Source organism: Stenotrophomonas sp. CC22-02 (assembly GCF_004365115.1).
Taxonomy (GTDB): domain Bacteria; phylum Pseudomonadota; class Gammaproteobacteria; order Xanthomonadales; family Xanthomonadaceae; genus Stenotrophomonas; species Stenotrophomonas forensis.
This window is the reverse complement of record NZ_SOCO01000001.1, coordinates 1-55052: the sequence shown is the minus strand read 5'-3', so window position 1 is coordinate 55052 and position 55052 is coordinate 1. Positions and strand designations below refer to the sequence as shown.

General features: G+C 68.2%; 55 protein-coding genes and 1 riboswitch. Of the genes, 26 read left to right on the top strand and 29 right to left on the bottom strand.

What is annotated here, in order from left to right; all coding sequences use genetic code 11:
• The first annotated feature begins 190 nt into the window (after positions 1 to 190).
• Together N440_RS00275 and N440_RS00270 are read left to right on the top strand one after the other, a co-directional pair.
• A complete protein-coding gene (locus tag N440_RS00275; protein ID WP_004154050.1) occupies positions 191 to 880 on the top strand; it encodes a winged helix-turn-helix domain-containing protein in 690 nt (229 codons plus the stop codon).
• Positions 877 to 2229 (top strand): ATP-binding protein, encoded by a 1353-nt coding sequence (locus N440_RS00270; protein ID WP_133933719.1) that lies wholly within the window; start codon positions 877 to 879, stop codon positions 2227 to 2229. Before N440_RS00275 ends, N440_RS00270 begins: the two co-directional genes overlap by 4 nt.
• On the opposite strand, the gene N440_RS00265 is transcribed toward N440_RS00270, so the two are convergent.
• Positions 2226 to 3695 (bottom strand): HAMP domain-containing sensor histidine kinase, encoded by a 1470-nt coding sequence (locus N440_RS00265; RefSeq protein WP_133933718.1) that lies wholly within the window; start codon positions 3693 to 3695, stop codon positions 2226 to 2228. The two genes, N440_RS00270 and N440_RS00265, sit on opposite strands and share 4 nt — an antisense overlap.
• Entirely contained in the window at positions 3692 to 4411 is a 720-nt protein-coding gene (locus N440_RS00260) for a response regulator transcription factor (RefSeq protein ID WP_133933717.1), read from the bottom strand. The genes N440_RS00265 and N440_RS00260 overlap by 4 nt, the downstream gene beginning before the upstream one ends.
• A 142-nt stretch (positions 4412 to 4553) precedes the next feature.
• Between N440_RS00260 and msrB (N440_RS00255) the strand changes: the two genes are divergently transcribed.
• The 4 genes from msrB (N440_RS00255) to N440_RS00240 all read left to right on the top strand — a co-directional run bounded on the left by msrB (N440_RS00255) (position 4554) and on the right by N440_RS00240 (position 9253).
• Complete coding sequence (msrB, locus tag N440_RS00255) at positions 4554 to 5129, top strand: peptide-methionine (R)-S-oxide reductase MsrB (RefSeq protein WP_133933716.1); 576 nt, start codon at positions 4554 to 4556, stop codon at positions 5127 to 5129.
• A gap of 2 nt (positions 5130 to 5131) precedes the next feature.
• Positions 5132 to 6901: a cytochrome c biogenesis protein CcdA gene (locus N440_RS00250; protein WP_133933715.1), complete on the top strand. Its 1770-nt coding sequence runs from the start codon at positions 5132 to 5134 to the stop codon at positions 6899 to 6901.
• A 14-nt stretch (positions 6902 to 6915) separates the two neighbouring features.
• Positions 6916 to 7653: a peptide-methionine (S)-S-oxide reductase MsrA gene (msrA, locus tag N440_RS00245; RefSeq protein ID WP_133933714.1), complete on the top strand. Its 738-nt coding sequence runs from the start codon at positions 6916 to 6918 to the stop codon at positions 7651 to 7653.
• A gap of 151 nt (positions 7654 to 7804) precedes the next feature.
• Complete coding sequence (locus tag N440_RS00240) at positions 7805 to 9253, top strand: PLP-dependent aminotransferase family protein (protein ID WP_133933713.1); 1449 nt, start codon at positions 7805 to 7807, stop codon at positions 9251 to 9253.
• A 75-nt stretch (positions 9254 to 9328) separates the two neighbouring features.
• Here N440_RS00240 and bioD read toward each other — a convergent pair whose 3' ends face one another.
• On the bottom strand, positions 9329 to 10012 hold the full coding sequence (gene bioD, locus N440_RS00235; RefSeq protein WP_133933712.1) for a dethiobiotin synthase: 684 nt from the start codon (positions 10010 to 10012) through the stop codon (positions 9329 to 9331).
• A gap of 68 nt (positions 10013 to 10080) precedes the next feature.
• Here bioD and N440_RS00230 point away from each other — a divergent pair, with 68 nt between their 5' ends.
• Together N440_RS00230 and N440_RS00225 are read left to right on the top strand one after the other, a co-directional pair.
• Entirely contained in the window at positions 10081 to 10563 is a 483-nt protein-coding gene (locus tag N440_RS00230; RefSeq protein ID WP_004154035.1) for a GAF domain-containing protein, read from the top strand.
• A complete protein-coding gene (locus tag N440_RS00225) occupies positions 10560 to 10922 on the top strand; it encodes a TfoX/Sxy family protein (RefSeq protein WP_133933711.1) in 363 nt (120 codons plus the stop codon). Before N440_RS00230 ends, N440_RS00225 begins: the two co-directional genes overlap by 4 nt.
• Positions 10923 to 11013: 91 nt before the next feature.
• Here N440_RS00225 and N440_RS00220 read toward each other — a convergent pair whose 3' ends face one another.
• Positions 11014 to 11592, bottom strand: a complete 579-nt coding sequence (locus tag N440_RS00220) for a histidine phosphatase family protein (protein WP_133933710.1) — start codon at positions 11590 to 11592, stop codon at positions 11014 to 11016.
• 127 nt (positions 11593 to 11719) lie between these two features.
• Complete coding sequence (locus N440_RS00215) at positions 11720 to 12847, bottom strand: acyltransferase (RefSeq protein ID WP_133933709.1); 1128 nt, start codon at positions 12845 to 12847, stop codon at positions 11720 to 11722.
• Positions 12848 to 12908: 61 nt separating this feature from the next.
• A riboswitch (cobalamin riboswitch) is annotated at positions 12909 to 13132 on the top strand.
• 115 nt (positions 13133 to 13247) lie between these two features.
• On the opposite strand from N440_RS00215, the gene btuB reads away from it, so the two are divergent.
• The gene (btuB, locus tag N440_RS00210; protein ID WP_133933708.1) at positions 13248 to 15092 is read left to right on the top strand and encodes a TonB-dependent vitamin B12 receptor; all 1845 of its coding nucleotides are present in this window, start codon (positions 13248 to 13250) and stop codon (positions 15090 to 15092) included.
• Positions 15093 to 15233: 141 nt separating this feature from the next.
• Here the strand turns inward: btuB and gph are convergent, their stop codons facing one another.
• From gph to N440_RS00195, 3 genes are all read right to left on the bottom strand, one after another.
• Positions 15234 to 15890, bottom strand: coding sequence for a phosphoglycolate phosphatase (gene gph, locus N440_RS00205; RefSeq protein WP_133933707.1), 657 nt, complete (start codon positions 15888 to 15890; stop codon positions 15234 to 15236).
• Between the two features lie 65 nt (positions 15891 to 15955).
• Positions 15956 to 16747 carry a class I SAM-dependent methyltransferase gene (locus tag N440_RS00200; protein WP_133933706.1) on the bottom strand — a complete coding sequence of 264 codons (792 nt, stop codon included), beginning with the start codon at positions 16745 to 16747 and terminating at the stop codon, positions 15956 to 15958.
• The gene (locus N440_RS00195) at positions 16744 to 17673 is read right to left on the bottom strand and encodes a LysR family transcriptional regulator (RefSeq protein WP_133933705.1); all 930 of its coding nucleotides are present in this window, start codon (positions 17671 to 17673) and stop codon (positions 16744 to 16746) included. Before N440_RS00195 ends, N440_RS00200 begins: the two co-directional genes overlap by 4 nt.
• A gap of 108 nt (positions 17674 to 17781) precedes the next feature.
• On the opposite strand from N440_RS00195, the gene N440_RS00190 reads away from it, so the two are divergent.
• Together N440_RS00190 and N440_RS00185 are read left to right on the top strand one after the other, a co-directional pair.
• Positions 17782 to 18420: an NAD(P)H-binding protein gene (locus N440_RS00190; RefSeq protein WP_133933704.1), complete on the top strand. Its 639-nt coding sequence runs from the start codon at positions 17782 to 17784 to the stop codon at positions 18418 to 18420.
• Positions 18421 to 18523: 103 nt separating this feature from the next.
• Positions 18524 to 19435, top strand: coding sequence for an MBL fold metallo-hydrolase (locus tag N440_RS00185; protein ID WP_133933703.1), 912 nt, complete (start codon positions 18524 to 18526; stop codon positions 19433 to 19435).
• Positions 19436 to 19564: 129 nt separating this feature from the next.
• On the opposite strand, the gene dinB is transcribed toward N440_RS00185, so the two are convergent.
• On the bottom strand, positions 19565 to 20659 hold the full coding sequence (gene dinB, locus N440_RS00180) for a DNA polymerase IV (protein WP_133933702.1): 1095 nt from the start codon (positions 20657 to 20659) through the stop codon (positions 19565 to 19567).
• A gap of 191 nt (positions 20660 to 20850) precedes the next feature.
• Here dinB and fabA point away from each other — a divergent pair, with 191 nt between their 5' ends.
• Together fabA and fabB are read left to right on the top strand one after the other, a co-directional pair.
• Positions 20851 to 21366 (top strand): 3-hydroxyacyl-[acyl-carrier-protein] dehydratase FabA, encoded by a 516-nt coding sequence (fabA, locus tag N440_RS00175; RefSeq protein WP_004154008.1) that lies wholly within the window; start codon positions 20851 to 20853, stop codon positions 21364 to 21366.
• Entirely contained in the window at positions 21366 to 22574 is a 1209-nt protein-coding gene (gene fabB / locus N440_RS00170) for a beta-ketoacyl-ACP synthase I (RefSeq protein ID WP_008268699.1), read from the top strand. The genes fabA and fabB overlap by 1 nt, the downstream gene beginning before the upstream one ends.
• 154 nt (positions 22575 to 22728) lie before the next feature.
• On the opposite strand, the gene N440_RS00165 is transcribed toward fabB, so the two are convergent.
• Genes N440_RS00165 through N440_RS00155 form a run of 3 tightly spaced genes read right to left on the bottom strand, consistent with a single transcriptional unit; the run spans position 22729 to position 25171 of the window.
• Entirely contained in the window at positions 22729 to 23412 is a 684-nt protein-coding gene (locus N440_RS00165; protein WP_133933701.1) for an HAD family phosphatase, read from the bottom strand.
• Positions 23409 to 24110 (bottom strand): pseudouridine synthase, encoded by a 702-nt coding sequence (locus tag N440_RS00160; RefSeq protein ID WP_133933700.1) that lies wholly within the window; start codon positions 24108 to 24110, stop codon positions 23409 to 23411. The genes N440_RS00165 and N440_RS00160 overlap by 4 nt, the downstream gene beginning before the upstream one ends.
• The gene (locus N440_RS00155; protein ID WP_133933699.1) at positions 24107 to 25171 is read right to left on the bottom strand and encodes a class I SAM-dependent methyltransferase; all 1065 of its coding nucleotides are present in this window, start codon (positions 25169 to 25171) and stop codon (positions 24107 to 24109) included. The genes N440_RS00160 and N440_RS00155 overlap by 4 nt, the downstream gene beginning before the upstream one ends.
• Before the next feature lie 157 nt (positions 25172 to 25328).
• Here N440_RS00155 and N440_RS00150 point away from each other — a divergent pair, with 157 nt between their 5' ends.
• Entirely contained in the window at positions 25329 to 25592 is a 264-nt protein-coding gene (locus tag N440_RS00150; RefSeq protein WP_133933698.1) for a hypothetical protein, read from the top strand.
• 67 nt (positions 25593 to 25659) lie between these two features.
• On the opposite strand, the gene N440_RS00145 is transcribed toward N440_RS00150, so the two are convergent.
• Both N440_RS00145 and N440_RS00140 read right to left on the bottom strand, forming a co-directional pair.
• Positions 25660 to 25953: a DUF3247 family protein gene (locus N440_RS00145; RefSeq protein ID WP_133933697.1), complete on the bottom strand. Its 294-nt coding sequence runs from the start codon at positions 25951 to 25953 to the stop codon at positions 25660 to 25662.
• Positions 25954 to 25996: 43 nt separating this feature from the next.
• Positions 25997 to 27982, bottom strand: a complete 1986-nt coding sequence (locus N440_RS00140) for an ATP-binding protein (RefSeq protein ID WP_243831265.1) — start codon at positions 27980 to 27982, stop codon at positions 25997 to 25999.
• A gap of 247 nt (positions 27983 to 28229) precedes the next feature.
• Here N440_RS00140 and N440_RS00135 point away from each other — a divergent pair, with 247 nt between their 5' ends.
• Positions 28230 to 28796 carry a DUF3016 domain-containing protein gene (locus tag N440_RS00135; protein WP_133933696.1) on the top strand — a complete coding sequence of 189 codons (567 nt, stop codon included), beginning with the start codon at positions 28230 to 28232 and terminating at the stop codon, positions 28794 to 28796.
• A 98-nt stretch (positions 28797 to 28894) separates the two neighbouring features.
• Here N440_RS00135 and alr read toward each other — a convergent pair whose 3' ends face one another.
• Both alr and N440_RS00125 read right to left on the bottom strand, forming a co-directional pair.
• Positions 28895 to 29965, bottom strand: coding sequence for an alanine racemase (gene alr / locus N440_RS00130; RefSeq protein ID WP_133933695.1), 1071 nt, complete (start codon positions 29963 to 29965; stop codon positions 28895 to 28897).
• Complete coding sequence (locus tag N440_RS00125) at positions 29944 to 31248, bottom strand: D-amino acid dehydrogenase (RefSeq protein ID WP_133933694.1); 1305 nt, start codon at positions 31246 to 31248, stop codon at positions 29944 to 29946. The genes alr and N440_RS00125 overlap by 22 nt, the downstream gene beginning before the upstream one ends.
• A gap of 149 nt (positions 31249 to 31397) precedes the next feature.
• On the opposite strand from N440_RS00125, the gene N440_RS00120 reads away from it, so the two are divergent.
• Positions 31398 to 31877 (top strand): Lrp/AsnC ligand binding domain-containing protein, encoded by a 480-nt coding sequence (locus N440_RS00120; RefSeq protein ID WP_004140558.1) that lies wholly within the window; start codon positions 31398 to 31400, stop codon positions 31875 to 31877.
• A 55-nt stretch (positions 31878 to 31932) separates the two neighbouring features.
• Here the strand turns inward: N440_RS00120 and N440_RS00115 are convergent, their stop codons facing one another.
• Entirely contained in the window at positions 31933 to 32091 is a 159-nt protein-coding gene (locus N440_RS00115; RefSeq protein ID WP_133933693.1) for a lana protein, read from the bottom strand.
• Positions 32092 to 32239: 148 nt separating this feature from the next.
• Positions 32240 to 32611 (bottom strand): classical arabinogalactan protein 4, encoded by a 372-nt coding sequence (locus tag N440_RS00110; RefSeq protein WP_133933692.1) that lies wholly within the window; start codon positions 32609 to 32611, stop codon positions 32240 to 32242.
• Positions 32612 to 32749: 138 nt separating this feature from the next.
• Here N440_RS00110 and msrB (N440_RS00105) point away from each other — a divergent pair, with 138 nt between their 5' ends.
• The 5 genes from msrB (N440_RS00105) to N440_RS00085 all read left to right on the top strand — a co-directional run bounded on the left by msrB (N440_RS00105) (position 32750) and on the right by N440_RS00085 (position 36036).
• Positions 32750 to 33217: a peptide-methionine (R)-S-oxide reductase MsrB gene (msrB, locus tag N440_RS00105; RefSeq protein ID WP_004153995.1), complete on the top strand. Its 468-nt coding sequence runs from the start codon at positions 32750 to 32752 to the stop codon at positions 33215 to 33217.
• A gap of 91 nt (positions 33218 to 33308) precedes the next feature.
• On the top strand, positions 33309 to 34163 hold the full coding sequence (motA, locus tag N440_RS00100) for a flagellar motor stator protein MotA (protein WP_008264562.1): 855 nt from the start codon (positions 33309 to 33311) through the stop codon (positions 34161 to 34163).
• Positions 34164 to 34166: 3 nt separating this feature from the next.
• Positions 34167 to 35129, top strand: a complete 963-nt coding sequence (gene motB, locus N440_RS00095; protein ID WP_133933691.1) for a flagellar motor protein MotB — start codon at positions 34167 to 34169, stop codon at positions 35127 to 35129.
• 129 nt (positions 35130 to 35258) lie between these two features.
• Entirely contained in the window at positions 35259 to 35747 is a 489-nt protein-coding gene (locus tag N440_RS00090) for a hypothetical protein (protein WP_133933690.1), read from the top strand.
• A gap of 13 nt (positions 35748 to 35760) precedes the next feature.
• A complete protein-coding gene (locus tag N440_RS00085) occupies positions 35761 to 36036 on the top strand; it encodes a DUF4031 domain-containing protein (RefSeq protein ID WP_004153991.1) in 276 nt (91 codons plus the stop codon).
• 122 nt (positions 36037 to 36158) lie between these two features.
• Here the strand turns inward: N440_RS00085 and N440_RS00080 are convergent, their stop codons facing one another.
• The gene (locus tag N440_RS00080; RefSeq protein ID WP_133933689.1) at positions 36159 to 36701 is read right to left on the bottom strand and encodes a hypothetical protein; all 543 of its coding nucleotides are present in this window, start codon (positions 36699 to 36701) and stop codon (positions 36159 to 36161) included.
• A gap of 90 nt (positions 36702 to 36791) precedes the next feature.
• On the opposite strand from N440_RS00080, the gene N440_RS00075 reads away from it, so the two are divergent.
• On the top strand, positions 36792 to 37040 hold the full coding sequence (locus N440_RS00075) for a DUF3297 family protein (RefSeq protein ID WP_012509930.1): 249 nt from the start codon (positions 36792 to 36794) through the stop codon (positions 37038 to 37040).
• A 48-nt stretch (positions 37041 to 37088) separates the two neighbouring features.
• On the opposite strand, the gene N440_RS00070 is transcribed toward N440_RS00075, so the two are convergent.
• From N440_RS00070 to N440_RS00060, 3 genes are all read right to left on the bottom strand, one after another.
• Positions 37089 to 38738 carry a Na+/H+ antiporter gene (locus N440_RS00070; protein WP_049456359.1) on the bottom strand — a complete coding sequence of 550 codons (1650 nt, stop codon included), beginning with the start codon at positions 38736 to 38738 and terminating at the stop codon, positions 37089 to 37091.
• Positions 38739 to 38855: 117 nt separating this feature from the next.
• Entirely contained in the window at positions 38856 to 39644 is a 789-nt protein-coding gene (locus N440_RS00065) for a class III extradiol ring-cleavage dioxygenase (protein ID WP_133933688.1), read from the bottom strand.
• Between the two features lie 31 nt (positions 39645 to 39675).
• Positions 39676 to 40086 carry a DoxX family protein gene (locus tag N440_RS00060; protein ID WP_133933687.1) on the bottom strand — a complete coding sequence of 137 codons (411 nt, stop codon included), beginning with the start codon at positions 40084 to 40086 and terminating at the stop codon, positions 39676 to 39678.
• 96 nt (positions 40087 to 40182) lie between these two features.
• Here N440_RS00060 and N440_RS00055 point away from each other — a divergent pair, with 96 nt between their 5' ends.
• Positions 40183 to 41064, top strand: a complete 882-nt coding sequence (locus N440_RS00055; RefSeq protein WP_133933686.1) for a LysR family transcriptional regulator — start codon at positions 40183 to 40185, stop codon at positions 41062 to 41064.
• A 47-nt stretch (positions 41065 to 41111) separates the two neighbouring features.
• Here N440_RS00055 and N440_RS00050 read toward each other — a convergent pair whose 3' ends face one another.
• On the bottom strand, positions 41112 to 44174 hold the full coding sequence (locus tag N440_RS00050) for an EAL domain-containing protein (RefSeq protein WP_133933685.1): 3063 nt from the start codon (positions 44172 to 44174) through the stop codon (positions 41112 to 41114).
• Between the two features lie 176 nt (positions 44175 to 44350).
• Here N440_RS00050 and N440_RS00045 point away from each other — a divergent pair, with 176 nt between their 5' ends.
• The gene (locus N440_RS00045) at positions 44351 to 46462 is read left to right on the top strand and encodes a M13 family metallopeptidase (protein WP_133933684.1); all 2112 of its coding nucleotides are present in this window, start codon (positions 44351 to 44353) and stop codon (positions 46460 to 46462) included.
• A 106-nt stretch (positions 46463 to 46568) separates the two neighbouring features.
• Here the strand turns inward: N440_RS00045 and N440_RS00040 are convergent, their stop codons facing one another.
• Positions 46569 to 47741, bottom strand: a complete 1173-nt coding sequence (locus tag N440_RS00040) for an MFS transporter (RefSeq protein WP_133933683.1) — start codon at positions 47739 to 47741, stop codon at positions 46569 to 46571.
• Positions 47738 to 48955 carry an MFS transporter gene (locus tag N440_RS00035; RefSeq protein ID WP_133933682.1) on the bottom strand — a complete coding sequence of 406 codons (1218 nt, stop codon included), beginning with the start codon at positions 48953 to 48955 and terminating at the stop codon, positions 47738 to 47740. The genes N440_RS00040 and N440_RS00035 overlap by 4 nt, the downstream gene beginning before the upstream one ends.
• A gap of 133 nt (positions 48956 to 49088) precedes the next feature.
• Between N440_RS00035 and N440_RS00030 the strand changes: the two genes are divergently transcribed.
• Both N440_RS00030 and N440_RS00025 read left to right on the top strand, forming a co-directional pair.
• A complete protein-coding gene (locus tag N440_RS00030) occupies positions 49089 to 49676 on the top strand; it encodes a TetR family transcriptional regulator (protein ID WP_133933681.1) in 588 nt (195 codons plus the stop codon).
• A gap of 355 nt (positions 49677 to 50031) precedes the next feature.
• Positions 50032 to 50646: a hypothetical protein gene (locus N440_RS00025; RefSeq protein WP_004153965.1), complete on the top strand. Its 615-nt coding sequence runs from the start codon at positions 50032 to 50034 to the stop codon at positions 50644 to 50646.
• Positions 50647 to 50685: 39 nt separating this feature from the next.
• Here N440_RS00025 and N440_RS00020 read toward each other — a convergent pair whose 3' ends face one another.
• From N440_RS00020 to N440_RS00005, 4 genes are all read right to left on the bottom strand, one after another.
• Positions 50686 to 51030, bottom strand: coding sequence for a hypothetical protein (locus tag N440_RS00020; protein WP_133933680.1), 345 nt, complete (start codon positions 51028 to 51030; stop codon positions 50686 to 50688).
• Positions 51031 to 51048: 18 nt separating this feature from the next.
• Complete coding sequence (locus N440_RS00015) at positions 51049 to 51819, bottom strand: LytTR family DNA-binding domain-containing protein (RefSeq protein WP_133933679.1); 771 nt, start codon at positions 51817 to 51819, stop codon at positions 51049 to 51051.
• Positions 51809 to 53068, bottom strand: coding sequence for a histidine kinase (locus N440_RS00010; RefSeq protein ID WP_133933678.1), 1260 nt, complete (start codon positions 53066 to 53068; stop codon positions 51809 to 51811). Before N440_RS00010 ends, N440_RS00015 begins: the two co-directional genes overlap by 11 nt.
• Before the next feature lie 199 nt (positions 53069 to 53267).
• Complete coding sequence (locus N440_RS00005) at positions 53268 to 54917, bottom strand: M28 family metallopeptidase (RefSeq protein ID WP_133933677.1); 1650 nt, start codon at positions 54915 to 54917, stop codon at positions 53268 to 53270.
• Positions 54918 to 55052 lie beyond the last annotated feature (135 nt).

Below are 55052 nucleotides of genomic sequence, written 5' to 3'. Positions count from 1 at the left end.
AAGGTAACGTTTTGTAACGGCAACCGGCTATGCTGGGCGCCAAGTGGTTGCCGGGGCTGAGACCCGGCCCGTGCGCCAGCAACCCCGGCTGAATGGCGCCCGCCCCCTGCACCCGGGCGGCCCGATGGCTGGGATAGCATCGCCGCGCTCGTGCCGTGGCGGTACGTTTGCGTCCACGGAGGCCTTGAAAATGCTGGATATCGTACTGGTCGAAGACGATGCCCGCCTGGGAACGATGGTCAGTGACTATCTGCAGCGGCATGGTTACCAGGTCGCCCACGAGCGCAGCGGCGAGCGCGCCGTGACCCGGATCCTGGCCGAAAAGCCGGCCCTGGTCCTGCTCGATGTCGGCCTGCCCGACCAGGATGGTTTCGAAGTGTGTCGGCAGATACGTCCCCACTATGACGGCATCATCTGTGTCCTGACCGCCCGCACCGACAACATCGACCAGGTCCTGGGGCTGGAGCTGGGCGCCGACGACTACATCGGCAAGCCGATCGAACCGCGGGTGCTGCTGGCCCGCCTGCGCGCCCACCTGCGCCGCCACCGCCGGGTCGAGCCGCGCGACGGCAGCCTGCGCTTCGGCGAGCTGAACATCGACCCGTCCACCCGCAATGTGCACCTGCAGGGTGCGCTGCTGGAACTGACCACCGCCGAGTTCGACCTGCTGTTCCTGCTGGCCAGCAACGCCGGCCAGATCCTCGACCGCGACGCACTGCTGCGCGGCCTGCGCGGGATCGCCTTCGATGGCCTGGACCGCTCGATTGATGCCCGCATCTCGCGCCTGCGCCGCAAGCTGGGCGACAACCCGGAACAACCGGAACGGATCAAGACGGTGCGCGGACGCGGCTACCTGTTCAGCCGATCGGCATGGGGATGAAGCGCACGCCCTCGGCGATGCGCGGCCACGCCTTCCACTTCCTGCGCTATGGCATCGGCTTCCTGGTCGCCCACCTGTTGCTGATCGTGCTCGGTCTGTGGGCGTGGGATGCGCTGCTGGAAGACCGCACCGAGGCCGGCCTTCAGGCCGAGATGCGCGGCACCCATGCGTTGCTGCAGCATCGCTTCGCCGAAACCCCGCGCGAGCAGTGGCCGGCGCTGGCGCGCGAACTCGACGCCGATTTCGCCTACGCGCTGCGCATGGTGCCGCTGGCCGAGGCGGTGAAGGAGCTGCCTGCCAGCCAGCGCCCGGCGTTCAACAACGGCCGTGTGCAGATCGACCTGGAGCACATGCGCAGCCTGCAGCGGATCGGCGACAGCGACTACGCGGTGATGCTGGGGCCGCTGGACGAAGCATTGCCTGAGGAGGGATGGCAGGACAGCGAAGTGTCCGGCGTGGCGATCCTGCTGCTGATCCTGATGGTGGCGGTGGCGTTGCCGATGTACGTGATGGTCTACCGCCTGTGGCGCGACGTCTCGCAGCTGGCCCAGGCGGCCCGGCAGATGCGCGATGGCCAGCTGGACACGCGTGCGCCGCGCGCCGGTACCGCGCTGGTGCGGCCGCTGGCCAACGCCTTCAACCACATGGCCGAGCAGCTGCAGCAGCTGCTGGAAAGCCAGCGCGTGCTGGCCCAGGCCGTAGCGCACGAGGTACGTACCCCGCTGGCGCGCATGCGTTTCGGCCTGGCCGACCTCGAGGACACCGCGCTGGATGAGCTCCAGCGCGATGCATTGGGCGGCCTGCGCACCGATGTCGATCGGCTGCAGCACCTCACCGATGCCGGCGTCGAGTACGCCGCTCTTGGCCGTTGCCACCAGTTGACCCGCCAACGACTGCAGCTGGCGGCGCTGGTGCGCGGCGTGATGGCCCAGTTCGCCCCGCTGCCGATGCCGGTGCCGGTGCAGCAGGTGCTGTCGCCGGTGAGCCTGGTCAACGTCAACCGGCACATGCTGGAACTGGCGTTGCGCAACCTGCTCGGCAATGCGCTGCGCTATGCGCGCCGGCAGATCCGCATCGCCAGCACGGTGGACGACGGCTGGCTGTGCCTGCAGGTGGAGGATGACGGCCCTGGCATCGCGCCCGAACTGCGCGGCCAGGTGCTGCAGCCTTACGTGCGGCTGGACCCGGGCAGCCCCGGCTTCGGGCTTGGCCTGGCATTGGTGCAGGTAGTGGCCGACAAGCATGGCGGCCATGTCGAGGTGACCGATTCAGACCTGGGCGGGGCCTGCATCCGCCTGCACCTGCCACTGGAAACCGGCGGCGTCGTCGAAGGCGATACGGTCTGCTAGACCGCCGGTTCCGCGCGTGGCAGGGCAAACACGAACAACGCACCGCGCTCGCTGTCACGCAGTTCGATGCGACGACCGTGCAGCTGCACGATGCGCTGCACGATCAACAGACCGAGACCACCGTTCTCGCCGCGGCGCGCGCCCAGCGCGGCCGGCGCCTGGAACAGCTGGCTGCGCAGCGCCGGTGCGACGCCGGGACCATCGTCGGACACGCTGACCTCCACGCTGTCGGGCGTTGCGCGCAGGCGTACTTCGATCCGGCCTCCCTCGGGCGCATGCCGCAACGCGTTGTCGAGCAGATTGGTCAGCACACGCTCGACCAGGCCCAGGTCGGCACGCACCAGCGGCAGGCCGGGCGGGAAGTCGGCATGCAGGCGCTGGTTGCGCGCCTGCGCGGCCAGCTCGAACTTCTGCAGCACGTCCTGCAGCAGCTCCGGCAACGCGAAGACCTCCCACTCCAGGCGTACCTCGCCATGCTCCAGCCGCGCCAGCTCGAACAGCGCGCGCGCCAGCCGACCGACCTTGGCGCTCTGCGCCAGGGCGATGCCGAGGTAGCGGCGGCGTTCGTCCGGTGACAGCGTGGCGTCCTTCAACGCCAGCGTTTCCAGATAGCCATGCAGCGACGACAACGGCGTACGCAGGTCATGCGAGATGTTGGCCACCAGTTCGCGCCGCTGCAGGTCCTGCTGGCGCAGCTGCTGCCATTGTTCGCCCAATCGCTGCGCCATCTGCGCGTGTGCGTGCTCAAGGATCACCAGCTCGTCGCGCTCGCCGGGGCGCAGCGGCTCCGGTGGCGGCAGTGGCGTCGGTGCGTCGATGTCGAAGGCCTGGATACGCCGGGTCAGCCGCCGCAGCGGGCGGGTCACCCAGTAGAACGCCACCAGCCCGGCCAGCAGGCCGAGGCTGCCAACCAGCATCACCGACCACCAGGTGGTGTTCCACTGGCTGCCGGCCGCGAGGTCGTCGGCCAGCATCTGCCGGTGCTCGCCGACCAGCACCACGTACACGTAACCCGCTTGGCGGCCCTGCACGATCAACGGCGCGGCACTGAACACCTTGCGGCCATCGGCGCTGCGCGGATCGTCGCCGAGGATCGGCAGCGGCGCGCCGGCCAGCAGCCGGCGCAACGGTGCCACGTCCACCCGGTTGCGTACCAGATGGCCGCTGGGCGCATCGTGGCCGAGGATGCGGCCCTGGTCGTCCAGCAGGTAGACCTCGACGCTGGGGTTGACCGCCATCAACTGGCCGAACAAGGCGCGCACCGCGGCGTCGCGCATGCCGCTGGTGTCCATCAGCTCGCTGCGTTGGGCGATGTGCTCGGCCAGGCCCAGCGACAACCGCTGCACCACTTCCTGTTCGTGGCGGGTGTTGGCACGCATCTGCAGCGCCAGCAGCGCCATGCAGCACATCAGCATCAGTGCGGCGATCACCGCCGCCAGCTTCTGCCACAGGTTCGGCCTGATCATGCCGCCGCCCCGGCCGGATCGACCAGCTTGTAGCCGCGTCCCCACACTGTCAGCAGCCGCCGCGGATTGGCCGGGTCGGTTTCGATCTTGCTGCGCAGTCGGTTGATATGGGTGTTGACCGTGTGCTCGTACCCATCGTGCTGATAGCCCCAGACCTGGTTGAGCAGTTCCATGCGCGCGAACACCTGGTCCGGATGACGGGCGAAGAACAGCAGCAGGTCGAACTCGCGCGGAGTCAGTTCCAGCACAGTGCCCTCCACCGACGCGGTGCGTGCAACCGGGTCCAGCTGCAGCCCGCCCAGCTCGATCGCGCCGGCATCGATGCGGGCGCTCTGCGCCATCGCCTCGGCCCGGCGCAGCAGCGCGCGCACCCGTGCCACCAGTTCCGGCATCGAGAAGGGTTTGGCCAGGTAGTCGTCCGCGCCCAGCTCGAGGCCGACGATACGCTGGGTTTCGCTGCCGCGCGCGCTGATGATGATGATCGGTACGTAGCGCGCCATCGCGCGTGCGCGCTGGCACACCTGCAGGCCATCCACGCCGGGCAACATCACGTCCAGCACCAATGCATCCCACGGGCCGTCCTGTTCGAGCAGGCGCAGACCGGCGTCACCGCTGGCGGCATGGGCCACGTCATAACCTTCATCGCCCAGATGCATGCGCAGCAGGTCGGCGATGTGGGCATCGTCTTCAACGATCAGCACGCGTTTGGCGGACATCGGCAGCTCGGAACCAGTGGGGGCTGCCCGCATTGTGGCGCGGGATGGCCGTCGATACCTCACGAAAAATTGAATCCTGCGTGAGGATTCGTTGACCCGGGCGGGCGCAGCATGACCCCGTCGCCCCTTCCCGGAGTCCGCCATGACCCTCACCCGCCGCCATCTGCTGGGCCTGGGCGGTGTTGCCACCGCCGCCGGCCTGCTCGGTCTCGGCGCGTGCAGCCGCGCCGCGCCGGCCGCTGCTGAAGCACGTCCGGCGCGACAGTTCGAGGTCATGCACAGCGACGCCGACTGGCGCCAGCGCCTGACCCCGGCCCAGTACGCGGTGCTGCGCCAGCAGGCCACCGAACGGCCATGGAGCAGTCCGCTCAACAAGGAGCACCGGCAGGGCACGTTCGCCTGTGCCGGCTGTGCGCTGCCACTGTTCTCATCCTCCACCAAGTTCGAGAGCGGTACTGGCTGGCCGAGCTTCTGGGCACCACTGCACAACGCCATCGGCGAGGACCGCGACGTCACCTTCGGCATGCTGCGGGTGGAGGTGCACTGCCGCCGCTGCGGCGGCCATCTCGGCCATGTGTTCAATGACGGCCCGCGCCCGACCGGACTGCGCTACTGCATGAACGGTGCAGCGCTGGTGTTCGTTCCCGGTGCGGCCGATGGCGGCACCGCCGACGGCTGGCGGGTGCCGGTCGGTTCTTCCCCCACGTCCGGAGCCTGACCATGCTGCTGTTGCTGCTTGCCTACCTCGGGGGTGCGTTGTCCCTGCTCAGCCCCTGCATCCTGCCGGTGCTGCCGTTCGTGTTCGCGCGCGCCGACCGCCCCTTCGTGCGCAGCACGCTGCCGCTGCTGCTGGGCATGGCGCTCACCTTCACCGTGGTCGCCAGCCTGGCGGCGGTGGGCAGCCAATGGGTGGCGCAGGCCAACCAGGTCGGCCGTTGGATCGCCCTGGTGCTGATGGCGCTGTTCGCGCTGGCACTGTTGTGGCCGCGACTGGCCGACCATCTGCTGGCCCCGTTCCAGCGCGTGGGTGCACGCTTGAGCGCACGCGCCGATGCCGCTGACGCCGCAGGACGCGGTGGCGCAGGGACCTCGCTGCTGATCGGCATCGCCACCGGCCTGCTGTGGGCCCCATGCGCCGGGCCGATTCTGGGCCTGGTGCTGACCGGCGCCGCCCTGCACGGCGCCAGCGTCGGCACCACTGCGCTGCTGCTGGCCTATGCACTGGGCGCGATCACCGCGCTGGCGCTGGCGGTGTGGATCGGCGGCCGGGTGTTCCGCGCGATGCAGGCGCGGCTCGGCCTCGGCGATGTCCTGCGCAAGGTGCTGGGTGTGGCCGCGCTGCTGGCGGTGGTGGCGATCGGCCTCGGTTGGGACACTGGCCTGCTGACGCGCCTGTCCACGGTCAGCACCGCGCGTATCGAGCAGGGCCTGCTGGACGCCGTACCCGGCGCACAACCGGCGGCACCGCCGATGATGATGATGGCCGGTGCCAACACCGGTGCAGATGCGCCGCTGCCGGTGGAGGGCACCCTGCCCGCGCTGGACGGCGCCACCGGCTGGCTCAACAGCCCGCCGCTGACCGCCCAGCAGCTGCGCGGCAAGGTGGTGCTGGTCGACTTCTGGACGTACTCCTGCATCAACTGCCTGCGCGCGATGCCGTTCGTGCACGAATGGGAGCGCCGTTACCGCGACCACGGCCTGGTGGTGATCGGCGTGCACACGCCGGAGTTCGCCTTCGAGCGGGACCCACGCAACGTGATGAAGGCGGTGCAGCAGCTGAAGGTCGAGTACCCGGTGGCGCTCGACAACCAGTACACGATCTGGCGTGCGTTCAACAACCGCTACTGGCCGGCGCAGTACTTCGTCGATGCGCAGGGCAACATCCGCGGCCACCAGTTCGGCGAGGGCAACTACGCGCGCTCGGAACAGGTGATCCGCCAGCTGCTGACCGAAGCCGGCCAGACCCGCCTGCCGCCGCCAGCCGATCCCGCCGCAGCCGACCTGCAGGGCGTTGCAGCGCAGGCCGACATGGGCAACCTGCGCTCGCCGGAAACCTATCTGGGCCACGCCCGTGCCGAACAGTTCGCCTCGCCCGGCGGGCAACGCAGCGACACCGCGTTCGACTACACGCTGCCCACCACCCTGGCGCTGAACCGGTGGGGCCTGTCAGGGCGGTGGACGATCACCGACGAAGCCGCGCAACTGCAGCGCGCCGGCGGCCGCATCGCCTTCCAGTTCCATGCGCGCGACCTGCACCTGGTGCTGGCACCGGGCCAGGACGGCAAGCCGGTGCGCTTCCGCGTGTGGCTGGACGGCAAACCGCTGCCCGCCACCGATGCCGGCAGTGACGTCGGCGCCGATGGCAGTGGCGTGGTCAACGAACACCGCCTGTTCCAGCTGGTGCGCCAGCGCGGCACGGTCGGCCCGCATCGCTTCGAGATCGAATTCCTCGATGCGGGCGTGCAGGCCTACGCCTTCACCTTTGGTTGAACCGGGAGGACACGATGAAACTCTCCTTTGAACAGGGTATTGCTGCCGGTGTCGCCGGTCTCGTGGCCACCGCATTGATCGCCGGCGTGCTGCTGGTCGACCACGGCGCGATCGCCGCACCGGTCGAAGCCGGCACGCAGGCCAAGGCGCTGCCGGCACCCACCGGCGATGCGGCGTTCCGCGATGACGCCACCCACGCCAGCGTGGTGTTTGCCGGTGGTTGCTTCTGGGGCGTGCAGGGCGTGTTCCAGCACGTCAAGGGCGTGAGCAATGCGGTATCCGGCTACATCGGTGGCAGCGCCGCCAACGCGCACTATGAGCGGGTCAGCAGCGGCCAGACCGGTCACGCCGAAGCGGTGAAGATCGACTACGACCCGCGCCAGGTCAGCTACGGGCAGCTGATGCAGGTGTTCTTCTCGGTGGTGCACGACCCGACCCAGCTCGATCGACAGGGCCCGGACCACGGCAGCCAGTACCGCTCGGCGATCTTCAGTGACGACGCACGCCAGCAGGCTGCCAGCCGCGCCTACATCGCCCAGCTCGGCCAGGCCGGCAGCTACCGCGCACCGATCGTCACCCAGCTGGGCAGCGGCCAGCGCTTCTACCCGGCCGAGAGCTATCACCAGAACTACATGACCAACTACCCGCAGGCGGCCTACATCCGCTACTACGACGCACCGAAGCTGGCGGCGCTCGGCAAGCAGTTCCCGGCGCTGTACCGGCGCGATGCGGTGCTGGTGCCGATGCGGTAGCCGCCGGCCGGCAATCCCACGCAGAAAAAGACGCACGGCGATCCCGCCGTGCGCTTGGGAAGTATCGGTCGTGCCCCGATCAGGCCCGGCCGACAACGACATGCTAGGCTCGCCATCACCATGGGTACAGCTCCAGATGGCGGGAACTTCGATGGATACAGATGACCAGAACACGATGATCCCTCCCCGCTACCAGCGGCTGTCCGATGAACTGGCCGAGGCCATCCATGGCGGTCGCCTTCCGGTTGGCAGCCGCCTGCCCTCGCTGCGGCAGATGGCGCTGCAGCGCAGGCTCAGCCTGAACACCGTGATCGCGGCCTATCGCCAGCTGGAAGATGCCGGCCTGGTGATTCCACGACCCAAGGCCGGCTTCGAGGTCGCACCGCGCCTGTCGGTGCCCGAACGTTCGCTGCGCGATACGCCGTCGGCGCCCACCGCGCCGCTGCAGCAGGCGCTGATGGCCCGCGTGTTGGAGGCACAACGCCGACCCGGCGTCATCGACCTGGCCTTTGCCGGCCCCCGTGGTCGCCAGTTCTATCCCGGGGCGCAGCTGGCCCGGCACACCGCACAGGTGCTGCGTCATGGCCAGCAGACGGTGGAAACCTATGCACGCCCGAATGGCTCGCCGCGGCTGCTGGCGCAGATCGTGCGCCGCGGTCCGCGCATGGGCCTGCACACCCACAGCGACCGCCTGCTGCTGACCCATGGTGCGATGGAAGCGCTGCAGCTGGCGCTGCGCGCCGTCACCCAACCCGGCGATGCGGTCGGCATCGAAGCGCCCTCCTACTTCAACCTGTATCCCCTGCTGGCCACTCTCGGCCTGCAAGCCATCGAATTGCCCACCCACCCGCAGCAGGGACTGGATGTCGATGCCCTGGAGGCCCTGCTCGAACACACATCGCTGGCCGCGCTGGTGGTAATGCCGACCGTGCACAACCCGCTGGGCTGCACCATGCCCACATCCGCCAAGCAGCGACTGGCCGAACTGGTCAATACACGCCAGCTGCCGCTGATCGAAGATGCGGTATATGCCGAGCTGCAGTTCTGCGAACCACCTGCGCCCTTGCTCAAGGCCTTCGATCGCGACGGATGGGTGATGGTGGTCGGTGGTTTCTCCAAGACCCTGGCGCCGGACTATCGCATCGGCTGGCTGGACGGCGGCCGCTTCGCCGAGCGCATCGCGCTGCTGAAATTCCAGTCCACCGGCGGCGAACCGCAACTGCTTGGCGATGCCGTGGCGGCCTACCTGGAGGCGGGCAGCTACGAGCACCACCTGCACCGCATGCGTCGCCTGTATCGCGAGCAGGTGGGGCGGCTGCGCCAGCTGGTGGCCGAGCACTTCCCGGCTGGCACCCGCGCCACCGAGCCGCAGGGCGGGTTCCTGCTGTGGCTGGAACTGCCGGGCGTGGATACGCGCGAACTGTTCGAGCGTGCGCTGCAGGAGGACATCGTGTTCATGCCCGGCCAGGTCTATTCGCGCGGCGCCCGCTACCGTCATTGCCTGCGACTGTCGTGCTGCCAGACCCTGGATGCGCGCTTCATCGGTGCGGTGGAACGGCTGGGCGGGATGGCGCGGGAGCTGGCGGCTGCAGCACGGTAGCGCCGGCCGCTGGCCGGCAATCTCGTGATCGCCGGGTGGATGCAGGTGCCGGCCAGCGGCCGGCACTACCCAGGATCAATCGAGCAGATGCGCCGCCAGCGCTTCGCCATTTGCCCCCGGCAGATGCGGCAGCCGGCCCCAGCACGGCATCGGCAGGCGCTGCCGCAGCGTGGCGAAGTTCTCGTCCTGGCGCTGCATGGCCGGATCGATGTGATTGCCGACCCAGCCCAGGCACGCCACGCCGCTGGCGCGCAGCGACTGCGCGGTCAGCCGCGCATGGTTGACGCAGCCCAGCCGCATGCCCACCGCCAGCAGCACCGGCAGCTGCAGCGCGCGCACCAGGTCCAGCTGGTCCAGCGTGGCCGAGACCGGCGCCAACCAGCCGCCAACGCCCTCCACCACCACGATATCGGCCTGCGCACGCAGGCGTGCGAACGCGGCCACGATCGGCGCCAGCTCCACCTGCACGCCATCTTCGGCAGCGGCCAGCTCCGGTGCCAGCGGCTGCCGCAGCGCATACGGGTTCAGGTCGGCATAGTCCGGTACCGGCCAGCTGGCCGCCTGCAGGGCCAGCGCGTCCTCGTTGCGCAGGCCCTGCCCCAGATCCTCGCTGCCGCTGGCCACCGGCTTCATGCCGACCGCACGCAGGCCACGACGGCGCAGTGCGTGCAGCAGCGCGGTGCTGACCGCGGTCTTGCCGATCTCGGTATCGGTGCCGGTCACGAACAGGGCAGGTGGCAGCGTGGCGGGCAATGGCATCGATGGGCTCCAGCAGGGCAACAGAGCGTGCATTATCGCCGGCCCCGCACGCTTGCTAGACTGCGGGCATGTTCGCCAATGCCTCGCTCACCGGCAGCAAGCCGGAACAATACGCCCAGCTGCTGGAACAGGCCCGAGGCCTGGTCTACGCCGAGTCCGACCGCATCGCCAACGCGGCCAACCTCTCCGCGCTGGTCTACCACGCCCTGCCCGATCTGAACTGGGTCGGCTTCTACCTGTACGACGGCAAGGAACTGGTGGTCGGCCCGTTCCAGGGCCTGCCGGCCTGCGTGCGCATCCCGCTGGACAAGGGCGTGTGCGGCGCGGCCGCCAGCCAGCGCGTGACCCAGCGCGTGGACGACGTCGATGCCTTCCCCGGCCATATCGCCTGCGACTCGGCCTCGCGTTCGGAACTGGTGGTGCCGCTGCTGCGCGGTGATGAGCTGATCGGCGTGTTCGACATCGACAGCCCCAAGGTTGGCCGCTTCGATGCCGAGGACCAGGCCGGGCTGGAAGCCATCGCCCGCGTGTTCGTCGAGGCCCTGGGATGAGCGCACCGAAACTGCGCAACATCGGCCCGAAGAGTGCAGCATGGCTGCGCCAGGTCGGCCTGCGCAGCCGCGAGGACCTGGTCGCGATCGGTGCGGTCGGCGCCTTCGTCAAGGTCAAGCGCGCGGGCTTCAAGCCCAGCCTGAACCTGCTGTACTCGCTGGAAGGCGCGTTGCTGGACTGCCACTGGCAGGAACTGAGCGAGCCACAGCGCGAAGCACTGGTGCAGGACTACGAAGCACGCATCGCCGCGCACCCGCTGAAAGCGGCCGGCCCGGCCTCCGGCCCGGTGCATGAGCAGCGCTTCGATGCCGACGATGACGCTGAAGACAGCGTCGCCGAGAGCGCCGACGAGGATTGAGGCCTCAGCGTTCCTGGGGATGCCGGCCAGCGGCCGGCACTACCACTGTGATGCGGGATCAGTAGCGCCAGGCCATGCCCGGCGGGTGCGCTCAGGGCTGCTGCAGTTCCAGCAGTTCGCCTACCAGACCTGCTTCACCGCGTTCCAGCCGTACCCGCAGGCGCGTGCCATGGTCGATGCGCAACGCCCAGCACAGCGACATCGGCAGGCCGCACACCTGCGACAGCACCATGCGCAGCGGGCCACCGTGGCTGACCACCAGTGTCGGCAGCGGGTCATCGTCATCAAGCAGGCGATCCAGCGCGCGCGCAATGCGCCGCTCGAAGTGGCCCCAGCTCTCACCATTCGGTGGCGGATACGCATGCGGGTCGGCATGGAACGCCGCCAACGCGTCTTCCGGCAGATCGAACAGGGACTGGCCGTCCCAATCACCGAAATCCAGTTCCTCCCACTCTTCGTCCGCCTCCACATCCAGGCCGCGCGCCGTGGCCAGCGCCATCGCCGTGTGCAGCGAGCGCAGCCGCGGCGAGCTGATCACCCGCTCCCACGGCTGTGCGGCATAGGCGTCGACCAGTTCCTGTGGCAGCGGGGCCAGCTGCGGTGGATCGGTGCGGCCATCGAGGAACTCATCGCGACCGTTGCCGGCATGGCGGACCAGGTCGAGGATCACGGTAGTGCAACCGTATATGAAGCGCTGGCCAACGACTGCATCGCGCACGGCGCAGGTAAAATCGACGATTGAAGCAACATCATGAACACCACTTCCGGACAGCGTCCCCGTAGCGGGGCGCGCCATTCTAGCGTGGGCCGCCCTCTGCCTGCCTGGACGAGGCCCCTGCACCTGATGCGGACAGCGATGCCATCACGCGTTTGCCCAGCCTGATCATCGGTGCTTCGATGCAGCGATGCCCCAGCGCGGCCAACGGCAGTGCGACTGCCAGTACCAGCGCAGCGCACAGCAGATAGCCGGCTGTCCCGCCACCGGTAACCGCCAGCAGCCTGCCAAACACCGGCCCCAGCAAGGCGATCACAATGGGATGCCCCAGGTAGAGCGAGTAGCTCACCGTACCCAGCCAGGCCGTCGCCCGGTTGATCAACCAGCGTGGCGGGCATTGCGAACAACCCACCAGCAATGCCAGGTAGCCAAGGCCCGCCAGCTGCCATTGGCTCGCTCCGCTCCAGCCGCCCACTGTTCCCGTCATGACCAGCAGCAGCACCAGGCCACCGGCGATGTTCAGAGCCATTCCCCACCCGCGCGCCTGCGCGGACGGCAGCCGCGAGAGAGCGTTGTATGCGTGATACGCCACCAGCCCCATCGCGAACACAGGCGCGTGCGTCAGCCAGCCGTAGCTGCCCAGCGAAGCCTCCACGCGTGCTCCCAGCGAGCCAGTTCCGGCCAATGCCGCCAGGCCCAACAGCGCCAGGAGGAGCATCCAGGCCCGGCGCCCGTCATTCACCCACAGGTACAACACAGGGAAGATCGCATAGAACAGCATCTCGACCCCGACTGCCCAGCTGGCCCAGACAATTCCCTGGTCCCAACCGGGGAAGAGGTTGAATGTGAATGTGGCATTGGCAATGATCTCGGCCCACGGGTGGCCGGCATGGCTACCCCGGCCATCGCGGAAAATCGAGAACGCCAGCAGCAGATAGAACAGCGGCGCGATGCGCAGGAAGCGGTGCAGGTAGAAGCTCAGCAACGGCCGGCCGCTGGCTCTGTGGCGAGGCTGGGTATAGCACAGGGAAAATGCGCTGATCACGAAGAACAGTGCGACACCCGTGGCCCCCAGCTGCAGCACCGGCAACAACCAGCCCGCGACAGACAACGTGGGCGTCGGCATCGACTGGACGTGATACAACACAACATAGACGGCAGCCAGGCCCCGAAGCGAGTCGAGGAACTGCAGGCGATCCTTTGCAATCATGTTCCAGGTTCCAACCAGAAGCGCGTGCGACACCTCTCACTTTACCAGCTGGCGATGCCGTAGACTGCGCGCACTTCCAGGTGACCTGCGGCCTTGGCCGGCAGGTTGAAACGGGAAGCCGGTGACGCGTGATTCCACGCCAGGCCGGCGCTGCCCCCGCAACGGTAAGCACGTCAGTTCCAGGCAACAACGCCACTGTGCCACGCGCATGGGAAGGCGCCTGGACGGTGGCCTCGCGCCACCCGGCGGCAAGCCCGGAGACCGGCCCGGAAGCCTCAGGTCGCGATGCGGTGGGCATGGCGCTGGATGAGCACGGCGTCGGCCGTGGCATCGGCGCGTGCCTGGCTTCGCGGCTCCTCCCCTTCGCTGCGCGGGCGTGCGTGGCACCTGGAGTCCCCCGATGAAGCTGCAGACCCGAATGCTCACCCTGGCCGCGCTGGCCACACTGCCGGCGCTGGCGCAGGCCACCAATGACACCATCGCGCTCGACCAGGTGCTGGTTACTGCCACCCGCACGCCGATCGCCCTGCAGGACAGCATCGCACCGGCCCAGGTCATCGACCGCGCACAGATCGAATCCAGCCAGGCCACCTCGCTGCAGGAACTGCTGCGCGGCCGCGCCGGCATCAACCTGACCAACGCCGGCGGCCTCGGCAAGCAGAGCTCGCTGTTCCTGCGCGGTACCAACTCCGGCCACACCGTGGTGCTGATCGATGGCGTGCGCATCAACAGCGCCGACCTCGGCCTGGCCATGTACCAGGATCTGCCGCTGGCGCAGATCGAGCGCGTGGAGATCGTGCGTGGCCCGCAGTCCAGCCTGTACGGCGCCGACGCCATCGGTGGCGTCATCCAGATCTTCACCCGCCGCAACCAGGGCGATTTTGCTCCGCACTTCCAGCTCGGTGGCGGCAGCAACGGCCTGCGCGAAGCCAGCGGCGGCATCGGGGGTGGCACCGAACGCGGCTGGTTCGGCGCCGACATCGCCTACCAGCATTCCGATGGCATCGACGCCTGCCGCGGCTCTTCCTCGGTATTCACTGCCGGCTGCTTTGCCGACGAACCCGACCGCGACGGCTACCGCAACCTGTCCAAGAGCCTGCGCGGCGGCTACACCTTCAACGACCAGTGGAACGTGGAAGGCAGCGCGCTGCGCGCCGATGGCAGGAACCACTACGACGGCTATTACAACTACTCTGAAACCCGCCAGCAGGTGCTGGCCGGCAAGGTGCGCTACACCCCGTCCGAACGCGCGGCATTCACCGCCAACGTCGGCCGCAGCGACAACGAATCGGACAACTATGGTGCGCCGGGTGTATTCGGTAGTGCGCAGACCCACCGCAACAGCGCCTCGCTGCAGGGTGATTTCGGCCTGGCCGAAGGCCAGCTGCTGAGCGCCGGCGTGGACTGGAGTGAAGACAACCTGGATGGCAGCAGCGCGGGCTACCTCGTTGACAGCCGCCGCAACACCGGCGTGTTCGTGCAGTACCAGGGCCGCTTCGGCCGCCACCAGCTGCAGGCCAGCGCGCGTAACGACGACAACCAGCAGTTCGGCAACCATGCCACCGGCAGCCTTGGCTGGGCGATGCAGCTGGAGCACGGCCTGCGCGTCAACGCCAGCTACGGCACCGCCTTCAAGGCACCCACCTTCAGCGACCTGTACGACCTGTGGAGCGGCGTGCCGACGTTGAAGCCGGAGAAGTCCAAGAGCGCCAACCTTGGCGTTTCACAGCAGGGCCAGGGCTGGCACTGGGGCCTGGACGTGTACGAAACCCGCATCGATGACCTGATCACCTATGACGCGCTCACGATGAAGATGCAGCAGGTGGAGAAGGCGCGTATCCGTGGCGCCGAGCTGACCGGTGGCGCGCTGTTGGCCGGCTTCGATATCAACGCGCAGCTGAGCTACACCGCCCCCCGCAACCGCACCCGCGGCAGCACCCAGTTCGACAACTGGCTGCCGCGCCGCGCGCAGCAGACCGCGCGCCTGGACATCGATCGCCGCTTCGGCGATTTCCGCGCCGGACTGACCGTGCAGGGCGCGGGCAAGCGCTATGACAACGCCGGCAACTCGGTGAAGGTCGGCGGCTACGGCACGCTGGACCTGCGTGCCGAGTACGCGCTGACGCCGTCGTGGTCGCTGCTGGCGCGTGCGGCCAACGTGTTCGACCGCAGGTACGAGACCGTGGCGTGGTACAACCAGCCCGGCCGCGAGTACCAGCTGAGCGTGCGTTACCAGCCGAAATGACCGCAACGGTCATGGTAGTGCCGGCCGCTGGCCGGCAGCATCATGACCTTCGGCAAAGCGTTCCGGGTTGCCGGCCAGCGGCCGGCACTACCCGTTGCGTCGGCCCGGGTGACCGGCCGGCGACCAGGGATGTCCGTTGCATCAGCGCTGCAACCCCGGCAACTCACGCAGGTCGTCGATCACCGCCACCGCATGTGCGGTGGCCAGATCCAGGCCACGCGGATAGCCGTAGCGCACCAGCGCGATCGGCATGCCGACCTCTTCGGCGGCGCGATAGTCGGTGAGCGAATCACCGACCATCAGGCAGGCGTCTACCGGCAACCCGAAGTGCGCAGCAATGTGGCGCAGCGGTTCACCACTGGGCTTGCGCTGTGGCAGCGAGTCGCCGCCCAGTATCAGCGCGAACGCGTCGCCGATGCCCAGGTGCTGCAGTAGCGGAGGCACCAGCGCTTCTGGCTTGTTGGTGCAGATCGCCAGCGCCACGTTGCGCGCACGCAGCTGTGCCAGCGCCTCGGCCACGCCATCGAACAGGCATGGGCTGCGCAGCAGGCATTCCCGGTAGTGCACCATGAACACCGGCATCACCGCGGCCAGATCGACCTCGCGGCCGGCGGCATGCACGGCCTGCTCCACCAGGCGACGCACACCATCGCCGATCCAGCCCAGCACCGTGGTTTCCGGCACGCGCGCCACACCGATGTCTTCCAGCGTGCGGTTCAGTGCTTCGGCGATATCGGCCGCGCTGTCGACCAGCGTGCCATCGAGGTCGAACACGACCAGCGGATAGGGATACGACAAGGGACGGCACCTGTGCGACGTGGGGCCGTCCATTGTACGTCGGCCTGCTTTTTTGCAGGCCCGCCTCAGCCGATCCTGCGCGCGCGGGTGGCCAGGAACGTGGGCAGATAGCGGTCGATCAGGAAGCGCGGCTGCGGCTGCCAGTCTTCCATGAAGCGATCGATGACGAAGCCGGCGTCAAGCTGGCCACCGATCAGTTCGGTCAGGCTGTGGCCGAAGGTGAGCGCATCGCCGCGCGCCAGCTTCGCCTCGCGCTCGGCCGGCGCCAGGTCTTCCAGGTCCGAATAGGGAATGGAGTACTGCGGCCGGATCAAGCCCTGCGCATCCAGCTGAGGATCACGTGCGCCGACGAACAGCACCGGGTTGTAGAAGCTGGCCATCAGCATGCCGTCGCGTGCCAGCACGCGGCGGCATTCGGTCCATACCGGGCGCACGTCGGGTACGTACAGGTTGGAGATCGGATGGAACACCACGTCGAAGCTGTCGTTGGCGAACACGTGCAGATCGCGCATGTCACCCTGCACCGTGCGCAGCTGCAGGCCATCACGCGCCGCGACCTGGCGGTCCTGCTCCAGCTGCCCGTCGGACAGGTCGAACACGGTGACATCAGCGCCGGCCGCGGCCAGCACCGGCGCCTGCTGTCCACCGCCCGAAGCCAGGCACAGGATGCGGCGGCCGCGCACATCGCCCAGCCAGTCCAGCGGCAGTGCACGCGGCGTCAGATGCACCTGCCAGCGCCCTTCGCGCGCGGCGGCGATGGTTGAGCTTTCAACCGGGCGTGACCATTCGCGCACCTCGCTGGCCTGGCGGTCCCAGGCAGCACGGTTGTGGTCGATCAAGGCCTGTCCATGGTTCATGTGTTCTCCTTGCCCGGTGGGCGCCAATCCAGATCCTGGAAGGCCGGGCTGGCGAAACACTCGGCCAGGTAGTCCAGGAATCGCCGCATGATAGCGGGCTGCTGGCGCCGTGATGCGTACACGGCATGAATGCCGAGTTCGTCCAGGCTGAATTCCGGCAGCAGTTCGATCAGCTCGCCAGTGCGCAGCAGCGGCGCCACCTGGTAGGTCGGCAGCATCGCGATGCCGGCGCCGGCACGCACCGCCTCCAGCAGCAGCGAGGCCTCATTGGCGCTGATGTTGCCCCCCACCGCCACCGACAGCGAACGTCCGTCGCGGTGCAGCTGCCACAGGCTCTTGCCGACGTAGTGGTGGGTCAGGCAGTTGTGCGCGGCCAGGTGCTCGGGGGCGGTCGGCGTGCCGTGTGCCTGCAGGTAGGAGGGCGTCGCGCACAGCACCGAGCGGCAGGTGGCCAGCCGCCGCGCGATCAGGCTGGGGTCGATCTGGCGCGCGATGCGCACCGCCAGGTCCACCCGCTCCTCCACCAGGTTCACCGTGCGGTCGACCAGCAGCAGCTCGATGCGCGCCGCCGGGTGACGCGCGACGAAACCGGCCACTGCGCGCGCCAGATGGCTCTGCCCGAACGACACGCTGGCGGTCACGCGCAGCGTGCCGTGCGGCTCGGGATCATCGCTGGCCAGCTCGCCCTGCAGCGCCTCACCGATCTCCAGCATCTGCCGGAAGCGCGCCAGCGCCGCTTCGCCGGGACCGGTCAGGCTGACCCGGCGGGTGGTCCGGTGCAGCAGGCGCGCACCCAGCCAGCCTTCGACCTCGGCCAGGTAGCGGCTGACCATCGCCCGCGACATGTCCAGTACCTCGGCGGCCGCGGTCAGGCTGCCGCGCTCGGCCACCTCGACGAACACGGTCATGGCGGTCAATCGGTCCATATGCTCGATCCATGCAACAAACAAGCGCGTTATACGCTGTTTTTCGAGCGACTGCAGCGGCCTAGAGTGGCCCCATTCCCACCCCACACCGCCCCACGGAGTCCTGCCATGAAGATCGCCCTCGTTGGTTCCACCGGCAACATCGGCCGCCAGATCGCCCGCCACGCACTGGCCCACGGTCACGAACTCACCGTCATCGTGCGCAGCGCGCAGGATCTGCCGGCCGAGCTGGCCGGCGCGCATCCGGTGATCGCTTCGCTGGATGACCCGGATGCGCTGGTTGCCGCTATCGCCGGCCACGACGTGCTGGCCAGCGCCTACGGTCCGCGCCCGGGCGATGACATCGGCCGCGTCGGCGAGGTCGCCGCACAGCTGGCCGCCGCCGCGCGCAAGGCCGGCGTGCCACGCCTGGTAGTGGTCGGCGGTGCCGGCAGCCTGGAAGTCGCCCCCGGCGTGCAGCTGGTGGATACGCCGGACTTCCCCGAGGCCTACAAGCCGTACGCGCTGGCCCACCGCGAAGCCTTCAAGCGCCTGCAGGCGGTGGAGGACCTGGACTGGACCTTCTTCTCGCCGGCCGCCGAAATCGGCCCGGGCGAAGAGCGTGGCCAGTACCGCGTGCAGCCCAAGGCGTTCCTCGCCGATGCCAGCGGTCACAGCCGCATCAGCTACGCCGACTATGGCGCAGCCTTCGTCGCCGAACTGGAAGCACACAAGTACCCGAAGCAGATCATCACTGCGGCGTACTGATCATGGCATGCGCGGGCCTGCCCGTTCGCCGGGCATGGCCTGGCGCTACCCACCTGTAGCGCCGAGCCGATGCTCGGCCCGATATCCCCACAAGGACATCCCCATGCGTACCGCTGCCCTGCTGCTCCCCCTCGCCCTGGCCGCCAGTTTCACCAGTGCCCCGCTGCTGGCCGCACCGGCCGCCGCGTCGCCGTCCACGGCGACGAAAACCCAGCTGCACCTGCAGACCTTCCATCCCGGCCCGCAGGCGATGTTCTCGGTGTCCTCGGTGCTGATCGAAGGCCGCCATGACGCGATCCTGGTCGATGCGCAGTTCGGCGCCAGCGACGCGCGCAGGCTGGTGGACCTGATCCGCGCCAGCGGCAAGCAGCTGACCACGATCTACATCAGCCACGGCGACCCGGACTATTACTTCGGCCTGGCCACGCTGCAGGATGCGTTCCCGCAGGCGCGCATCGTCGCCACCGCGCAGACCGTTTCCCACATCCAGCAGACCCAGGCCGGCAAGCTGGCCTACTGGGGGCCGAAGATGGGGGCCGATGTCCCCGCGCGCATCGTGGTGCCACAGGTGCTGGAGGGAGACACGCTGCAGCTGGAAGGCCAGCGCCTGCCGCTGATCGGCCTGGATGGCCCGACCCCGGACCGCAGTGTGCTGTGGGTACCGTCGCTGCGCGCGATCGTCGGCGGCATTCCGGTGGTGGCGGGCGAGCATGTGTGGATGGCCGATACGCAGACGCCCAGGTCACACGCCGACTGGCTGCAGACGCTGCGGCGGCTGCAGGCCCTGAAGCCGACGGTGGTGGTGCCGGGGCACTACGCACCGGGTGCGGCGCTGGATGCCAGTGCACTGCGCTTCACCGCAGATTACATCCGCGCCTTCGATGCCGAGACGGCAAAGGCCAGGGACAGTGCGGCGCTGGTGAAGGCGATGCAGGCGCGCTATCCGAAGCTGGCCGGGGTGGAGTCGCTGGAGCTGAGTGCGAAGGTGGCCAAGGGCGAGATGCAGTGGCCGTGAGGTAGGGGTTTTCTTTTGCAGGGCTGCGCCCTGCACCTGCTCAATGCAACGGCAACAGCTTGGTATCCGTGGGATGGCGGGGTGGCATGACCCGCTCCTGGTGGGTGTCGACCTTGGTCGACACGAAGATCAGCCAGGTGTGGAATCGTTCGGTCCGTGCTCGAACAATTCGCCCTGCACCACTGGCTCCTTCTCGCGGAAGCCACCGAGGCCGACACCCACCAGGCGGTAGCGGGTCTCAGCCGGCAGGTCGACGCGGGCGCGCAGGGCCAGGGCGATGTCGCGCAGTTCTTCCATCGAGTCCGGGGGCCGGTCGGGGGTGAAGCTGCGGGTAAGGATGCGGAACTGCGCGGTCTTCAGTTTCAGCACCACCGTATGACCAACGCGCTCGGTCTTGCGGGTGGCGTTCCACGTCTTCTCCGCCAGCTGCACGATCGCCTCGGCCAGGTCCTCCAGCAGCAGGTCCTCGGCAAAGGTGTCCTCCGAAGAAATCGACTGCACCTGCTGGTCCGGTTCCACCGGCCGCTCGTCCACACCGCGTGCGCGGTTGTACAGGCTGCGGCCGAAGCTGCCGAATGCCTCCTCCAGATCGATCAGTGCCCACTGCCGCAGGTCGCCGCAGGTGACGATGCCGCGCGCGGCCAGCTTGCCTTCCATCACCTTGCCCACGCCCGGCACCCGGTTCACCGGCAGCGGCGTCAGGAACGCGTCCACACGCTGCGGTGGAATCACGAACTGGCCGTCGGGCTTGCGCCAGTCCGAGGCGATCTTGGCCAGGAACTTGTTCGGCGCAATCCCGGCTGAAGCGGTCAGCTGGGTTTCTTCACGGATCTGCGTACGGATGGTGCGGGCAATGTCGGTGGCCAGTTCGATGCCGCTCTTCGGCTCGGTCACATCCAGATAGGCCTCGTCCAATGACAGCGGCTCGACCAGATCGGTATGCCGCAGGAAGATCTCGCGCACCTGGCGTGACACCGCTTTGTAACGTGCGAAGTCCGGCGGCACGAAGATCGCATCCGGACACAGGCGTTCGGCACGCAGCGCCGGCATCGCCGAGCGCACGCCGAACACGCGGGCCTCGTACGAGGCCGCGCACACCACCGAGCGGGCGCCGCGCCATGCCACGACCACCGGCTTGCCACGCAGTGACGGATCGTCGCGCTGCTCCACCGACGCGTAGAAGGCGTCCATGTCGACGTGGATGATCTTGCGCAGTGCGTTCATGGTTGGCCGACATCATACCCGCACCGTACCGGTCCAGACGGGGAAGTATGGTCGTTGTGCATCAACGGGATGCGCGATCTGAAGGGAAAACACTACGCACGCGTACGGTGCGGCGGTTTGATTCCCGTTGCAACCGTCGTGCATCCTCGGCGGATTGTTGCCTCGTTTTCGCTTCCAGGATTGCGCTTTCCATGACTCGTCTCCACGCGTTCAACCGCGACCAGCTGCTGGCCAGCGCACGCGGTGAACTGTTCGGCGCCGCCGCCGGCCGTCTGCCCAACGATCCGATGCTGATGTTCGACCGCATCACCGAAATCCGCGAGGACGGCGGACCGCATGGCAAAGGCATGGTACGCGCCGAACTGGATATCCGCCCGGACCTGTGGTTCTTCGGCTGCCATTTCATCGGCGACCCGGTGATGCCCGGCTGCCTGGGCCTGGATGCCATGTGGCAGCTGACCGGCTTCTTCCTGACCTGGCTGGGCGCCCCCGGCAAGGGCCGCGCGCTGGGCTGCGGTGAAGTGAAGTTCACCGGCCAGGTGCTGCCCGACGCCAAGCTCGTGCGCTACGAGATCGACATCAGCCGGGTCATCAACCGCAAGCTGGTGATGGCCCAGTCGGACGCCCGCATGTACGTGGATGACCGCGAAATCTACAGCGCGCGCGACCTGCGCGTCGGCCTGTTCACTGAAACCGGGAGCTTCTGATGCGTCGCGTCGTCATCACCGGCATGGGCATCACGTCCTGCCTCGGCAATGATCTGGATACCGTTTCGGCTGCGCTGCGCGAAGGCCGCTCGGGCATCACCACGCTGGCCGACCACGCCGAAGCCGGGCTGCGCAGCCAGGTCGGCGGCCGTGTCGACCTCGACCTGGACGCCCTGATCGACCGCAAGCAGAAGCGCTTCATGAGTGACGCGGCGGCCTTTGCCTACCTGTCCATGCGCGATGCGATCGCCGATGCCGGGCTCAGCCCCGAGCAGGTCAGCAACCTGCGTACCGGCCTGATCGCCGGTTCCGGTGGCGGCTCCAGCGAATGGCAGATCGGCGCGGTCGACCTGCTGCGCGAACGTGGCGTGCGCAAGGTCGGCCCGTACATGGTGCCGCGCACGATGTGCTCGACGGTCTCGGCCTGCCTGGCCACCGCCTACCAGATCAAAGGCGTCAGCTACTCGCTGTCGGCCGCCTGCGCGACGTCAGCGCACTGCATCGGCGCGGCCGCGGACATGATCCGCCACGGCGCGCAGGACATCATGTTCGCCGGTGGCGGCGAAGACCTGCACTGGTCGATGAGCGTGATGTTCGATGCGATGGGAGCGCTGTCGACCAGCTTCAACGAAACCCCCGCCAGCGCCTCGCGCCCCTACGACAAGGACCGCGACGGCTTCGTCATCGCCGGTGGCGGCGGCATGCTGGTGCTGGAGGATTACGACCACGCCGTCGCACGCGGTGCGCACATCCATGCCGAACTGATCGGCTACGGCGTGACCTCGGACGGTGCCGACATGGTGGCGCCGTCCGGCGAAGGCGCCGTGCGCTGCATGAAGATGGCGCTGCAGGGCATCGATCGCCCGCTGGACTACCTCAACACCCACGGCACCTCGACCCCGCTGGGCGACGTCACCGAGCTCAACGCGATCCGCGAAGTGTTCGGCGATGCGGTACCGCCGCTGTCCTCGACCAAGGCACTGTCCGGCCATTCGCTGGGCGCGGCCAGCGTGCACGAGGCGATCTACTGCCTGCTGATGATGCGCGACGGCTTCGTTGCCGGTTCGGCCAACATCGCCGAGCTGGACCCGAAGGTGGAGAGCTTCCCGATCCTGCGCGAAAGCCGCGAGCAGAGGCTGGATACGGTGATGTCCAACAGCTTCGGCTTCGGTGGCACCAACGCCGCGCTGGTGTTCGGGCGGGTGTGATGGGGCAGGTGTGCCGACCAACGGTCGGCACCCACCCACAAATGTAGAGCCGAGCCATGCTCGGCTCAGTGCCAACCAAGGTTGGCACCCACCAGAGCAGTGAAGTGTCCCAACCAAGCTTGGCACCCACCGTCAGGGGCGGTTGGCACCCACCTTATTTCGGCAGCAGCGGCAGCAGCAGTGCGTGCGCGTCCACCAGCGAGCCGACGATGCGGTGGCCCAGTGCGCGCAGTTCTTCGTCAGGATGCACCAGGTCCGGCACCTGGATCACGGTCATGCCGGCCGCCAATGCGGCGCGCGTACCGGCCGGTGAATCCTCCAGCGCCAGGCAGCGCTCCGGTGCCTGGCCCAGCCGCTGCGCGGCCAACAGATAGATATCCGGCGCAGGCTTCGGCCGCGCCACGTCGCCACTGGTGATCACCGCATCGAAGTACGGCAGCAGGCCGGCCGCGGCCAGCTTGCGGTTGGCGCGCGGCTGCCGCGTGGTGGTCGCCACCGCGCGCGGAATCGCGTGCGCCTTCAGCAGTTCCAGCAGCTCCAGGATGCCCGGCCGCAGCGGCAGCCCGGTCTGCGTGCGTGCTTCGTACAGGTCATGGCAGCGTACCGCGACCGCTTCGATCACGCTGTCCTCGATGCCCTGCGCGCGCAGCAGTGCGTGCGTATCGCGGTCACCGAGGCCGACCATGCGCAGGAAAACCGCTTCGTCCAGGCCCAGCCCGAATTCGTCGGCGGCCTCGCTCCAGCAGGCCAGTGCGACCCGCTCGCTGTCGATCATCAGGCCGTCCATGTCGAAGATGACGGCGTCGGGCAGGAACGGCAGCGCAGCGATGGTGGTCATGGAGCGAACAACGTATCCAGGTCAGTTGAAGTGAGCTGCCGCCATTGCCCTTCGGCCAACCCCTGCAGGTCCAGCCCGCCAACGCGGCTGCGGTGCAGGGCCTGCACGTGGTTGCCGGTGGCGGCGAACATGCGGCGCACCTGATGGTAGCGGCCTTCGTGCAGTACCAGGCGCGCGCGGCGCGCGTCCAGCACCTCGAGTTCAGCCGGCAGCAGGGGCGTCTTCTCGGACTCCAGCATCAGCGTGCCGCTGGCGAACAGGGCCACTTCATCGCCGCGCAGGTCGTCGCTCAGTTCCACTTCGTAGACCTTGGGCAGCTTCGACTTCGGCGAGATGATCCGGTGCAGCAGGCCACCATCGTCGGTCAGCAGCAGCAGGCCACTGGTCTCGCGATCGAGGCGGCCGACCGTGGACAGCACCGGGTCACGGTCGCGGAAGCGCGGCGGCAGCAGGTCGTAGATCAGGCGGCCGGTGTCCTTGGTCGAACAGGTGTAGCCGGCCGGCTTGTGCAGCGCGATCGACAGCCCCACCGGCGGGTCCAGCGGCTCGCCGTCAACGCGGATCGCCTCGTGCGGCACCTGATCATCGGCGTACAGCACTTCGCCGTCGGCGTCGGTGACGCGGCCTTCGCGGAACATCCACTGCACCTGCTTGCGGCTGCCATAGCCCAGGTTGGCGATGTGCTTGACCAGTTTCATCGGCCCTTCCCCTTCACCGCTTCAACCAGCTTGAAACCGTCACGCTCGGCAACCACGCGCACCGCGCCGAAGCTGTCGTTGAGGGTGTGCTCGTACGGCAGGTGGCGGTTGGCCACCACGTACAGCCGCCCGCCCGGGCGCAGCGCCTGCGCGGCCACGGCGATGAAGCGCTGGCCGATGTCCGGGCGGTCGGCCCGCGACGGCGTGTGGAACGGCGGGTTGCTGATGATCACGTCGTAGCCCGGCTCGATGCCGGCGGTGACGTCACGCCACAGGAAACGCAGCGGCAGCGGGCGTGGCGGCGGCGCCAGGTTCAGTTCGGCCAGGGCCAGCGCGCGCTGCTCGGCCTCGTACAGGTCCAGCGCGGTGATCTTCGGGCAGCGCTCCAGCAGCTCGCGCGACAGGTAGCCATAACCGGCTCCGAGGTCGGCGGCACGCCCGGCCAGGTCGGCCGGCAGGTGCTCGGCCAGCAATGCCGAGGCCGGATCGATGCGGTCCCAGGCGAACACGCCCGGGCGGCTGAGGAAACGGCCGCCGACGATCGGGCGCACCGCATCCAGCGCCGACCAGCGCTTGGCCAGGTCGGCATCGTGCTGGCCCTGCATCGGCGCGGTCCAGTACACGCGGCAATGGTTCTTGGTCAGGCTGCCGCCGAGGCCGGTCAGCTGCTTGAGGTCGCCTTCGCCGGAGCGCGCGCCTTCGTTGTTGGACTGGCAGGCCACGATGCGACCGCCGTCGGCCACCAGCGCCAGCGCGCGGGCGAACAGCGCACGGGCCTCTTCGCGCTGGCGCGGCGGCAGCACCAGCACCAGCGGGTAGCGGCCCTTGCCGGCCACATCATCCAGCTGGCCACTGACGGTCCAGCCGGCGGCCTGCTGCAGCGGCTGTGCGAACGGGGCGAAGCTCTGCTCGCAGTGCACCTCGCGGTTGCCCGCCGCTTCGCGCAACGGCCAGCCGTCGCGGGCACGCAGGAAGGCCGCCGGGCCCTCCGGCCAGCGCAGGGCGCCTTGGGAGAACGGCAGGAACAGGGTCTGCAGGGGAGCGTCGTCGCTGGAGGCCATCGGCGCGGGTACTTCAAGCGTGAGGGCCGTCCATTGTACCGGCTTGGCCGGTCCGGCCCCGGCGGACCACTTTGCGAAACCCGAACGGGGCCTTGATGTGCCAGCAACATTGAAACGTTCAGGGTAGAGGCTCCCCCGCAAACCCAGGAGAACCTGCATGCGAGCCTTGTTCGTCGGTGGCGTGGTCGACAACAATGAAATGGACCTGGAAGGCAGCCATCCGCCCGTGCACTACCCCGAGGACACCGGCGGCGGCCACTCGCGCTACCGGCTGCACCAGGTCGGCCATGGCGCCGACGGCAGTGTGGCCTATGCGGTGTACGGCGCGCCCGACCTGGCCGATGAAGAAGTGGCCCGGGTGGCGGAAGAACGCGCCTATGCGCGCCGGTTCGAGGCGACGCCGACACTGTTCGAGCATTGACATCCGTGTAGCGCCCGGGCCCATGCTCGGGCGGTAGCGCCGAGCGAGGGCTCGGCGCTGCACCGGATCAGGGCGCCCTGGGTGGCAGACGGTCGACGCTGGCGATCTCATCCAGCCAGACGTGGTGCTGCTGCACCGGCGTGTCGTAGTCATCCAGGCGCAGCTGGCCATTGCTGCCTTCATCGCCAGCATCGTTGCGGTACTGCTGGAGCGTGGGTTTCACCGCCACGGTACCCAGCAGGCGGCGACCGTCATGCAGGGTCAGCTGCACCTGCGTCTCACCTTCCAGCTGTGGCAACAGGGCTTCCAGGCGCGCGATCTGCGCCGGATCGGTATGGATGCGGGGAGCTATGCGGGACATCGGCGACCTCCTGCATGCAGGGTCGCCGATCGGCCGTGAATGCTCAGTGCAGCGCGCTGTCTGCGCGTGGCACCTGCACCTTGCGCACGGCAGCCACCAGCTGCGCCACCGAATAGGGCTTGGCCACGTGTTCCTGGAAGCCTGACGCCAGGGCACGGCGGCGGTCATCGGCGCGCGCCAGCGCGGTCACCGCCACCGCCGGCAGGGTCGCCGCATCCACGCCCATGTCCTCGCGCAGCGTGCGCACCAGGCCATAGCCATCCATGCCCGGCATGCCGATGTCGGTCAGCATCACGTGGTATTGCAGGTGGCCGGTATCGGCCAGCAGCGCCAGCGCCTCGCCGGCCGAGCTGGCCGCGGAGACACTGGCGCCCTGCTCTTCCAGCATGCGCCGCAGGTACTCCAGCACTTCCGGCTGGTCTTCCACCGCCAGCACGTGCATGCCGCGCAGCGGATACGGCTCGACGATCACCGGCTCCAGGATCGGCCCGCTGATCACTTCGCGCAGGGGACGGCGCTCGGCATCGGGAATGTGCTGCGGCAACCGCACGGTGAAGGTGGCGCCGTGGCCGTGGCCTTCGCTGGCAGCGGTCACGGTGCCGCCATGCAGCTCGACCAGCTGCTGCACGATCGCCAGGCCCAGGCCCAGGCCACCGTAGCGGCGCGTGGTGGTGCCATCGGCCTGGCGGAAACGGCTGAACAGGTGATGGAGGAACTCAGGCGCAATGCCGTCGCCGGTGTCATGCACGGTGATCACCCAGTGGTTGCCGTCGGCCTGCAGCTGCAGATCGATGCGGCCTTCGGCCGGGGTGAACTTGATGGCGTTGGAGAGCAGGTTCCACAGCACCTGCTGCAGGCGGGTGGCATCGCCCAGCACCAGGCTGGGCTGCTCGGGCAGCTGCAGGTGGACGTCCAGCGCCTTGCCTTCGGCCACCAGTTCCTGTGCGCCGATGGCTTCGCCCAGCAGCAGATTGAGGTCCAGCACTTCCACTTCCAGCTGCACCTTGCCCAGCAGCATGCTGCTGAGGTCGAGCATGTCCGAGATCAGCCGCTTCTGCGCACCGGCGCTGTTGGCGATCACGTTCAGGCCCTTGTACAGCGGGCTGGTGTTGTCCACGCGCTGCAGCAGCAACTCGCTCCAGCCCAGGATGGTGGTCAGCGGCGTGCGCAGCTCGTGCGACAGCGTGGCCAGGAATTCGTCCTTCAGCCGCGCCATGTTTTCCGCGGCACTGCGCGCGGCGCGCTCGGACTGCAGCAGTTCCTCGCGGGCCAGCTCGATCTCGCGGCGTTCGGTCACGTCCGGGCTGCTGCCGGCCAGGCCGATGAAACGGCCCATCCGCGAAAAGCGCGGCCGGGCGTTCATCTCCAGCCAGCGCCACTGGCCATCGGCGCGACGCGCACGTACCAGGGCATGCATGGAACGCTGCGCCTTCAGCGCCTCCTGCAGTTCGTACTCGAACACCGAGGCGTCATCCGGATGGACCAGGCCACGCCACACGTCTTCCGGCACGCGCGTCTCGTCACCACCGAAGAACTCACTGAAGGCACTGTTGACGAAACGGGCGTGGCCGCGCTCGTCCAGCACCCACACCGGCATCGGCAGGCCATCGGCCAGCGCGCTGAAGCGGGCTTCGCTCTCGCCCAGTTCCACTTCCATCTGCTTGCGCGCGGTGATGTCGAAGAACAGGATGCCGACCTTGTCTTCGCCCGGCCGGCCCACGCGCACCGCATCAACGGCGAACGAACGGCCCAGCGCGCGAGCCTCCATCTCGAACTGCGCCGGGCGGCCGCTGCGGGCGACCTCGCCGTAGATGCGGAACCAGTCTTCCTCGTGGTTCGGCTCCAGCAGGCTCATGCGCTGGCCGCGTACGTCTTTCAGCCCGGTATGGCGCTCGAAGGCGTCGTTGACCTCGATGAAGCGATAGTCGACCGCACGATCGCCCTCGAACAGCACCTGGATCACGCAGAAGCCGGCGTTGATGCGCTCAAGCACGCCATGATGCAGGTCGGGTTCGGGCGCCGGCACCATCAACGGTGGGCGCTCCACTAGGGGCGGCAGTGTGGACAAGGGCGTCTGGACGGGCCTGATTGGAGACACAGCATCTTCCAGAGAGCGTATTCACAGCGTCAAGCGCCGTCAGTCAGGGTTGACGACGATGAATTGGCGGCAACCGCTCTTGCGCATAACGCGATCGGCCGTTGCGGTGGCCCGGAAGCGGGATCACACTCGATCCATAGACAGAACCGTCCCCATCGAAGGGGCGCAGGAGACCGTCATGAACCGCACATTGGCCACCGCCCTGCTGCTGGCAGGCGCCCTCATGGCCGGCGCCGCGAACGCCGCGCCGCGTACCGTCACCGATCCGCAGGCCCCGCGCGCACTGCAGGCCGATGGCCCGGTCAGCGTGAAGTGGGACGATCCGGCCGGTTTCACCGAACTCCGCCGCAGCACCAACCGCTTCGAAGCCGAACGTGGCGACTGGGTGCAGCAGCTGGCCCGATACGTACAGACCACGGCGGCCAAGCCGCTGCAGTCCGGGCAGACCCTGGACGTGACCCTGGTCGACATCAAGCGTGCTGGCGACTATGAGCCCTGGCACGGCCCGCGCGGCAGCGACATCCGGATCATGCGCGACATCTATCCGCCGCGGATCACCCTGCAGTACACGCTGAAGGATGCCAGCGGCCGCATCGTCGACGAGGGCGAAGCCAAGCTGAGCGACAGCGGCTACCTGCACAACCTGGGGCTGAGGAGCGAAAGCGATCCGCTGCGTTACGAGAAGCGCCTGATCGATGATTGGGTGAAGCGTCAGCTGACCAGCCAGGCGACCGCAGCGCGGTAATACCGCGCCGCGCTTGGCTCTGGCAGGTGTCGACCCTGGTCGACACGCATTCACCGCGCCAGGCATCCAGATAGTGCCGGCCGCTGGCCGGCATCACCTCAGTCCTGATATACGCGCGCCACGCGCTTGACCGCACACGGCAGCTGATAGGCACTTACGCCACATCGTGGTGCCAGTTCGGACAACGTCGGCGCGGTACCCCACAGTTCCACGACACTGCCGATCCCTGCCTGCGGATGCGCGGTCAGGTCCACGGTCAACATGTCCATCGACACGCGCCCGATCAGGCCACCGGGCTGGCCGTCGATCAGCACCGGGGTACCGTTCGGGGCGAACTGCGGATACCCGTCGGCGTAACCCAGCGCGACCACACCCACGCGGGTGCGCGACTTCGCCACGAAGCGGGCGCCATAGCCCACCGGTTCACCGGCCTCTATCCAGCGCTCGGCGATCACCTTCGACTGCATGGTCATCACCGGGCGCAGCCGCGCAGTGATCTCCGAGGCCTCCGGCAGCGGGTTGGCGCCGTACAGCATCAGGCCCGGGCGCACCCAGTCGCTGCGCACATCCGGCCAGCCCAGCAGCGCCGGCGAATTGCACACGCTGGTCTCGCCGGACAGGCCGTCGATGGCGCGGGCGAAGGTCGCGGCCTGTTCGTGGGTGCGCTCGCTGTCCAGCTCGTCGGCACGCGCCAGATGGGTCATCAGCACGATGTGCTCGACCTGCGGCAGCGCCGACAGGCGTGCATGCGCGGCGCGGAAGCTGTCCACATCCAGGCCGAGGCGATGCATGCCGCTGTCCAGCTTCAGCCACACCGTCAACGGGCGCGGGCTGTCGAAGGCAACCAATGCCTCCAGCTGCCACGATGAGCCCACCGCGAACCAGAAATCATGCTCGGCCACCAGCGCCATGTCGCTGGGTTCGAAGATGCCTTCCAGCAGCAGGATCGGCGCGCGGATGCCGGCCTGGCGCAGTTCCAGCGCCTCTTCGATGGTGGCCACGCCGAAGCCATCGGCCTCGCCTTCCAGCGCCTGGGCACAGCGCACCGCGCCATGGCCATACGCATCGGCCTTGATGATCGCCAGGGCCTTGCCACCGCCCAGTTCACGGGCGAGACGGTAGTTGCTGCGCAGAGCGCCCAGATCGATCAGCGCGCGGGCAGGACGCATGTGCGGTTCTCGTGTTGCGGCGCGTGACCGTACTGGCCATAGCGGAAAATATCCAGGCCTTCAGTGCTGATCTGCGGCTGGCGCGCGCTCATCAGGTCGGCCAGGTAGCGGCCCGAGCCGCAGGCCATGGTCCAGCCCAGGGTGCCGTGGCCGGTATTGAGGTACAGGTTACGGAACGGGGTGGCGCCGATCACCGGCGTACCGTCCGGCGTGGCCGGGCGCAGGCCGGTCCAGAACTGCGCACGCGACAGGTCGCCGCCCTTCGGGTACAGGTCGCTGACCACCAGCTCCAGGGTTTCGCGACGGCGCTGCGACAGCGACAGGTCGAAGCCTGCAACCTCGGCCATGCCACCAACGCGGATGCGGTCGTCGAAACGGGTCACCGCCACCTTGTAGCTCTCATCAAGGATGGTCGAGGTGGGCGCCATCGCCGGATCGGTGATCGGCAGGGTCAGCGAGTAGCCCTTCAGCGGGTACACCGGCAGGCGCATGCCCAGCGGTGCCACCAGCGCGGGCGAGTAGCTGCCCAGCGCGACCACGAAGCGGTCGGCGGTTTCCAGCGTGCCGCCGATGCGCACGCCGCTGATGCGGTCGCCCTCCAACGCCAGTCCGGTGATGTCCTGGTCGAAACGGAACTCGACGCCGGCATCCACGCACATCTGCGCCAGGCGGCGGGTGAACAGCTGGCAGTCGCCGGTCTGGTCACGCGGCAGGCGCAGCGCGCCGACCAGGCCATCGACATGGGCCAGGGCCGGTTCGGCCTGGATGATGCCGGCGCGGTCCAGCACTTCGTACGGCACGCCGTACTGGGCGAGGATCTCGATATCCTGCGCCGAGGCATCCAGCTGCTGCTGGGTGCGGAACAGCTGGGTGGTGCCCAGGTCACGCCCCTCGAACTCGATGCCGATCTGCGCGCGCAGCTCGTTCAGGCAGTCGCGGCTGTACTCGGACATGCGCACCATGCGCGCCTTGTTGATCGCGTAGCGCTCATGGGTGCAGTTGCGCAGCATCTGCCACAGCCAGCGGTACTGGGCCAGGTCCATGCCCGGCTTGATCGCCAGCGGCGCGTGCTTCTCGAACAGCCAGCCGATCGCCTTCTTCGGCACGCCCGGCGCTGCCCACGGCGAGGTGTAGCCGAACGACAGCTGCCCGGCATTGGCGAAGCTGGTTTCCAGCGCCGGACCGGGTTGGCGGTCGATGACCGTGACTTCAAACCCGGCCTGTCGCAGGTACCAGGCACTGGTGGTGCCGATCACGCCGCTGCCGAGAACTAGGACTCGCATGGGACTTCTCCAACCCGATCATTCCCTGCACTGGAGCGTGCCGGGACCATAATTGGGGAAGTATAGACAGCCAATACCAGTTGATTTGCCTGATTTGAAATCAACCGGCAGGATGTTCTCCTGCAATTCATTCCCCAAGGTTGACGGCCATGGCCACCCGTACCCGCGAACTGGACAAGATCGACCGCAAGATCCTGCGCATCCTGCAGGCCGAGGGCCGCATTTCCTTCACCGAACTGGGTGAGCGGGTCGGCCTGTCCACCACCCCGTGCACCGAGCGCGTGCGCCGGCTGGAACGCGAAGCGGTGATCACCGGCTACCACGCCCACCTCGACCCGGCGGCGGTGAAGGCCAGCCTGCTGGTGTTCGTGGAGATCAGCCTGGCCTACAAGTCCGGTGACATCTTCGAGGAATTCCGGCGTGCGGCGCTGAAGCTGCCCAACGTGCTGGAGTGCCACCTGGTGTCGGGCGACTTCGATTACCTGCTGAAGGCGCGGATCAGCGAGATGGCCTCCTACCGCAAGCTGCTTGGCAGCACGTTGCTGACCCTGCCGCATGTGCGCGAATCGAAGAGCTACATCGTGATGGAAGAAGTGAAGGAGACGCTGAGCCTGCCGATTCCGGACTGAGGGCTCAACGCGGTTGGGGCCAGAGCCCGCAATGCGGGATCCGACCCCGGGCCCGTCAGCGCTGCTGAGGGTGCTTCTGCGAGCGCTGCTCCTGCTGCTTGCCGCCCTTGTGCGGCTGCTGCTGATCCATCTGCTGCTGTTGTTGTTGCTGTTGCTGCTGCGGGTTGCGGCCCTGCGGTTCCTTGCCGGGATGACGGTTCTGCTGGTTTTTCATGATCGCGATCCAATGACGAAGGACATGCGACGACGGGATGCCGGCGCACCGCCAAAGTGGTCCCGCAACGGTTAATCGCAGGCGAAAAAGCAGTGATCCGCACGCGGTTGTTTTCGTGCGTTCAGCCACTCCGCCGTGCAGCGCGGCGCTAGCGGATCTGCTGGCCGTCGCCCTGCGGCACGCTGTCGTAATAGCGGCCGGTACGCGAATCGAAGACACGATTGGGACCGGCCGGGCGCACACCGGGGACGATGCGGCCGTTGCGGTCGTAGACCTTGTCGGCCGGCTTCGGCGCCGGTGCCGGGGCAACCTGGGCCGGGCCGGTGGACCGGATCGGCTGCGCCGGCTGCGGTGACGGCAGCACCTGGGGCTGCGGGCGGGCCGCTTGCGGCGGCGGCACCACCGGCGCAGGTGCCACGGTGGTGGTGCTGCGGGTAGCGGTCGGATCGGCGGTCGGTACCTGGGCCAGCGCCAGCGCGGGCAGCAGGGCGATCAGCAGCAGGGAAGAGTTCGGTTTCATGGCACGCTCCGGCGTGGATCGTGTTCACCTTGCGCCTGCCCCTGTGTGCCGGCCATGAACGGCCATCACACTTGCAAGGCCTCGCCGCCACCCCCATTTCCGCAGGCATCCCCAGGCCATCACCCACGGAGAGCCGGCATGACTGCCTTCGACCTGACGCCCCCCACCGCCACCCAGACCGAGGCGCTGATTGCCGGCCTCAGCAGCGAGGAGCGCCGCGTGCTGCTGCAGCACGGCACCGAAGCGCCGTTCTGCGGGGTCTTCCTCGACAACAAGCGCGAGGGCGTCTACTGCTGCCGGCTGTGCGCGCTGCCGCTGTTCCGCTCCAGCACCAAGTTCGATTCCGGCACCGGCTGGCCCAGTTTCTTCGCCCCGTTCGACCCGGCGCATGTGCGCGAGATCCGCGATACCAGCCACGGCATGGTCCGCACCGAGATCACCTGCGCCCGCTGTGGCAGCCATCTGGGCCATGTGTTCCCGGACGGCCCGCCGCCCACCTACGAGCGCCACTGCCTGAACTCGGTCTCACTTTCGTTCACCGGCAATGGCGAGCCGTGGCCTGATCCGCTGCGGCGTGGCGGTGCGGAGGCCGGTGTGGCGGGCTGAAACACCCCGCCGACCGATTTCACAGAATTCCCTCTTCAGAAAACCAGGTGATGGGCCGACAAGGAGATATCCCCGCTCCTTGCGTCGCGCCATGCTCATCATCGTTGGATTCCTGGTCGTCATCATCAGCGTGCTGGGCGGCTACCTCGGCGCACACGGTCGGCTGGGGGCGCTGTGGCAACCCTACGAGCTGGTCATCATCGGCGGTGCCGCACTGGGCGCGTTCCTGGTCGGCACCCCGGCCAAGACGGTCAAGCAGACCCTGCAGGCCATGGTCGGCGTGTTCAAGGGCCCGCGTTACAAGCAGCAGGACTACATCGATGTGCTCAGCCTGCTGTACGAACTGCTCAACAAGGCGCGCCGCGAAGGCTTCATGGCGCTGGAAGACCATGTCGAGCGTCCGGCCGAAAGCGCGCTGTTCGGCAACTACCCCAAGGTGCAGGCCGACCACCACCTGATCGACTTCATCACCGACTGCCTGCGCCTGATGATCGGCAGCAACATCGAGCCACACGAGCTGGAGCCGCTGCTGGAACTGGAGCTGGAAAAGCACCATGCCGAGGCCATGGCGCCGTCGCAGGTGCTGACCAAGGTCGCCGACGGACTGCCCGGTTTCGGCATCGTCGCCGCGGTGCTGGGCATCGTCATCACCATGGGCTCGATCGGTGGTGACATCGTCGAGGTCGGCGGCCACGTGGCCGGCGCACTGGTCGGCACCTTCCTTGGCATCCTGCTGGGCTACGGCTTCGTCGGCCCGATGGCGGCGGCGATGGAAGCCCGTGCCGAGCAGGACAGCCGCATCTACGAGTCGGTGAAGACGGCCCTGCTGGCCTGCCTGCGCGGCTACAACCCGAAGATCGCGCTGGAATTCGCCCGCAAGACGCTGCCGTCGAACGTGCGCCCGGCCTTCTCCGATTTCGAGCAGCACCTGAAGACGGTCAAGTAAGCCATGGCCGAGACCAAGCCCACCGTCATCGTCCGCCGGGTCAAGAAGGGCGGCCACGCCGCCCACCACGGCGGCTCGTGGAAGGTGGCCTATGCCGACTTCGTGACCGCGATGATGGCCTTCTTCCTGGTGCTGTGGCTGATGGCCAGCACCAGCAAGCCCGAGCGCGCGGCCATTTCCGAGTACTTCCGCAACCCCAGCCCGCTCAGCGGCAAGAGCGCCACCCCCGCCCCCGGCATGGCCGGCCCGGGCGGTGCCAGCACCTCGATGATCAAGCTGGGCGGCGCCACCGACGTCTCCCGCGGCAACAGCAACGACCCCTTCCAGAACCAGAAGGAGGCGGTGCCGCAGCCGGTGGACCAGCAGCAGCGGGACAAGCAGCAGCTCGAGCAGCTGATGAAGGAACTGCAGGAGGCGATCAGCAGGAGCCAGGCGCTGGAGCCGTTCAAGGACCAGCTGCTGCTGGACCTGACCCCGGAAGGCCTGCGCATCCAGATCGTGGACAAGCAGAACCGGCCGATGTTCGACCTCGGCAGCGCCACGCTGAAACCGTACACGCAGCAGATCCTGCACGAGCTGGCCGAGTACCTGAACCACGTGCCGAACCGGATCAGCCTGACCGGGCATACCGACATCACCGCCTATTCGGCCGCACGCGGCTACGGCAACTGGGAACTGAGCGCCGACCGCGCCAACGCCGCGCGGCGTGCGCTGATCGATGGTGGCCTGGAGGACAGCAAGATCACCCGTGTGGTTGGCCTGTCCTCGTCGGTGCTGTTCGACAAGGCCGACCCGCAGAACCCGATCAACCGCCGCATCAGCATCGTGGTGATGACCCAGGCGGCCGAAGCCGCCGCGCTGGCCGGGGCCGGCCCACAGGTGGGGCTGTCGGCGCCCAGCGCCGACCCGGACGTGCAGGCCGCGCAGGGGCCGGCAGAACAATCTGTGCAGGGGCAAGCAGAATAAACTGTGGGTGCGGACCTTGGTCCGCACATCGGGCACAAAGCGTGCGGACCAAGGTCCGCACCCACCAGGAGCATCACCCGGCGCACCCGCTACAATGGCGGTCTTTCCGTATCCAGGTGACCCCACCTCATGTCCCAGAACTCCAAGGCCAAGCGCGACAAGCGCAAGAAGCAGCAGGGCAAGCGCCCGTTCCTCCGCCTGAACGCCCAGCAGCAGGTGCAGAACCACGCCGTGCTGACCAGCGAAGACGGCCAGGTGGTCGCCGCCATCGGCCTGCAGGGCCGCGAGTGGCTGCTGGCCATCGGCGGCCAGACCATGGGCAACGCCGAGAACCCGGTGCCGATGCTGGCCATGCTCAAGCACCTGGCCAACGTGCAGGAGAAGGAAGGCCGCAAGGTCAGCCTGGAATACTCCGAGCTGCTGCAGAAGCTGCTGGACACCCTGGCCGAAGAGTCCGGCCAGACTGCTGACGAGTACCTGGCCACGCTGGTTGCCGAGTTCGAAGGCGTCGAAGCCGCCGAGGGCGAGGAAGAGGCAGCCGTCGAGGGCGAGGTGACCGAAGAAGCCGCTGCCGAAGCGACCCCGGCCGCTGACAGCGACAGCAAGCCGCAGGCCTGAACCGGCCGCGGCGGTGACGGTCTACGTCGATGACGCGGTGCATCCCTGGCGCGGTCAGCGCTGGGCGCACCTGATGGCCGACACCCTGGCCGAGCTGCACGCGATGGCGGCGCAGCTCGGCATTCCGCCGCGGGCCTTCCAGAACAAGGCCAGCGGCGCCCACTACGATGTCACCGCCGAGCTGCGCGCACAGGCGATCGCGCTCGGTGCACGGGCCATTTCCCGGCATGCCGACCGCGAGCTGGTCAAGGCAGTGATCGCCAACGCCAGGGCGCAGTACCGGCCGTAGGCTGCGTTGGTGGCTACCACTTGCTGTGGTGGGTGCGGACCTTGGTCCGCACATCAGGCACAGGGCATGCCAACCAAGGTTGGCATCCACCCACAGGCGGGCTCCGCACCCACCTTCCCCGCTCAGAACGGGTCGCTGCCCAGCCGGATTTCCACGTTCAGCAGCGAGCACAGCGCCAGCATCGCGTCATCGTCACGGGTCAGCGCCATCACGCCGCTGAAGCCGTCGCTGCCGGCATCCACGCTCCACAGCGTGTAGTTGTGCTCGCGCAGGCGGTCGAAGGCGGTGGACATCAGCTGCACGCCGTCCAGGCCCTCGGCGAAGTCTTCATCGTCCAGGTCGCCGCCCCAGTCCAGCTGCAGGTTGAAGCGCGCCGACAGCTCGCTCACTGCCGACTGCAGCGATTCCAGATCGTCCCGCTCGACCTCGAAGCCGGACTGCCAGGCGATGGCCGTGAACAGCGCCGGCAGCCAGTCGCTGTCCGCTTCCAGCGGCTGGCCTTCCTCGGCCAGGTGCTCGCGCCAGCGGTTGAACTGCTGCAGCGCCAGCTCCTCATCGCCCGGGTTGATCAGCACCAGCAGGTTCCAGACCCGCGCCTCAAAATCGTCCTCATCGAAATCGTGGGCGTCTTCCTCGAAGTCGAAATAGTCGCTGTTGTCGGGCATGGCGGAACGTCCTCTGGGGCAGGCCGGCATTCTACGGTTTATCCTGTGCCGCTGAAGCCGGCCTTGGTGGCCGTCACTGTGAATGAAGCGATGAGCGATACCCCTCCCGACCACCTGGCGATCAATCCGGCCAGCCCCTTCCATGATGCGCAGGCGCTGGAGCGCGGCGTCGGCGTGCGTTTCAACGACGTCGAGCGCGACAACGTCGAGGAGTACTCGGTCAGCGAAGGCTGGATCCGCGTGCAGGCCGGCAAGGCCCGCGACCGCCGCGGCAACCCGATGACCATCAAGGTCAAGGGCAAGGTCGAGGCATATTTCCTGGAAACGAAGCCGGAATAAGACTGAAAGGTGTGCGGACCAAGGTCCGCACCCACCCGAGGTACACGGTCATTCGCGCTTGCGCGATTCCAGCAGGTCCAGGTTGCGGATCAGGCGCCGTGAGATCTCGTCGGAGATCACCCCGCGCCGGGTCAGCCGGAACAGTTCCTCGCGCTCGGCATTGAGGCCGGCGCTGCGCAGCTGGCGGTAGCCCAGTTCCATGCGCCGCACCTTGTCCGGGTCCACGTCGGGCCCGTCGGTGTCCTTTTCCAGGTGCCGCTGGTACAGCAGGCTCACCCGCGAGGCGGCGTCGTTGTACAGCTGCACGTTCTCGGTGTTCTGGTTCATCACCATCTGCTGGCGCATGCGTTCGACCCCGGCCAGCGCCGCTTTCGACGACAACCGGCGCGCCAGATCCTCTTCCTTGCGTTCGCCCGAATCGGCCGGCAGCTGCAGGCCCTTCAACAGCTGCGGCAGCGCGATGCTGGCGCCGAGCAGCGAGAACAGGATCACCGACGCGGCCAGGAAGATCACCAGGTCGCGGGCCGGGAACGCGCTGCCATCGGGCAGGAACAGCGGCAGGGTCAGCACACCGGCCAGGGTGATCGCACCGCGCACGCCGGCCACCGAGGTCGCGACCACGATGCGCCAGTTCGGCGCCTCGCCCCGCTCCAGGCCACGGCGGCGTGCGCGCAGCAGGTTCCAGCGCAGCGACAGCCACACCCACAGCAGGCGCAGCGTGATCAGCGCCAGGTTGATCACCACCACGTACACCAGCAGCCACCACGCACTCTGGTGGCCGCTCTCGTTCATGGTGGTGGTGGCGCGCTCGACGATGCCCGGCAGCTGCTCGCCCAGCAGCACGAACATGATGCCGTTGAAGCTGAACTGCAGCATGTTCCAGACCCCGGCACGCTGCACGCGCATGCTGCCGGAGACGCGGCCGGTCAGCTCCACGTAGCTCATCGCGATACCGGCGGCGACCGCGGCGAGGATGCCCGACGCATGGATCTCTTCGGCCAGCAGGTAGGCGGCGAAGGGGATCAGCAGGTTGACCAGCATCGCCGCGCCTGGCTCCTCGCCGAAACGGCGCCACAGCCAGCGCTGGAAGGTGGAGACGCCCAGGGTGACCGCCACGCCCACCGCCAGGCCGGCCACCGCCACCCACACGAAGGTCAGCGAAGCAGTGGCCAGCGAGAAGGTGCCGGTCATCACCGCCGCCACCGCGAAGCGGAAGCAGACCAGGCCGGACGCATCGTTGAGCAGCGACTCGCCTTCCAGGATGTGCATCAGGCGCTTGGGAATCGGCGCCTTGGAGGCGATCGCACCGACCGCCACCGGATCGGTGGGCGACACGATCGCCGCCAGCGCGAAGCACACCGCCAGCGGCATCACCGGGATCAGCCAGTGGATCAGGAACCCGGCGCCGATGACGGTGAACACCACCAGGCCGAACGCCAGTTCGAGGATCGCGCCCTTGTCGCGGAACAGGCCCTGCTTGGGAATGCGCCAACCATCGAGGAACAGCAGCGGCGGCAGGAACAGCAGGAAGAACACTTCCGGCTCCAGCGCGTGGCCGCGGTTGAACACCCCGGCGATCACCGCGCCCAGGCCGATCTGCACCAGTGGCAGCGGCAACGAGAACGGCAGGACGCGAACCAGGTAGCCGCTGGCGACAACGGCCACCAGCATCGCCAGAACGACTTCGATGGTATGCATGCTTCTTCCAGGAAGCGGCGCGCGGGGAGGCTCGGGAGCCAGCGCCGGAAACCCGGGAAAAACTACCACACGCCGCCGCGGCCGCGACCAACGGCGGCGCCGCGCGTCAGCCCCGGCTCATGCCCCGTCGAAGCGGTACAGGTCCATGGCCAGGAATCCGGCATCGATACCGGCATCGATGCGCTGGGCACCGAAGCCGCCCTCGCCTGCCGCGCCCATCGCGAAGAACAGCGGCAACAGGTGCTCGTCGGTCGGGTGCGCGCGTTCGGCGAACGGCGCCTGCCGGCGGTAGTCGAACAGGGCTTGGCGATCATCGGCGGCCAGGCGCTGCTCGACCCACTCGATGAAAGGCCGCACGTACGGCGCTTCCTTGCCGTCCTGGTAGTCGCCCCAGTCGTGCAGGTTGTGGGTGATGCTGCCCGAGCCGACCAGCAGCACGCCCTGCTCGCGCAGCGGCGCCAGCGCGCGGCCCAGCGCGAACTGGTGCTCGGGGCCGAGCAGCGGCTGGATCGACACCGGCACCACCGGGATATCGGCCTGCGGGCGCAGCAAGCGCAGCGGCACCCACGCGCCGTGATCGAGGCCGCGCTGCGGGTCGAGGGCCACCGGCAGCCCGGCAGCGGCGATGCGGCCGGCCACCTCTTCGGCCAGCGCCGGATCACCCGGCGCCGGGTACTGCAGTTCAAACAACGCGCGCGGGAAACCACCGAAGTCGTGGATCGTAGGCGGCTGCGGATGCGCACCGACCAGCGACTGCCGGCCCAGCCAGTGCGCCGAGGCCATCACGATGGCGCGCGGCGTCGGCAGGTCCTGCGCCAGCTCGGCCAGGCGCACGCCGACCTGGCCCGGATGCAGGGCGGTCATCGGCGAACCATGCGAGATGTACAACGAAGGCAGGCGGGACATGGAATTCTCCAGTTGCAGGGTCAGGCGGCGATCAGCGCGAGCGCAGGGTCCACTTGCCATCGCCGACCAGGAACAGCACCACCAGCGCCAGCGCCCAGAACGCCGGGTATTCCCAGCCGCCGCCGGCATTGGCGAAACCGAAGCCGTTGGCGCCGTGCACGGTGACGATGGTGCCCAGCAGCAGCGGCACGCCGATCAGGCCGACCCAGCGTGCGTAGATGCCCAGCAGCAGCGCGGCGGTGATCACCAGCTCGACGGTGATGGTGAGATAGCCGAGCACGCCGGGCAGGCCCAGCGACTCGAAGAACGCCGCCGTACCGGCCGGAGTGAATACCAGCAGCTTGGTCAGTGCGTGGACCAGGAACAGCACGCCCAGGGCCAGGCGCAGCAGGGTGGCGCCGTACGGGGCCAGCGGCGAAACAGAAGCAGTGGGGGTGTGCATGGCAAAGCACCTTGAAGGGAGTGGACACAGGTTATTGCGCCTTCACGGGCCGATAAATACGATCGTTTGACCGTATTTATTTCAAAAGGCGCAACAATGGACACCCTCGAGGCGATGCGCGTGTTCGTGGCCGTGGTCGAGCGCAACGGCTTCAGCGCCGCCGCGCAGGCGCTGGACCTGTCCACGGCCGGGGTCACCCGCCAGGTCGCCGCGCTGGAAAAACGCCTGTCCACCCGCCTGCTCCACCGCACCACGCGCCGGGTCAGCCCGACCAGTGCCGGTGCGGCCTATTACGCCCAGTGCGTGCGCCTGCTGGCCGAGTTCGACGCGCTGGAGGCCAGCATCGGCGCGCAGGCGCTGGAGCCCTCCGGCACGCTGCGCATCAACGCACCGGTCAGCTGGGGCATCGCCCGCCTCGGCCCCTTGTTGGCCAGCTACCGTGAGCGCTTCCCGCAGGTGGAGCTGGACCTGGCCCTGTCCGACCGGCTGGTGGACATGGTCGAGGAAGGCTACGACGTGGCCATCCGCATCACCCGCGAGCCCGGCCCGACGCTGATCGCGCGCCGCCTCGGCCAATCGCGGGTGAGCCTGTGCGCCGCGCCCTCGTACCTGGCGGCGCGTGGCACGCCGCAGACCCCGCAGGACCTGGCGGCACACGCGTGCCTGAGCTACAGCTACTGGGCCGCCGGCAACAACTGGCCGCTGCAGGGGCCCGGCGGCGAAGTGAAGGTGGCGGTGAGCAGCCTGCTGCACGCCAACAACGGCGATGTGCTGCGCGAAGCGGCGATCGCCGGCATGGGCGTGATCCTGCAGCCGGATTTCCTGCTGGAAGACGCGCTGGCCGATGGCCGCCTGGTGCGCGTGCTGCCGGAGTGGGAGGCCTCGCCGATCGGCATTTTCGCGGTCTATACCAGCCGCAGCCATCTGGCACCGAAGGTGCGCAGCTTCATCGACCACCTGGTGGAGGCCGGGGTGTAGCCGAGTCTGGCGTTTGCCGGCCGCTGGCCGGCAGATACGAAACCCGCTCAGGCCGCCACTTCATCCAGCGCATCGATGATCTGCTCCAGCGGCGCCGGCCGACCCAGCAGGTAGCCCTGCACCTGGTCGCAGCCGTGTGCGGCCAGCCAGTCCAGCTGCCCCGGCGTCTCCACGCCTTCGGCGATGATGGTCAAGCCCATGCTGTGGCCCAGTGACAGCAGCGCGCGGCAGATCGACGCATTGCGCGGGTTGGTTTCCACGTCCGCCACGAAGCTGCGGTCGATCTTCAGGATGTCCAGCGGCAGGTGCTGCAGGTAGGACATGCTGGAGTAACCGGTGCCGAAGTCATCCAGCGACACGCTGATGCCTTCCTCGTGCAGGCGCTGCATGGTCTGCATCGCCTGCGCCGGCTTGCGCATCAGGCTGCTCTCGGTCAGCTCAACGTGCAGCGCGCCGCGGGCCAGCCCGAACTCCTGCTGGGCGCGGGTGAACTCGGCCACCAGGTCACTGTTGAAGAACTGCACCGCCGAGACATTCACCGCGATCGGCAACTCGCCCCAGCCGGCCTCGACCAGCCGGCGCTGCGCCTTCGCCGCCGCGCGGATCACCCAGCGGCCCAGCGCCAGGATCAGGCCGGTCTCCTCGCACAGCTGGATGAACTCGTTGGGCGGAATGAAGCTGCCATCGGCCTGCGGCCAGCGCAGCAGGGCCTCCAGCGCGGCCGGGCTGCCATCGCCGGCATGCCGGATCGGCTGGAAGTACAGCTGGAATTCGTTGTCGATAGCGGCATGGATGCGCCCGGCCAGGCGCAGGCGGTCGGCCAGCCGCGTGGTCACCGCCGCATCGAACCACACCACCACGTTGCCTTCCGCACGCGCTGCGTGGGCGGCCTGCGCGGCCATGCCGATGACCTGCTCGGCGGAGTGGCCGTCACCCGGCACATGCACCGCCACGCCCACCCGCGGCTCGAACTGGTGCAGCGAATCCTTGCCCCGCATCGGCGCCGACACGATCTGCAGCAGATCATCCAGCACGCGCTGGGTATCGTGGCCGGTACCGATGGCGAACACGAAGTCCTCCGCCGGCTGGAATGCCAGCGTGCCGCAGCGCGCGCCCAGCCCACCGAGGCGGGTCGCCATCGACTGCAGCACCGCATCGCCGATCTCGCGCCCCAGCGTATCGGCCACCAGCTGCAGGCCGCGCAGCTGCACGAAGGCGATGGTGTAGCCCTCCTGCTGCTCGTCCAGCTGCCCGGTCAACGCACGCACGTTGAGCAGGCCAGTGGCCGGGTTGTGCCGCGCCTGGTAAGCCAGATCGCGCTCATAGGCCAGCCGTTCGCTGACATCCTCGGCCAGCACCAGGCACGCCGGCTGGCCATCGAAATCGAGCTTGGACAGGTGCGCGCGCACTTCGAACACACTGCCGTCCTTGCGCCGGTGCAGGCGCACGGTGGCGTCCTGCAGTTCGCCCACGCGGGCCTTGGCAATCGCCCCCTTCACCTCGTCCCAGCCTTCGCGCGGGCGGATGTCGAGGATGCTCATCGCCAGGAATTCCTCGCGGCTGTAGCCGTACTGGCGCACCGCGGCGTCGTTGACCTCGATGAAGCGCAGTGTGTCCGGGTCGAACACCCAGAACGGCGCCGGGTTGCGGTCGAACAACAGGCGGAAGCGGCGTTCCACTTCGCTCATCTGTTCGCGCGCCTGGTAGCGCTCGCTCAGGTCGGTCAGCGCACCGATCATGCGCCGTTCGCTATCGTCCACTTCCACCCGCTGCCCGCGCGCGCCGACCCAGCGCACCTCGCCACCGGGCAGTACCAGGCGGAACACCTGGTCGAGCACGGCGCCACCGGCGAACGCCTGGTCGAAGGCCTGCTGCAGGCGCGCGGCATCATCGCGATGCACGCGCGCGAAGAAGTCGGCGACCGGCAGGGCATCGGTCTGCACGCCGAAGATCTCGCGCGCCAGCGGCGACCAGCGCAGCAGTGCGGCGTCCTCGTCCACGTACCACGTGCAGACGCGCCCGACCTGGTGGGCCAGGCGCAGTTCGGCATGACCGGCCTTCAGTTCCTCGGCCATCGATTGCTGGCGGCGGGTAGTGCGACGCACCGCGTACAGCAGCACCAGCAGCACCGCGATGTAGGCCAGCACGATGGCGATCGACGCCTGCAGGTAGGGCCACCATGGCGCCAGTACGTCTTCGTCCGCCAATCCAATCTGTACCGCCAGCGGGCTGCGGTCGAGCGTGCTGATGGTGGTGATGCGCGGCACGCCATCGACCGCGCCGGCCAGGCTGCCCAGTTCGACCACGGCCTGGGTACCGAGCAGGTCGCGGCGCGGCAGGTTGTAGCGGCGCCCCACCGTGCCATGCGGATCCGGCACGCGGGCCAGCATGTAGCCCTCGGCATCGCTGATCGAGACCAGGCCATTGGGGCCGACATCCAGGCCACCGGCAATGCGTTGCAGTTCGGCACAGCGCAGCCGCGCCAACAACCAGCGATCACCGGCCATCGGCAGTGCCAGCGGCACCACCCAGCTGCCATCGCCGACCCGCAACGGCGGCCCGATGTACAGCGCACTGCCCTGCCCGCGTCGCTGCGGGTCGGTCCACAGCGGCAGCTGCAGGTCGCCCTGGCCGGCGGTCAGTGCTCGGCCGTAACTGTCGAGCACGACGATGCTGTGCAGTTCGGCATGGCGCCTCAGCACGCCGCCGATGGCAGCGTCCAGCAACGCCGGTGCCTGCACCGGCACGCTGCGGAACAGCTCGCCGGCATCGGCGGCAATGCCCGACATCGCCCGCTCCAGGTTGCGCAGCTCCAGCGCCAGCAGGCGTTCACTGCCCACCGCCAGCGCGCGGCTCTGGCGCTGCGCGGCCTCCAGCCGGCGCTGGTGGTCGTTGACCAGCATGGTGGCCAGGCCCGTCACCAGCAGTACACCCAGCAGCACGCCGCCCCAGGTGATGGCGCGCAGCGGCCGGGCCAACGCCCGTTTCAGCGCCGGCATCGGTCGATCTTCCTTGTGCAGTCGGCTGGCTTCATGCGCGAACGAATCCTCCACGTCCCCGACCTCAACGGCCGGCGGACGCCATTCTTGACGCCTGACCCGACCCCGCATGGCCACCTCCCCGTGACCACGCAGGGCTCCTGGCACCAGCATGCACCACCCCGGTTACGGCGTGAAGATCGCTTCGGCGCGTTCAGCCAGATCCTGCACAGGACAAGCGGCACAACGGGTCGGCCAGGCGGGCCCGGGCGGATTAGACTTGGAGTTTTCCGCTGCAAGAGAACTCCATGTCCAAGCTGCGCCGCCCCACCCTGGCACTGGCCATCATGGCCAGCCTGTCCCTGGCCGCCTGCGACCGCCCGGCCGATCCGGCCGCCGGCACCGCCGCGCCGGCCGATGCCGCGCCCGCTGCCGCCAAGCCGATGCTGGGCAGCTTCGGCTTCGATGCCAGCGGCATGGACCGCAGCATCGCCGCCGGCGACGATTTCTTCGGCTTCGCCAACGGCACCTGGGTGAAAAACACCGAGATTCCGGCCGACCGTTCGCGCTTCGGCAGCTTCAATGTGATCGCCGAGAAGACCCTGGCCGACACCCGCGCCATTCTCGAAGGCGCGGCCGGCAACGCCCAGGCCAGCGGCGATGACAAGCTGATCGGCGATTACTACGCCGCCTACATGGACGAGGCCGGCATCGAGCAGCACGGCATCGCGCCAGTGCAGCCGCAGCTGAAGGCCATCGATGCGATCGCCGACAAGGCCGGGTTGGCGCGCGCGCTGGGCGGCGACATGCGCGCCGACGTCGACCTGCTCAACGCCACCAACTTCTATACCGACCGCCTGTTCGGCCTGTGGGTGTCGGTGGACATGCTGCAGCCGGACCGCACCGCCCCCTATCTGGTGCAGGGCGGCCTGGGCATGCCCGACCGTGACTTCTACCTGGGCGGCGGCCGCATGGCCGAGCTGCGCAAGCAGTACCAGGCCTACATCGCGCAGATGCTGCAGCTGGCCGGCGCCGCCGACCCGGCCGGCAAGGCGCAGCGCATCCTCGCGCTGGAGACCAAGATCGCGCAGGCGCATGCCACGCAGGAAGAAACCAACGACGTGACCAAGGGCGCCAACCCCTGGACCCAGGCCGACTTCAACGCCAAGGCCCCGGGCATGGACTGGAGCGCCTTCCTCGATGCGGCGGCACTCGGCAACCAGCAGGACTTCATCGTGTGGCAGCCCAAGGCCGTCGCCGGCCTGTCAAAGCTGGTGGCCACCGAACCGCTGGACGCCTGGAAGGACTACCTCGCCTTCCACGCGCTGGACCGCGCCGCCGCCTATCTGCCGAAGAAGTTCGCCGACGCCCGCTTCGCTTTCCATGGCACCGCGCTGAGCGGCACGCCGCAGCAGAGCGACCGCTGGAAGCGTGCGGTGGATGACGCCAACCATGCGGTCGGCGAAGCCATCGGCAAGCGCTACGTCGAAAAGCACTTCGATGCCAAGACCAAGGAACGTGCGGACGAGATGGCCAAGAACATCATCGCCGCCTTCGCCAAGCGCATCGACGCACTGTCGTGGATGTCGCCGCAGACCAAGGCACATGCCAAGGCCAAGGTCGCCGGCCTGACCGTGGGCATGGGCTATCCGGAGAAGTGGCGCGACTACACCGGGCTGGAGATTCGCCGCGATGATGCGCTGGGCAATGCACAGCGCGCCGAGCTGTTCGAGTACCAGCGCAACATCGCCAAGCTGGGCAAGGCGGTCGACCACAGCGAGTGGGCGATGCTGCCGCAGACCATCAACGCGATGAACGTGCCGCTGGAAAACCGCCTGGTGTTCCCGGCCGCCATCCTGCAGCCGCCGTTCTTCGACGGGGCCGCCGACGACGCGGTGAACTACGGTGCGATCGGCGCGGTGATCGGCCACGAGATCAGCCATGGCTTCGACAACGCCGGCGCGCTGTTCGATGAAACCGGCAAGCTGCACAACTGGTGGACCGCCGAAGACCTCAAGCAGTTCAATGCCGCCGGTGACGCGCTGGCCGCGCAGTTCAGCAGCTACGAACCGTTCCCGGGCGTGCACGTGAATGGCAAGCTGACCCTGGGCGAGAACATCGCCGACGTGGCCGGCCTGGGCACGGCCTACGACGCCTACCAGCTGTCACTGCAGGGCAAGCCGGGCCAGACCCTGGAAGGCTTCAGCCCGGACCAGCGCTTCTTCCTCGGCTTCGCCCAGGCGTGGCGCAGCAAGAGCCGCGAGCAGGCGCTGCGCAACTCGCTGCTGACCGACGTGCACGCACCGGGCCAGTTCCGCGCACTGACCGTGCGCAACATCGACGCCTGGTACCCGGCGTTCGAAGTGAAGGAAGGCCAGAAGCTGTACCTGGCCCCGGACAAGCGGGTCAAGGTGTGGTGATGTAACCGGAACGGGCGCCGCAGGGCGCCCGTTTCATTTTCCGGCCTTGCTCTGGTGGGTGCCGACCCTGGTCGGCACGGGGCAGGAATCCACGCATGGTGTGGCTCTACCTGCGGGTGGTGGCAACCATCAGCAGAGCGCTCGCAGCCAACGCCGCCGCGACCCACAGATTGGCGTGCAGCCCGATGCTGTCCAGCAGCCTGCCACCGCCCCACGCCCCGGCTGCAATCCCGATGTTGAACGCACCGACATACAACGCGGTGGCGATTTCCAGGCCATGCGGCACCGCTTTCATCATCCAGCTCATCAGGCCGACCGAGACACCGCCGTAGGCCAGCCCCCACAGCAGCAGCACCGCGATGCCTCCGGCCGGCGTACCGCCGATCCACAGCAACAGCAGCGGCGTCAGCAGCAGGCCCGAGGCGATCGCCAGCAGCGTGCCGCGCGGATGGCGTGCGGCCAGTGGCCCGGCAACGAAGTTGCCGACGATGCCGGCCAGGCCATAGGCAAACAGCAGTCCGCCAATCCACGACGCATCCACACCCGATACGGCCGTCAACAACGGACGCACGTAGGTGAAGGCGATGAAGTGCCCGGCCACCAGCAGCAGGGTCAGCCACAGGCCCTGGCGCAGGCCGCGATGGCCGAGGTGCTGCACGAACTGCTTCGGCCGCACCGAGCTGGCAACCGGCAGCGCGGGAACCACCCGCAGCTGCAGCAGCATCACCGCCGCACTGAACAGTGCCATCGCCGCGAACGCACAACGCCAACCCAGCGCGTCGCCGATCAGTGCACCGAGCGGCACGCCCAGCACCGACGCCGCGGCCACGCCGCCGAAGATGATCGAGGTGGCCAGGCCGATGCGGTGCGTGGGCACCAGGCGTGCCGCCAGGCCGCCGGCGATGGCCCAGATGCCGCCCATGCAGAACCCGACCAGTACGCGCGCGGCCAGCAGCCAGCCGATGCCGGGCGCCAGCGCGGAGGCGATGTTGGCCACTGTCAGCAGGCCGAGCAGTGCACACAGGATGCGGCGACGATCGATGCCCCCGGCAGCGATCACCACCAGCGGTGCGAACAGCGCCGCCAGCAGGGCCGGCAGCGAGATCATCAGGCCGGCGGTACCGGTGGACGCGCCGAGCGCCTCGGCGATCGGGGTCAGCAGGCCGACCGGCAGCATCTCGGTGGTGACCACCGAGAACGTGGCCAGTCCGATCGCAGAGACGGCCCACCACGGATGGCGGACACGGGGCGCGGCATGCGCAGGCGAAGCAGCACTCACGGGATGCTTCCTTCAGCGCAGAGAGAGGGAACAGGCCTGCGCAGCGCACGCCAGGCAAGCAGCGCGACCGTCAGCACCGCGCCGCCCGCCACCAGCGCGACCACGAAGCCGCTGCGCACGCCACCGGCATCGACGCTGTACCCGGACAGCGCCGCGCCCAGCGCAACGCCGATGTTCAATCCGGCCAGCAGCCAGGTCATGCCTTCGGTAAGCCGCGATGCGGGCACGCGCTGTTCGACCAGCGACATCGCCACGATCATGGTGGGCGCGAAGAACAGACCGGCCAGCAGCACTGCCGCCGCCAGCGCCGGCAGCGTGCCGGCCCATGGCAGCGGCACCGTGGTCAGGGCGGTCGCCGCCGCACCCAGCAGCAACAGGCGCGACATCGGCACCTGCAGCTTCAGCGCACCGAACAGCAGGCCGGCGGCGCAGCTGCCCAGGGCATAGGCCGACAGTACCGCGCTCGCTGCCAGCGGCTGCCCGCGCTGCTCGGCGAACGCCACGCTGGTGATGTCGACGGTGCCGACGATCATGCCCATTGCCAGCATCAGCAATGCCAGCAGGCGGATCTCCGCGTGCCGCAGCAGCGAGCGCGAAGGCAACGCGGCTTCTTCGTGGGGCTGCGGCGGCGGCTCGGTACCCCGTTGCAGCACCAGTGCAGCCACGCCCACCACCAGCAGCAGGGCCGCCGCCAGGACCCCGGCCTGCGGCCACACCGCCACCGACAGCCCCACCGACAACGGTGGCCCGGCAATGAAGGTGACCTCATCGAATACCGTCTCCAGCGAGTACGCGGTCTGCAACGCCGGGCGGCCGCGATGGATCGCGGTCCAGCGCGCGCGCACCATCGCCGACACGCTGGGCATGCAGCCGGCCAGCATCGCCGCACCGAACAGCATCGCGTCCGGCGCCGCCATCACGGTGCAGGCCAGCAGCAACAGCAGGCCGGTCGCGCTGGCCGCGGCGGCCCACGGCAGCACCCGCGCCTGGCCGTACCGGTCGACCCAGCGCGACACCTGCGGCGACAGCAACGCGTAGGTCAGCACGAAGGTGGCCGACACCGCACCGGCCAGCGCATAGCTGCCGCGCAGCTGCGACAGCAGGGTGATGATGCCGATGCCGGTCATCGGCAGCGGCAGGCGGGCCAGCAACCCGGCCAGGGCAAGCCCGGCCGTGCCGGGCGCAGCGAACAGGTCGCGATAAGGGGTGGCCATCAGGATCTCCAGAGCGGCGACTTGCCTGGCGCACGGGACGCCACGACAATACATACAGAGCGTATGAATAAGAGGCTACATTCATACGCGCCGTATGTAAATAATCATGCACTGCGTATGTAAGGAGCTCTGGATGGTCCGCCGCACCCGCGCCGAGATGGAAGAAACCCGCGCCAGCCTGCTGGCCACCGCCCGCCGTGTGTTCAGCGAGCACGGCTATGCCGCCACCTCGATGGATGACCTGACCGCGCAGGCCGGGCTGACCCGTGGCGCGCTGTACCACCACTTCGGCGACAAGAAGGGCTTGCTGGCGGCGGTGGTCGCCCAGCTCGACGCCGAGACCGACCTGCGCCTGCAGGCGATCAGCGAGCGTGCCGACGACGCTTGGGACGGCTTCGTGCAGCGCTGCCGCGCCTACCTGCAGATGGCGCTGGAACCGGAGATCCAGCGCCTTGTGCTGCGTGATGCGCGTGCAGTGCTGGGGGACGCCTCGCCGGAATCGCAGCAGCACTGCGTGCAGTCGATGCAGCGCCTGATCGAACAGTTGATCGCACAGGGCGTGGTGACGCCGGTGGATGCGCAGGCGCTGGCGTCGCTGATCTACGGCAGCCTGGCCGAGGCGGCGTTCTGGATCGCCGAAGGCGAGGATGGCAATGCGCGCCTGGCGCAGGCGACGGCCGCGCTGGCGTTGCTGTTGCGTGGGTTGAGGTCGGCCGGGTAACGCCCTTCCTCGCAGGGCGTGGATCTACGGTGCATACCTGCGCTGCTGGCAGCGCGCGCGGGTCGGCATCCACCCGCCGGGTTGCGCGGTCGGGCCCGATTCCGGGCGATCACCGCCCCCATGGCCGCTCTGCGTGCTCAGCCGCGGTTTCATGTGCGGCCGCAGCACGTTTCACCCTGCGACATCCTGTCGCAGGCTGCGGCTGCGATGCTGCAATGCAGCAACATTCACCCATTCAGACAAAACCCTTACCGCGCTTGGCATTTCGCCCATTGCACGGCTCGCTGGAAGTGCTAGAACTGAACCCGCCACACCGTCCAATGCTGATCGACGCACGTTCCACAAGGAGCCAGCCATGATTGCTTTGTTCAAGGGTTTGGGACTACTGCTTCGCGACAACGAGCTCTACAGCAGCCCGTTCGAAAAACAGGTTGCGCACTGGCGCAGCCTCAGCGAGCAGCAGATCCGCGATGAAGTGGCTGTGCTGGCCCAGGCCAAGTGCCAGTGGCTGATCGCCTCGATCGTCGGCTGGCAGGCGGCCTCGCTGCTGATCCTCGGCCTGATCACCAACTACCTGTGGCGCGACGATTACCACATCACCTTCACCCGCGTGGTCGTGGTGTTCGGCTCGTGGATCTCGATCCTGTTCGTGATCTGGTTCATGGCCAACATGTTCGACCGCACGGCCGGCTTCGAGCGCTGGATGAAGGCCTTCAACAGCCGCGCCCGCATCAGTTCCAAGGCCGACAGCGTCGAGCATGTGGCCGAGGCGCTGGACCTGGCCGAACACTATCCGGAAGTGCTGGACTACAAGCAGGCGGTCACCGCCAGGCGCGAGCTGCGCCATGAGGACATCCGCATCATGACCGAGATCGGGCGCATGAAGCAGCACTCCGAACTGGTCGGACGCCTCAACCATGTGGGCGAGAACGAGCATCACCACGACCTGACGCTGCAGCCAGCCTACTGACCCTTCGGGAAAGCGGGGGGACCCACAATGCCACCGTGATCACTCACGGTGGCATTGTTCTATCGGGTCCTGGCTGACGCACTGGCGGAAGCCCTTGGGCAGGTCACGCATCGCTTCGGTCTTGCCCACCGCCACCGCGAACCGGCGCAGCGGCGGCCTGGCGCAGGCCGCATCGGTGCTGCAGGCCGGGTCCAGCACCACATAGTGGCACTGGCCGCTGCGGCTGGCGATGCACTGGAACCGCGCTTGACCTTCGACCACGGTGCCCTTGCTGTGCAGCGTATCCACGCCGTTGGCCTGGGTACGGGTGATCGAGGTAGTGCTGGATTTCTCGCAGCCGCCCAGTGACAGCGCAGCGACGCAGGCAAGCAGGAACAGGCGCATGGTGCCTCCAGGGTGGGGTTACATGCCGCGGAACAGGCTCATGAACGGTTGGCTGACCACCAGGGTTTCCGCACGCTGGCGCAAGCGCAGCACGCCGCGCCCGGTATCGTCGCGGCTCACCGCTGCCACCGCTTTCATGTTGACGATGGTGGAGCGGTGGATCTGGCGGAAATGCTGTGGATCGAGCACTTCCAGCAGCTCGCGCAACGGCGTGCGCAGCAGGCTTTCGCCAGCGGCGGTGACCACGGTGGTGTACTTGTTGTCGGCGCGGAAGTAGGCCACGTCCTCGAGCATGATCAGCTGCGTCTCGCGGCCGTTGCTGGCGGTGATCCAGGCCAGCGGCGGACGTTCCGCGCCTGCCTGCGATGGGCCCAATCGCTGCAACAGGCGCTCCAGCACGGCATCGTCCTGTCGCGTCGATGGCAGCCGCGAGAGGATGCGCTCACGGGTCGCCAGCAGCCGCTCGTCGCTGACCGGCTTCAGCAGGTAATCCATCGCGCCCTGCTCGAAGGCGTCGATGGCGTACTGATCGTAGGCGGTGACGAACACCACCTGGGTACGCGGGCTGAGTTCGGACAACGCACGCGCCACTTCGATGCCACTGATGCCGGGCATGCGGATGTCGAGGAAGGCGATGTCCGGCTGCTTCTCGGCCAGCTGCTCCAGCGCCGTGGCGCCGTCTTCGCACTCGGCCACCAGCCTCAGCTCCGGCCACAGGCGGCCCAGCTGCTCCACCAGGGATTGCCGCAGCAGTTCCTCGTCTTCGGCGATCAGCGCTTCAAGCGGCATGGCTGCGCTCCCTGCCCGACTGCGGCAGGGTCATGGTCGCGGCGACGCCGCTGGGGAAATTGGCGACGATCGCCACGCCGGCCTGCTCACCGCAGGTCAGGCGCAGGCGCTCGCGCAGGTTCTTCAGGCCGATGCCGGTACCGCTGGTGCCCTGGCCGAAGCCAAGGCCATCGTCGGCCACGGTCACGGTGACATGGTCATCGAAGCCGCGCGCCAGGATCCAGATCGTGCCACCGCCGGGCTTCGGTTCCAGACCGTGCTTGATGGCGTTCTCCACCAGCGTCTGCAGCGCCATCGCCGGCAGGTGCACGCCATGCAGTTCATTGGGCACCTGCACTTCCACCGACAAGCGTGCCCCCATGCGGATGCGCAGGATTTCCAGATAGGCGCGGGTGCGTTCCAGCTCCACGCCCAGCGTGGACACCGATTCGTCCACTTGCGGCAGCGAACTGCGCAGGTACTGGATCAGGTGACCGAGCATCTGTTCGGCACGCGCCGGGTCGGTGCGGGTCAGCACCTGGGCATTGGCCAGCGAGTTGTAGAGGAAATGCGGTTCGACCTGCGCATGCAGCAGGTTCAAGCGTGCCACCGACAGTTCCTTCTCGACCTGGGTCTGTTCAGCCGCGGCCTGCTCGTCGCGGCGCTGGTCGGCAACCCGCCGGCTGATCGCGCGGGTGACCGCTTCTGCATTCTCGTAGTTGCTGCCCTCGTCCAGTGCCAGCAGGTCGGCCCACCAACCGGCATCGGGCTCGAACAGCAGGGTGACGGTGCTGGTGCCCTGGCCCGGGGTGACCGTGGCCAGCACGCTGTTGCGCTTGATCGCCAGCCGCGCCGGCAGGTTCCAGCGCGACGGCTGGCGGCCGTTCCACAGATCGACGCGGCGTACATAGGCACGCACCTGCAGGCTGCCTGCCGAGCTTTCCACCTCTTCCACCCGCGGCAACTCGCCCACGGCCGCCTCGACCACCGCGAACGCATGGCCGGCATCCATCGGCAGTTCGATCTGCCGGCGCTGGCGCCCTGACAGGGTGGCGCCATCGAGGCGGCCGGCCACCAGCCAGACCCGCCGCACATGGGTCACCGCACTGCCCAGCGCGGAGATCATCAGGAACATCACCAGCAGCCCGAATACCCAGCCGGGGCCGTCGTTCATGCCGCTGAAAATGCCGCTCCAGACCATGCCGGCCACGAACAGTGCCGCAGCCCAGGCGAGCAGGTGACGAAGGATGAGGGAGAGGCTGGCGAACACGGCGGCGCCTTGGAGGAAGGGGGTGAGCCGAGCATAGGGCGGCCCGCCGGGCAAACAAGCGGGCTGCGACGAAGGGCCTGAAAGCGGGGATGGAAGCCGTTACGGAAATGCCGGGGACGGCCCGGCGCTACCGGGGACGGCAATGCCGGCCAGCGGCCGGCACTACCCGGGAGGCGCCGGGCGGACCCGGCGCCCTCCGTTACTTGCGCTGGTCGGCGCTGGCGTCACGCACGGCGCGGAACGACTCGTCCTTGCTCCAGTTCGGCCAGCTGCGCGAGTTGGCCAGCTGGTCGCCCAGTGTGTACAGCACTTCCAGGTCGCGGGCCGCGCCGGCAAACACCCAGTCCGGCTGCCATTCGTCACCCTGCTGGTGGTAGCGCTTGGCGGTGTAGTCTTCCGAGGCCTTCTTGCCCGCGGCTACGCCCCCGTCCACCCAGTCCTGGCCAGCCGACCAGGACAGCGCCGGCACGCCACGCTTGGCGAACGGGAAGTGATCGGAACGGAAGAACAGGCCCGCTTCCGGCTTCGGGTCCGGGGTGTAGCGGATGTCCCAACCCTTGGCCACATCCTTCAGCTGGTCCAGCAGCTCGAAGCGCGCCGCACCGTAGATGCCGAAATCGCGCGACGGGCCGAACGGCGCCATGCCGTCCATGTTGATCACCGCCACGGTCTTTTCCAGCGGGTACAGCGGATGGGTGGCGTAGTACTCCGAGCCCAGCAGGCCCTTCTCCTCGGCGGTGACCGCCAGGAACAGCACCGAACGCTGCGGGCGCTTGGCCTTGGCGAAGCCGCGCGCCAGCTCGATCAGCGAGGCGGTACCACTGGCATTGTCCAGCGCACCGTTGAAGATGCGGTCGCCGCGTGCATCCGGCTCGCCCACGCCGATGTGGTCCCAGTGTGCGCTGTAGATGATCGTCTCGTCCGGATGGCGGCTGCCTTCCAGGCGCGCGGCCACGTTGTGCGAGGTGATCACTTCGGTCTTCACCGCGTACTTCGCATCCAGGCTGGCGCCGGTCAGCGGCACCGGGGTGAAGTCGCGCTGCTGCGCCTTCTTCTTCAGCGCATCGAAGTCCTGCCCGGCCGAGCGGAACAGCTCCACGGCCAGGTCGCGCTGGATCCAGCCTTCCAGCAGCGGATGGCTCTCGGCCGGGTTGTCGCGCACCACGTCGAACATGGTGTTGGTGTTGGAACCGGCCACCGTAGCCCAGCCGTAAGAGGCCGGTGCGGTCTCGTGCACGATCAGCACGCCCAGCGCGCCCTGGCGTGCGCCTTCCTCGTACTTGTAGGTCCAACGGCCGTAATAGGTCATGCCCTTGCCGTCGAAATCACCCTGCCCGGTCTCGAAGTCCGGGTCGTTGATCAGCACCACGGCGATCTTGCCCTTCAGGTCGACGCCCTTGAAGTCGTCCCAGTTGCGCTCCGGGGCCTTCACGCCATAGCCGAGGAACACCAGTGGCGCCTTGCTGATATCAACGTCGCTGGCGCCATTCATGGCCGCACGCACGGCGATCTGCTTGCCCTGTTCCAGCGGCAGGGTCTTGCTGCCCTGGTGCAGGGCCAGCTGCGGTGCGCCGACGATGTCGCCCTTGCGCAGCGGCACGGCCTGGGTCCACAGGCGCTTGCCGTCCTTGAGGTCGCCGCCGGGCTGCAGGCCGGCATCGGCGAACTGCTTGCTGAGGTAGGCGATGGTCTTCTCTTCGCCGGCGGTGGCCGGCGAGCGCCCTTCGTAGGCGTCGGAGGCCAGTTCCTTGACGTCGGCGGAGATCCGCGCGCCGTCGAATTTCGGGGTGGCCGCCATCAATGCGCTCGACACTGACAGGGCCAGCACGCCCAGTACCACTCGTTTCATTGCTCTCTCCAGCAGGGAAATCCTTCTGGAGTGTAATGGGATTCGGCAGGGCTGCGCCCTGCACCTGCCGAAGCCAGGGCAACAGCAACAGCCCAAGCAACAGCGGTACTCCGTGGGATGGCGGGGTGGGTCCGG

Excerpts from the sequence above, each read along its gene's own strand:
- N440_RS00120 (WP_004140558.1), top strand. The coding sequence starts at position 31,398 with ATGGCCACCCGTACCCGCGAACTGGACAAGATCGACCGCAAGATCCTG.
- N440_RS00020 (WP_133933680.1), bottom strand. The coding sequence starts at position 51,030 with ATGCGCCTGTTCCTGCTTGCCTGCGTCGCTGCGCTGTCACTGGGCGGC.
- N440_RS00150 (WP_133933698.1), top strand. The coding sequence starts at position 25,329 with ATGCGAGCCTTGTTCGTCGGTGGCGTGGTCGACAACAATGAAATGGAC.
- N440_RS00030 (WP_133933681.1), top strand. The coding sequence starts at position 49,089 with ATGGTCCGCCGCACCCGCGCCGAGATGGAAGAAACCCGCGCCAGCCTG.
- N440_RS00050 (WP_133933685.1), bottom strand. The coding sequence starts at position 44,174 with ATGCGGGGTCGGGTCAGGCGTCAAGAATGGCGTCCGCCGGCCGTTGAG.
- N440_RS00160 (WP_133933700.1), bottom strand. The coding sequence starts at position 24,110 with ATGAAACTGGTCAAGCACATCGCCAACCTGGGCTATGGCAGCCGCAAG.
- N440_RS00155 (WP_133933699.1), bottom strand. The coding sequence starts at position 25,171 with ATGGCCTCCAGCGACGACGCTCCCCTGCAGACCCTGTTCCTGCCGTTC.
- motA (WP_008264562.1), top strand. The coding sequence starts at position 33,309 with ATGCTCATCATCGTTGGATTCCTGGTCGTCATCATCAGCGTGCTGGGC.
- N440_RS00035 (WP_133933682.1), bottom strand. The coding sequence starts at position 48,955 with ATGGCCACCCCTTATCGCGACCTGTTCGCTGCGCCCGGCACGGCCGGG.
- N440_RS00070 (WP_049456359.1), bottom strand. The coding sequence starts at position 38,738 with ATGCATACCATCGAAGTCGTTCTGGCGATGCTGGTGGCCGTTGTCGCC.
- N440_RS00055 (WP_133933686.1), top strand. The coding sequence starts at position 40,183 with ATGGACACCCTCGAGGCGATGCGCGTGTTCGTGGCCGTGGTCGAGCGC.
- alr (WP_133933695.1), bottom strand. The coding sequence starts at position 29,965 with ATGCGTCCTGCCCGCGCGCTGATCGATCTGGGCGCTCTGCGCAGCAAC.
- N440_RS00075 (WP_012509930.1), top strand. The coding sequence starts at position 36,792 with ATGAGCGATACCCCTCCCGACCACCTGGCGATCAATCCGGCCAGCCCC.
- N440_RS00240 (WP_133933713.1), top strand. The coding sequence starts at position 7,805 with ATGGATACAGATGACCAGAACACGATGATCCCTCCCCGCTACCAGCGG.
- N440_RS00185 (WP_133933703.1), top strand. The coding sequence starts at position 18,524 with ATGCGTACCGCTGCCCTGCTGCTCCCCCTCGCCCTGGCCGCCAGTTTC.
- msrB (WP_004153995.1), top strand. The coding sequence starts at position 32,750 with ATGACTGCCTTCGACCTGACGCCCCCCACCGCCACCCAGACCGAGGCG.
- N440_RS00080 (WP_133933689.1), bottom strand. The coding sequence starts at position 36,701 with ATGCCCGACAACAGCGACTATTTCGACTTCGAGGAAGACGCCCACGAT.
- msrA (WP_133933714.1), top strand. The coding sequence starts at position 6,916 with ATGAAACTCTCCTTTGAACAGGGTATTGCTGCCGGTGTCGCCGGTCTC.
- N440_RS00145 (WP_133933697.1), bottom strand. The coding sequence starts at position 25,953 with ATGTCCCGCATAGCTCCCCGCATCCATACCGATCCGGCGCAGATCGCG.
- N440_RS00045 (WP_133933684.1), top strand. The coding sequence starts at position 44,351 with ATGTCCAAGCTGCGCCGCCCCACCCTGGCACTGGCCATCATGGCCAGC.
- msrB (WP_133933716.1), top strand. The coding sequence starts at position 4,554 with ATGACCCTCACCCGCCGCCATCTGCTGGGCCTGGGCGGTGTTGCCACC.
- N440_RS00025 (WP_004153965.1), top strand. The coding sequence starts at position 50,032 with ATGATTGCTTTGTTCAAGGGTTTGGGACTACTGCTTCGCGACAACGAG.
- N440_RS00115 (WP_133933693.1), bottom strand. The coding sequence starts at position 32,091 with ATGAAAAACCAGCAGAACCGTCATCCCGGCAAGGAACCGCAGGGCCGC.
- N440_RS00135 (WP_133933696.1), top strand. The coding sequence starts at position 28,230 with ATGAACCGCACATTGGCCACCGCCCTGCTGCTGGCAGGCGCCCTCATG.
- N440_RS00005 (WP_133933677.1), bottom strand. The coding sequence starts at position 54,917 with ATGAAACGAGTGGTACTGGGCGTGCTGGCCCTGTCAGTGTCGAGCGCA.
- N440_RS00275 (WP_004154050.1), top strand. The coding sequence starts at position 191 with ATGCTGGATATCGTACTGGTCGAAGACGATGCCCGCCTGGGAACGATG.
- fabA (WP_004154008.1), top strand. The coding sequence starts at position 20,851 with ATGACTCGTCTCCACGCGTTCAACCGCGACCAGCTGCTGGCCAGCGCA.
- bioD (WP_133933712.1), bottom strand. The coding sequence starts at position 10,012 with ATGCCATTGCCCGCCACGCTGCCACCTGCCCTGTTCGTGACCGGCACC.
- N440_RS00195 (WP_133933705.1), bottom strand. The coding sequence starts at position 17,673 with ATGGACCGATTGACCGCCATGACCGTGTTCGTCGAGGTGGCCGAGCGC.
- N440_RS00225 (WP_133933711.1), top strand. The coding sequence starts at position 10,560 with ATGAGCGCACCGAAACTGCGCAACATCGGCCCGAAGAGTGCAGCATGG.
- N440_RS00140 (WP_243831265.1), bottom strand. The coding sequence starts at position 27,982 with ATGGTGCCGGCGCCCGAACCCGACCTGCATCATGGCGTGCTTGAGCGC.
- dinB (WP_133933702.1), bottom strand. The coding sequence starts at position 20,659 with ATGAACGCACTGCGCAAGATCATCCACGTCGACATGGACGCCTTCTAC.
- N440_RS00250 (WP_133933715.1), top strand. The coding sequence starts at position 5,132 with ATGCTGCTGTTGCTGCTTGCCTACCTCGGGGGTGCGTTGTCCCTGCTC.
- N440_RS00125 (WP_133933694.1), bottom strand. The coding sequence starts at position 31,248 with ATGCGAGTCCTAGTTCTCGGCAGCGGCGTGATCGGCACCACCAGTGCC.
- N440_RS00190 (WP_133933704.1), top strand. The coding sequence starts at position 17,782 with ATGAAGATCGCCCTCGTTGGTTCCACCGGCAACATCGGCCGCCAGATC.
- N440_RS00065 (WP_133933688.1), bottom strand. The coding sequence starts at position 39,644 with ATGTCCCGCCTGCCTTCGTTGTACATCTCGCATGGTTCGCCGATGACC.
- N440_RS00015 (WP_133933679.1), bottom strand. The coding sequence starts at position 51,819 with ATGCCGCTTGAAGCGCTGATCGCCGAAGACGAGGAACTGCTGCGGCAA.
- N440_RS00200 (WP_133933706.1), bottom strand. The coding sequence starts at position 16,747 with ATGAACCATGGACAGGCCTTGATCGACCACAACCGTGCTGCCTGGGAC.
- N440_RS00090 (WP_133933690.1), top strand. The coding sequence starts at position 35,259 with ATGTCCCAGAACTCCAAGGCCAAGCGCGACAAGCGCAAGAAGCAGCAG.
- N440_RS00110 (WP_133933692.1), bottom strand. The coding sequence starts at position 32,611 with ATGAAACCGAACTCTTCCCTGCTGCTGATCGCCCTGCTGCCCGCGCTG.
- N440_RS00060 (WP_133933687.1), bottom strand. The coding sequence starts at position 40,086 with ATGCACACCCCCACTGCTTCTGTTTCGCCGCTGGCCCCGTACGGCGCC.
- N440_RS00230 (WP_004154035.1), top strand. The coding sequence starts at position 10,081 with ATGTTCGCCAATGCCTCGCTCACCGGCAGCAAGCCGGAACAATACGCC.
- motB (WP_133933691.1), top strand. The coding sequence starts at position 34,167 with ATGGCCGAGACCAAGCCCACCGTCATCGTCCGCCGGGTCAAGAAGGGC.
- N440_RS00215 (WP_133933709.1), bottom strand. The coding sequence starts at position 12,847 with ATGATTGCAAAGGATCGCCTGCAGTTCCTCGACTCGCTTCGGGGCCTG.
- btuB (WP_133933708.1), top strand. The coding sequence starts at position 13,248 with ATGAAGCTGCAGACCCGAATGCTCACCCTGGCCGCGCTGGCCACACTG.
- N440_RS00270 (WP_133933719.1), top strand. The coding sequence starts at position 877 with ATGAAGCGCACGCCCTCGGCGATGCGCGGCCACGCCTTCCACTTCCTG.
- N440_RS00260 (WP_133933717.1), bottom strand. The coding sequence starts at position 4,411 with ATGTCCGCCAAACGCGTGCTGATCGTTGAAGACGATGCCCACATCGCC.
- N440_RS00165 (WP_133933701.1), bottom strand. The coding sequence starts at position 23,412 with ATGACCACCATCGCTGCGCTGCCGTTCCTGCCCGACGCCGTCATCTTC.
- N440_RS00265 (WP_133933718.1), bottom strand. The coding sequence starts at position 3,695 with ATGATCAGGCCGAACCTGTGGCAGAAGCTGGCGGCGGTGATCGCCGCA.
- fabB (WP_008268699.1), top strand. The coding sequence starts at position 21,366 with ATGCGTCGCGTCGTCATCACCGGCATGGGCATCACGTCCTGCCTCGGC.